Source organism: Rhodospirillaceae bacterium (genome assembly GCA_018660465.1).
Classification (GTDB): domain Bacteria; phylum Pseudomonadota; class Alphaproteobacteria; order Rhodospirillales; family JABJKH01; genus JABJKH01.
The window spans coordinates 1-57,671 of record JABJKH010000065.1; the positions used below are offsets into that span (position 1 = coordinate 1).

Annotated in this window: 44 protein-coding genes (1 of these 44 running past the window's edge); 35 read left to right on the forward strand and 9 right to left on the reverse strand. The window is 49.7% G+C overall.

The genetic code is table 11. The features are described from left to right. Positions 1-125: 125 nt before the first annotated feature. The 5 genes from HOM51_09830 (at position 126) to HOM51_09850 (ending at position 6,300) form a co-directional block, all read left to right on the forward strand. Positions 126-2,264: a hypothetical protein gene (locus HOM51_09830; GenBank protein ID MBT5034808.1), complete on the forward strand. Its 2,139-nt coding sequence runs from the start codon at positions 126-128 to the stop codon at positions 2,262-2,264. Between the two features lie 276 nt (positions 2,265-2,540). Next, on the forward strand, positions 2,541-3,440 hold the full coding sequence (locus HOM51_09835) for a 4Fe-4S cluster-binding domain-containing protein (GenBank protein ID MBT5034809.1): 900 nt from the start codon (positions 2,541-2,543) through the stop codon (positions 3,438-3,440). Positions 3,441-3,451: 11 nt separating this feature from the next. Further along, positions 3,452-4,156 (forward strand): class I SAM-dependent methyltransferase, encoded by a 705-nt coding sequence (locus HOM51_09840; protein ID MBT5034810.1) that lies wholly within the window; start codon positions 3,452-3,454, stop codon positions 4,154-4,156. A gap of 4 nt (positions 4,157-4,160) precedes the next feature. Beyond that, positions 4,161-4,838 (forward strand): glycosyltransferase family 2 protein, encoded by a 678-nt coding sequence (locus HOM51_09845; GenBank protein MBT5034811.1) that lies wholly within the window; start codon positions 4,161-4,163, stop codon positions 4,836-4,838. Between the two features lie 4 nt (positions 4,839-4,842). Beyond that, the gene (locus HOM51_09850) at positions 4,843-6,300 is read left to right on the forward strand and encodes an NTP transferase domain-containing protein (GenBank protein MBT5034812.1); all 1,458 of its coding nucleotides are present in this window, start codon (positions 4,843-4,845) and stop codon (positions 6,298-6,300) included. Between the two features lie 8 nt (positions 6,301-6,308). Here HOM51_09850 and HOM51_09855 read toward each other — a convergent pair whose 3' ends face one another. Beyond that, the gene (locus HOM51_09855; GenBank protein ID MBT5034813.1) at positions 6,309-7,874 is read right to left on the reverse strand and encodes a B12-binding domain-containing radical SAM protein; all 1,566 of its coding nucleotides are present in this window, start codon (positions 7,872-7,874) and stop codon (positions 6,309-6,311) included. A gap of 230 nt (positions 7,875-8,104) precedes the next feature. Here HOM51_09855 and HOM51_09860 point away from each other — a divergent pair, with 230 nt between their 5' ends. Genes HOM51_09860 through HOM51_09880 form a run of 5 tightly spaced genes read left to right on the forward strand, consistent with a single transcriptional unit; the run spans position 8,105 to position 13,869 of the window. Then, positions 8,105-10,144: a YfhO family protein gene (locus HOM51_09860; GenBank protein ID MBT5034814.1), complete on the forward strand. Its 2,040-nt coding sequence runs from the start codon at positions 8,105-8,107 to the stop codon at positions 10,142-10,144. Positions 10,145-10,191: 47 nt separating this feature from the next. Next, positions 10,192-11,742, forward strand: coding sequence for a B12-binding domain-containing radical SAM protein (locus tag HOM51_09865; GenBank protein MBT5034815.1), 1,551 nt, complete (start codon positions 10,192-10,194; stop codon positions 11,740-11,742). After that, the gene (locus HOM51_09870; GenBank protein ID MBT5034816.1) at positions 11,739-12,650 is read left to right on the forward strand and encodes an NAD(P)-dependent oxidoreductase; all 912 of its coding nucleotides are present in this window, start codon (positions 11,739-11,741) and stop codon (positions 12,648-12,650) included. The genes HOM51_09865 and HOM51_09870 overlap by 4 nt, the downstream gene beginning before the upstream one ends. Continuing rightward, positions 12,647-13,621 (forward strand): glycosyltransferase family 2 protein, encoded by a 975-nt coding sequence (locus HOM51_09875; GenBank protein ID MBT5034817.1) that lies wholly within the window; start codon positions 12,647-12,649, stop codon positions 13,619-13,621. Before HOM51_09870 ends, HOM51_09875 begins: the two co-directional genes overlap by 4 nt. Beyond that, a complete protein-coding gene (locus HOM51_09880; GenBank protein MBT5034818.1) occupies positions 13,618-13,869 on the forward strand; it encodes a hypothetical protein in 252 nt (83 codons plus the stop codon). The genes HOM51_09875 and HOM51_09880 overlap by 4 nt, the downstream gene beginning before the upstream one ends. 36 nt (positions 13,870-13,905) lie before the next feature. Here HOM51_09880 and HOM51_09885 read toward each other — a convergent pair whose 3' ends face one another. Next, the gene (locus HOM51_09885; protein MBT5034819.1) at positions 13,906-14,874 is read right to left on the reverse strand and encodes a class I SAM-dependent methyltransferase; all 969 of its coding nucleotides are present in this window, start codon (positions 14,872-14,874) and stop codon (positions 13,906-13,908) included. Between the two features lie 88 nt (positions 14,875-14,962). Here HOM51_09885 and HOM51_09890 point away from each other — a divergent pair, with 88 nt between their 5' ends. The 10 genes from HOM51_09890 (at position 14,963) to HOM51_09935 (ending at position 25,629) form a co-directional block, all read left to right on the forward strand. Then, positions 14,963-16,597, forward strand: a complete 1,635-nt coding sequence (locus HOM51_09890; GenBank protein ID MBT5034820.1) for a hypothetical protein — start codon at positions 14,963-14,965, stop codon at positions 16,595-16,597. After that, positions 16,591-17,703, forward strand: coding sequence for a Gfo/Idh/MocA family oxidoreductase (locus tag HOM51_09895; protein ID MBT5034821.1), 1,113 nt, complete (start codon positions 16,591-16,593; stop codon positions 17,701-17,703). Before HOM51_09890 ends, HOM51_09895 begins: the two co-directional genes overlap by 7 nt. Continuing rightward, positions 17,700-18,746, forward strand: a complete 1,047-nt coding sequence (locus HOM51_09900; GenBank protein MBT5034822.1) for a Gfo/Idh/MocA family oxidoreductase — start codon at positions 17,700-17,702, stop codon at positions 18,744-18,746. The genes HOM51_09895 and HOM51_09900 overlap by 4 nt, the downstream gene beginning before the upstream one ends. 30 nt (positions 18,747-18,776) lie before the next feature. Then, the gene (locus HOM51_09905; protein ID MBT5034823.1) at positions 18,777-19,166 is read left to right on the forward strand and encodes a hypothetical protein; all 390 of its coding nucleotides are present in this window, start codon (positions 18,777-18,779) and stop codon (positions 19,164-19,166) included. A 178-nt stretch (positions 19,167-19,344) separates the two neighbouring features. Further along, entirely contained in the window at positions 19,345-21,138 is a 1,794-nt protein-coding gene (locus tag HOM51_09910; protein MBT5034824.1) for a carbamoyltransferase, read from the forward strand. Next, positions 21,138-22,148, forward strand: a complete 1,011-nt coding sequence (locus HOM51_09915) for a class I SAM-dependent methyltransferase (GenBank protein MBT5034825.1) — start codon at positions 21,138-21,140, stop codon at positions 22,146-22,148. Before HOM51_09910 ends, HOM51_09915 begins: the two co-directional genes overlap by 1 nt. Next, positions 22,149-23,228: a hypothetical protein gene (locus tag HOM51_09920; GenBank protein ID MBT5034826.1), complete on the forward strand. Its 1,080-nt coding sequence runs from the start codon at positions 22,149-22,151 to the stop codon at positions 23,226-23,228. It begins immediately after the preceding gene. 5 nt (positions 23,229-23,233) lie between these two features. Beyond that, complete coding sequence (locus HOM51_09925; GenBank protein ID MBT5034827.1) at positions 23,234-23,998, forward strand: 3-deoxy-manno-octulosonate cytidylyltransferase; 765 nt, start codon at positions 23,234-23,236, stop codon at positions 23,996-23,998. Continuing rightward, on the forward strand, positions 23,999-24,682 hold the full coding sequence (gene gph, locus HOM51_09930) for a phosphoglycolate phosphatase (protein MBT5034828.1): 684 nt from the start codon (positions 23,999-24,001) through the stop codon (positions 24,680-24,682). Continuing rightward, a complete protein-coding gene (locus HOM51_09935) occupies positions 24,679-25,629 on the forward strand; it encodes a phosphoglycerate dehydrogenase (protein MBT5034829.1) in 951 nt (316 codons plus the stop codon). The genes gph and HOM51_09935 overlap by 4 nt, the downstream gene beginning before the upstream one ends. A gap of 3 nt (positions 25,630-25,632) precedes the next feature. Here the strand turns inward: HOM51_09935 and HOM51_09940 are convergent, their stop codons facing one another. Continuing rightward, on the reverse strand, positions 25,633-26,538 hold the full coding sequence (locus HOM51_09940; protein MBT5034830.1) for a class I SAM-dependent methyltransferase: 906 nt from the start codon (positions 26,536-26,538) through the stop codon (positions 25,633-25,635). Positions 26,539-26,633: 95 nt separating this feature from the next. Here HOM51_09940 and HOM51_09945 point away from each other — a divergent pair, with 95 nt between their 5' ends. From HOM51_09945 to HOM51_09975, 7 genes are all read left to right on the forward strand, one after another. Continuing rightward, positions 26,634-28,340: a hypothetical protein gene (locus tag HOM51_09945; GenBank protein MBT5034831.1), complete on the forward strand. Its 1,707-nt coding sequence runs from the start codon at positions 26,634-26,636 to the stop codon at positions 28,338-28,340. 4 nt (positions 28,341-28,344) lie between these two features. Further along, a complete protein-coding gene (asnB, locus tag HOM51_09950) occupies positions 28,345-30,237 on the forward strand; it encodes an asparagine synthase (glutamine-hydrolyzing) (GenBank protein MBT5034832.1) in 1,893 nt (630 codons plus the stop codon). Next, positions 30,215-31,306, forward strand: a complete 1,092-nt coding sequence (locus HOM51_09955; protein ID MBT5034833.1) for a glycosyltransferase family 2 protein — start codon at positions 30,215-30,217, stop codon at positions 31,304-31,306. The genes asnB (HOM51_09950) and HOM51_09955 overlap by 23 nt, the downstream gene beginning before the upstream one ends. Positions 31,307-31,362: 56 nt before the next feature. After that, positions 31,363-33,192, forward strand: a complete 1,830-nt coding sequence (locus HOM51_09960) for a hypothetical protein (protein MBT5034834.1) — start codon at positions 31,363-31,365, stop codon at positions 33,190-33,192. Positions 33,193-33,254: 62 nt separating this feature from the next. Next, positions 33,255-33,971, forward strand: a complete 717-nt coding sequence (locus HOM51_09965; GenBank protein ID MBT5034835.1) for a glycosyltransferase family 2 protein — start codon at positions 33,255-33,257, stop codon at positions 33,969-33,971. A 28-nt stretch (positions 33,972-33,999) separates the two neighbouring features. After that, complete coding sequence (locus HOM51_09970; GenBank protein ID MBT5034836.1) at positions 34,000-34,746, forward strand: class I SAM-dependent methyltransferase; 747 nt, start codon at positions 34,000-34,002, stop codon at positions 34,744-34,746. Positions 34,747-34,779: 33 nt separating this feature from the next. Next, the gene (locus HOM51_09975; GenBank protein MBT5034837.1) at positions 34,780-36,045 is read left to right on the forward strand and encodes an O-antigen ligase family protein; all 1,266 of its coding nucleotides are present in this window, start codon (positions 34,780-34,782) and stop codon (positions 36,043-36,045) included. A 3-nt stretch (positions 36,046-36,048) separates the two neighbouring features. On the opposite strand, the gene HOM51_09980 is transcribed toward HOM51_09975, so the two are convergent. Both HOM51_09980 and HOM51_09985 read right to left on the reverse strand, forming a co-directional pair. Then, positions 36,049-37,467 carry a class I SAM-dependent methyltransferase gene (locus tag HOM51_09980; GenBank protein MBT5034838.1) on the reverse strand — a complete coding sequence of 473 codons (1,419 nt, stop codon included), beginning with the start codon at positions 37,465-37,467 and terminating at the stop codon, positions 36,049-36,051. A gap of 75 nt (positions 37,468-37,542) precedes the next feature. Beyond that, positions 37,543-37,737, reverse strand: coding sequence for a hypothetical protein (locus HOM51_09985; protein ID MBT5034839.1), 195 nt, complete (start codon positions 37,735-37,737; stop codon positions 37,543-37,545). A 239-nt stretch (positions 37,738-37,976) separates the two neighbouring features. On the opposite strand from HOM51_09985, the gene HOM51_09990 reads away from it, so the two are divergent. From HOM51_09990 to purH, 8 genes are all read left to right on the forward strand, one after another. Then, the gene (locus HOM51_09990; GenBank protein ID MBT5034840.1) at positions 37,977-39,560 is read left to right on the forward strand and encodes a sulfatase-like hydrolase/transferase; all 1,584 of its coding nucleotides are present in this window, start codon (positions 37,977-37,979) and stop codon (positions 39,558-39,560) included. Between the two features lie 94 nt (positions 39,561-39,654). Next, the gene (locus HOM51_09995; protein ID MBT5034841.1) at positions 39,655-41,121 is read left to right on the forward strand and encodes a mannose-1-phosphate guanylyltransferase/mannose-6-phosphate isomerase; all 1,467 of its coding nucleotides are present in this window, start codon (positions 39,655-39,657) and stop codon (positions 41,119-41,121) included. Between the two features lie 32 nt (positions 41,122-41,153). Beyond that, complete coding sequence (gene asnB, locus HOM51_10000; GenBank protein ID MBT5034842.1) at positions 41,154-43,025, forward strand: asparagine synthase (glutamine-hydrolyzing); 1,872 nt, start codon at positions 41,154-41,156, stop codon at positions 43,023-43,025. 46 nt (positions 43,026-43,071) lie between these two features. Continuing rightward, the gene (locus tag HOM51_10005) at positions 43,072-44,079 is read left to right on the forward strand and encodes a glycosyltransferase family 4 protein (GenBank protein ID MBT5034843.1); all 1,008 of its coding nucleotides are present in this window, start codon (positions 43,072-43,074) and stop codon (positions 44,077-44,079) included. Then, positions 44,076-45,308, forward strand: coding sequence for a glycosyltransferase family 4 protein (locus HOM51_10010; protein ID MBT5034844.1), 1,233 nt, complete (start codon positions 44,076-44,078; stop codon positions 45,306-45,308). The genes HOM51_10005 and HOM51_10010 overlap by 4 nt, the downstream gene beginning before the upstream one ends. Then, positions 45,308-46,249 (forward strand): SDR family oxidoreductase, encoded by a 942-nt coding sequence (locus tag HOM51_10015; GenBank protein ID MBT5034845.1) that lies wholly within the window; start codon positions 45,308-45,310, stop codon positions 46,247-46,249. Before HOM51_10010 ends, HOM51_10015 begins: the two co-directional genes overlap by 1 nt. Positions 46,250-46,326: 77 nt before the next feature. After that, the gene (locus tag HOM51_10020; protein MBT5034846.1) at positions 46,327-48,195 is read left to right on the forward strand and encodes a polysaccharide biosynthesis protein; all 1,869 of its coding nucleotides are present in this window, start codon (positions 46,327-46,329) and stop codon (positions 48,193-48,195) included. Positions 48,196-48,221: 26 nt separating this feature from the next. After that, on the forward strand, positions 48,222-49,793 hold the full coding sequence (purH, locus tag HOM51_10025; protein MBT5034847.1) for a bifunctional phosphoribosylaminoimidazolecarboxamide formyltransferase/IMP cyclohydrolase: 1,572 nt from the start codon (positions 48,222-48,224) through the stop codon (positions 49,791-49,793). 5 nt (positions 49,794-49,798) lie between these two features. Here the strand turns inward: purH and HOM51_10030 are convergent, their stop codons facing one another. From HOM51_10030 to HOM51_10045, 4 genes are all read right to left on the reverse strand, one after another. Continuing rightward, on the reverse strand, positions 49,799-50,977 hold the full coding sequence (locus HOM51_10030; protein MBT5034848.1) for a tetratricopeptide repeat protein: 1,179 nt from the start codon (positions 50,975-50,977) through the stop codon (positions 49,799-49,801). Positions 50,978-51,046: 69 nt separating this feature from the next. After that, the gene (locus HOM51_10035; GenBank protein MBT5034849.1) at positions 51,047-52,174 is read right to left on the reverse strand and encodes a tetratricopeptide repeat protein; all 1,128 of its coding nucleotides are present in this window, start codon (positions 52,172-52,174) and stop codon (positions 51,047-51,049) included. An 80-nt stretch (positions 52,175-52,254) separates the two neighbouring features. Continuing rightward, on the reverse strand, positions 52,255-52,875 hold the full coding sequence (locus HOM51_10040; protein MBT5034850.1) for an SIS domain-containing protein: 621 nt from the start codon (positions 52,873-52,875) through the stop codon (positions 52,255-52,257). Positions 52,876-52,994: 119 nt separating this feature from the next. Then, positions 52,995-57,671, reverse strand: partial view of an NAD-glutamate dehydrogenase gene (locus HOM51_10045; GenBank protein ID MBT5034851.1) — the 3' portion only. It continues 183 nt past the right edge of the window; only the last 4,677 of its 4,860 coding nucleotides appear in the window; the start codon falls outside the window, past its right edge — the gene reads right to left on this strand; the stop codon is at positions 52,995-52,997.

Below are 57,671 nucleotides of genomic sequence, written 5' to 3' on the forward strand. Positions count from 1 at the left end.
CATTAATGATTTATCTTCTATCCGGTTGGGCACGGTTTATCACTGGCCAAATGATCCCCCTGACGGGCGGCGATTGGCTTTAAATTGATTTTCGCCACGTTATTTTTCCAAAGTTTTTATCGGTAATGTCTCTAATCACCATGGTGACTTGGGTAAGCTACGGTCTTGCCTTGGCTGGCGCACTTGCTACCGTCTATATCCAATTCCGACGACCCATCAAATTCTCTGGTCAAAAATCCGTCATTTATTTTGCGGCTATATGGATTTCAATACTGCTCCTTGAATATTATATCTTGGGGCCAGCTTCCCATATTTCTTGGAATATAGACGGTAATATTGGCGCCACTTTTTTCACGTATTTGACGGAGCGGCATCTGGGCGGTCAAGTCGCTCATGGATATGGTGGTGCCTTTGACATCGATACGATCATGGGCTTCGGCACACAAATATTTTCTCTTGAGCGAATATTATTTTCCTTTCTTCCGACATGGTTTGCAATTCTGGTTTTGAAAATTGCGGTTGCCGCCGTGGGTTTTTCCGGTGCTTACCGACTGGTCAGAGCAATGGGGCCATCGGGGCGGGAAGTTGCCGCCGTATTAGCAGCCTTGTTTACCGTCGCCGTCCCCTACAACCTCAATGCGACGACTTGGAACGGGCTGGGGTACGCGGTTTTGCCGTGGGTTCTATACTTCGCTTTCGCCCGCGCTGATCGTCGGTACTATCTTCCAGGCTTGGTAATTCTGGGAGTAATGGCCTCCACAACCGAACCCCTCCATACTTTCTTGTCCATAGCTGCCGCAGTATTTGCAGGTGTGGCTCTAACGGGACGGATGCGCCCCCAAACCATTGTCCTGCCGCTTGTAATTATCGGTGTATTTATGCTGATAAATTGGCATGAGGTTCTTTACGCGCTAAAGCAAATTGCGCCGTTGACAATCCGGGGTCGAATTATCTTTGGCGATCTTACTTTGATTGAAGCTATAAGCCGAGCCATGACGGCGTTTCCGAGTTCGCGAGTTGGGACTGTTGTACTCGCAATATCTTTAATGGTCCTGGCTTATAAGCGCGATCCTTTTTTCTGGAACGCCCTTGCCACGGCGCTTCTGTTGTTGACGTGTTACGTCGCTCTAGTTTGGTTGCCGTGGGAAATTATTGGGCTAAAAGTTTTAAAGGGTCTCAGTCCGCATTACCTTTATTTCGCAACAAGTGCTTTGATGCTTCCCATTGCCGCCCGGGCGATCAGCGCTGCATCTATACCCGTGAGCAGTAGTCAAGTTTCGGGAAATACGCCGTCGGCTAGAAAATGGCCCATTGCCATAGCGTTCGCGGGTTCCGTTGCATTATTAATTATCTATAAAGTGGAGCATGGCGCGAACTTTATATACTACGGTGGTCAAACCCAATTCGGCACAATAGAGAATCTTAAAAACCCGGATTGGTCGCATCCCGAACCTTTTCGAGTCGTCACCCTTCGCCACCAACAACCTGAACCCGAGTTAGCCGCTGCCTTTTATGGCTTTGACACCTACGACGGTACATTAAATCTAGCACCTGCTGCCTATAGCATATATTGGCACCATGGGATTTTAAGGGGAAAGGGCACAGAGGGGTTTTTCGGTAGGCTCACAATGGACCGTCAATATTTTTCCGATGGCCTTTATCATATCGAACGCCAGGCCAATCTAGAGATGTTGAAAATTGCTAATGTCGCATTCATCATTAGTCCGATTGCCATTAGCAGTAACAATCTCCACTTGGTTTCTGGCCCAAAAACCGCCCCGGTTCAACTTCAAGATGGGTTGCGGAAATACGTGTGGTATCGGCTGATGAAGGCCTTACATTATGGCAAAGTTTACGTTTATGCCTTGGCTGATCCTTTGCCTCGCGTTTTTGCCGCTCAGCGTATTCACCGGGTCAAAAGTGCTACTACGGAAATTGAGCTTTTAAAAACCGTATCCCGACTGGCCCCACACCGAACAGCTGTTTTCCAAGATAACGCCAAAATTATTTCTAAATCTCGCGATCTTAAATCGATGCATGTACGAACGTTTTCTAAAGCTGTAAACGGCTATGATGTTACGATAGATGCGCCAGATGGTGGGGTTCTGATCCTAAATGTTCCTTATCTTTCATTTTGGAAGGCGACGGATGGAAAGGGGAATTCTTTACCGATTTCCCCGGTCAACATGATTCACATGTCTGTCGTCGTTCAACCGGGAACAAAATCCGTTTCGTTTAGATATCGCCGCCCGACGCTGCGGTGATCGCCATTAGTAATTTTTGCGTAGTGATAAGCCAGCTCGCTACGGTGACTTACTTGAATCGGTGAGTCACCACTCATATATTATCAGCTTAGTCTGTTCTAAAACCATAATCGGCACGCCATGAACCTCCGCTTATTTTTCCAACGCTCCTTCCCGCTCGTTCTGCGTCTGCTATTGAGACGGCGCCTGACTCCCCGTAAGATATTGAATTTATGGTCTAATTTTTATATGGGCCACTTCAAAAAAACGGCGGGCAGAGGGACCTCCCCGAGCGTTATGATGGTCGAAATTACCAACGCATGTAACCTAGCCTGCACCGGATGCGCCCTGCAAATGGAAGGCAGCGTGTCCATGCAGGCGAATCGTAAGATGATCGATTTCGACATGTACACCAAATTGGTCGACGACGTGCAAGACGACTTGATTTTCTTGGTACCCTATCTCGGTGGCGAAAGCTTCCTTAACAAGCAAATGTTCGACGCCATTAAATACGCCTCCGACCGGGGCATCAGCGTCTCGGCGACAACAGCGGCAAGCTTTGACCATATTAAAGACTTCGGCCAAAAAATTTCTGATAGTGGATTGGATTTCCTATTCTTTTCGATTTCCGGCACGGAGCAGGAAATCTACGAGAACTTTCACGTCAAGGGAGAGCTCGCGAAGGTTATCGCCAACATTAAGGACGTGACCCGGTTTCCCAAGAGCCAGCGCCCACGGGTCTGTGTGCGCTACTTGCGCACGCCTTATAACGCCGAGGATATTAAAAAGCTGCCCGAATTTACCAAGGAATTGGGTGCCGATTTCTTCGAGATTCGTCAGGTCGATGGAACACTTGAAGCGGTCGACACCATGACAAGCAAAGAAGAAGGTATTTCGCCAGAGGATTTTACCGAGAGCTGTCCTTGGCTTTGGGCGTCAACTGTAATTAAGGCGAATGGCGAGGTAATCCCATGCTGCTTCGATTATTACGGCGTGCCGGAAATGGGGGCCATTAACGCGCTCGACAAGGGTATTCGTGATGTCTGGAACGGTGAAGGTTACAAAAAATTCCGGTCCGCTTGGTACAAAGGCGGCAGCGAATTGGATTGCTGCGCGCAATGCCGACCGTCGCTTGGATATCAGGACACTGCGTCCGTCGAACGTGCAAAGCAATACGTCCGAACTGAAAGAATGTAGGCGAGTCCGTAATGGCGCAAACCACCAGCGGCTTGGTCTCAACCCGTAACGGAATTAAGACCTGCGATCTTTCTCAGGTCTTTGCTACAAGCGGAGCCGACGGCATGGAGCTTTATGCCCTGCCAACATGGCACCCGGTTCGTTGGATTTTCATCAAGCGAGCTTTGTTGTTGATCGATCTTTTTCAGCGCATTCCAAGACCAGAAAGCCTGATGGAGATGGGTTTTGGTTGCGGCATCCTAGTCCCTGAGTTGGTCTCTAAGACCGACCGATATGTCGGCATCGATATTCATTCCCATACTGGCGAAATTGAGGAGGCGCTCAGTCAACAAATCGGCTTAGTAGATCTCCGTTACGGCGACGCCAATAATCTCGAGTTCGACGATAACAGCCTCGACTGTATTTTCTCGATGAGCGTGATGGAGCACATTGCAGAAATTGAAGGCGCGGTTGAGAACGTAGCGCGGGTACTCAAGCCCGGTGGACATTTCATTGTTGGTTTTCCAATCGAAAATTTCGTCTCGAATGCCTTTCTCGATATGATAAAATTAATGATTGGCTTTGATCGCAAGGTGCATCACCCGACCAATCATCACCAAATTCTAGCTGCCTTGGGCCTGCACTTAGAGCCTTTCCACGAACGTCCGTTCCCGTTTTCGGGATCAGTGGCATTCTCTCTCTATTACACAGGTATTTGGCGAAAACCGGAGAATTAAGGCTGTGCTTGATATTGTCGTTCCGACATTAAATGAAGAGGCGAATATTGACCAACTGGTAACGCGCCTAAAGAATGCCTGTCCTGAGGCGCGGCTAATTTTTGTAGACAACTGCTCCACTGATCGCACGCTGGAAATCCTGGAAGGATACGGCGTTGACATCGTCCGCCATACTGTCAACGAAGGATATGGCAAAAGTCTTTATGACGGCATTATCGCTGGCACAGCGGATTATATTGTTACCATTGACGCCGACCTGGAATACCCCCCCGAATGCATTCCTCAACTGATCGCCCGCCTGGATCAATGCTCGGTCGTTTACGGCTCTCGCTTCGCTGGTGATACTGATCCAGCAATGGGAGCCTTTCGTATCTACGGCAACCAATTAATTAGCTGGATATTCAACAAACTTTATGGCCAAGCGGTGAGCGACCTTTATACCGGTGTTAAGGCGTTTCGCCGGTCTGCCCTCGACGGGCTTGAATTCCAATGTTCCGGGTTCGTCTTCGTTGTAGAGTTCGCGGCAAAATTGGTGAGATCCGGGTTCCGGCTTGAAGAAGAACCGGTCGAGTATACAATTCGCCGGGCCGGGCGTCGAAAAATGAAGCACGTCGCGGAAGCTTCAAAGGCACTCTCGTTGTTGTTGTTTTACCGAGTATCGCGGTTAAAAATAAAGTCCTAACAGTATGAATTCACAGAATTTATCTGGCGTCATCCTTGCCGCTGGCAAAGGTACGCGCGCCTATCCCTATACCCAGCGCATTCCTAAGGCCATGCTTGATATTTGTGGCCGACCGTTGATCCAGTTTTCTCTGGAACTCATGCGCGATAAATTGGGGATCAAGGATATTGTCATCGTCGTTTCTGAAAAGAATGGCATGATTGAGCAACGGTTTGGCGATGGCCACGATCTTGGTCTCAACATTTGCTATCGCGTTAATGACGCTGTTGAAAAGGGGCCGGTTTATTCGCTGTCTTTGGCAGAGTCAAAAATATCGGCAGAGCGCTTCGTGGTGATGCTTTCTGACGAAATTTATCTGGATTCAAACCACGAAGCGATACTGGGCACAGATTATAGAGACGAAGATATCCTGGTCACAGCGCGGCCCAATAGCTTGATCCGTGACATCAGCAAGAATTTTAGCATCGATTTCGTCGACGGACGCATTTCTCGCCTCATCGAGAAACCGACGAGTTCTGAGAATGGGCTGCTAGGCTGTGGCACCTACGTTTTCCGGCGCGATGTTTTTGATCAAATTCGTGAAGAATTTCGAACGCCTGGCCCGGCAACCGACAATCTGACTGCGTTTATTGCAAACCGTCTGGTTAACGGAGCAAAAGTTGGATATGTGCCTCTCGGTGGGAACTACATTAACGTGAACTACCATCATGATGTTAATCGCGCGCGATCAATGGCCCGTACCGCAATGTTCGCCGATCCCAAAGTCAGCCTTATCATGCCCTGCCTCAGCGACAGCGCTGGATTCGAAGATGTGGTTCGAACCTCAATAGATGCCGGACGGGTCGATGAAGTGCTGTTGGTTGTTCACGAGCACACAAAAGAATTCGACCGCGTCGCAAGCAAGTACGGCGCTAGACTAATCGTCGCGAAATCCGAATCCCGTGGGCTAGCGCCGCTGATCCGGACCGGTGTTCGGGAAAGCACCGGCGACATCATTGCAGTCATGGCAGCCGATGGAACCTTTGAGATTGGCGATCTAGATAAACTGCTCGCTTATATTTACGACGCTGAAATGGTTGTCGGCACCAGAACTGCCCGGCAACTCATTGATCAGGGGTCGAACATGGATATTGTCGCCCGGCTGAGCAATTACTTCCTGGCCAAGTTCATTGAGGCCTTGTGGGTCACACATCTGGTCCGGCTGTCGGACGTCGGCTGCGTCTGGCGGGTATTTTGGCGCTACAGCTACGATGCGGTCATCGACAGGGTTGATGCAGAACGAGGCGAGTTTTTGATCGACATGGTGATCGAAATGCTACTTTACAGGTTCCAATTGATCGAACTGCCGGTTCGCTACTGCATCAGCATTGACGAACAGGCGGTCCGGTTTCGCGAGCGGAATTTGGCGACGTTCTTCCGGATAATTAAACTAGCGCTGTCAAAACGGCTAAAAACGTTGTGAGCTTTCAACTATTTTGCGTTGACGCGGGCTGAGCGGCGCTCCAAAGCATCGTGCATACGGTGCTCCAGAACTGTCGTCATCTCTGTGCCCCCCTTTACATTGCGGTATGTCCGGATGATCCTCTTGGGAAACCGAGTATAGCCAACCAAATAATAGAGCATCGTACAAATTAGCCGGTAGAACGACAGCTCTTTTGGCCCGACACTTTGGTTGGTTTTTAAATGATTGAGCGAAACATAGTCGCCATAAATAGAGGTCAAAGACAGGAAGTACGAATCTGAAACAACGATGCGTTTCTCGGCAACGAGTTCACGAAAGAGTTCGGTCCCAGGATAGGCACAAAATAGCTGCATAGAAACTTCGTCAATGCCATGCCACGCGAGCTTCAGTCCGTAAGCCAACGTCCGATAGATATCTATCCTGGATTCTTTTGGCAGCCCAATCATCAAATTTGCTCGGGTAACGATGCCGATTTTCACCGCTGACATGATTGAACCTGTGAGGCGATCAAGATCGATCCGTTTCTTGATTCTCTCGAGCGTTCGCTTGGAACCACTTTCCGGAGCATAGACTAAGTAATTGCAGTTAATATCACGGAGTACACGCAACGTATCGTCATCCAGAGCCTCACTCCGGGTGCCTGACGGTAGCGACCATTTGACTGAGATTTTTTCTTCCGCTAGGCGCTTTCCAAACTCTATAATCCAGCGCTTCTTGGTGATCGCCGTCAGATCGTATAACTGCACTGCCGTGATATCATATTTCTCTATATGGGTCTTAAGTTCAGCAATAACGTCTTCGATGTCGCGCAGGATATAGCGTGTGGTCCACATTCCAGGATTGGAGCAGAAGGTACACTGGTACGGACACCCTCTGGAAATCATCATCGGCATATCCCGCTCGGTCATGACGCCGAAAGACTTACCCGTGGCCCAAAATTTCTCTAGGTAACCATCAGGCCAGTAAGGCCATGGAATAGCATCAACCTCCCGTATGCGATTTTGGCCAGTGTTTTCGACGTAATTTCCCTGCCCATCGAGAAAGCTGACGCCATTGACTTCATCGAAGCCCTGGCCATTTTCGATACATTCTAGAAGCTCGTAGAAGGTATGCTCGCCTTCGCCACGCACACAGACATTGATCGCCGGACAGTCCTTTAGACAATATTCGGACAGCGCGGTCACGTGTTCTCCACCGGCGACAATGGTGACATCAGGAAAGGCCTTGCGAATTGCCATGAGAAGGAGTTTTGCTGCGGGCCATTCACCAGAAAACATAGCTGAAAATGCAATAACATCTGTATTGGCAGGAATGCGCTCAATAATTTCTTCGAATTTCAGTCCCTGACAAACATGTGACGAAATCGTCTCCATAGGCCATACCCGGTTGAGCCCCTCAGCGACGCCGTCGACAAATGTAAAATCGTAGCCCTTGTTTTTGATATACGCTGAAAGATAAGCGAATGCGATGGCCGGTGTGGCCTCATTATTTATGGCTGTTTTGGTGTAAACGATTGGGCCTCGAACGAACGTCACAAACGTCTTCTTATTTGCGGTGGAGTTTTCACCCGTCATAGCTATCCTTCAATTGTTGGTATGGAATATACAATCCAGGTCAAAAGCTTCAGCGTCTAAGGACACTTGTTATTTATGACTGCCAATAGCAAGATTAAAGGCGTACGTATAGCCAAATTTTTATTTTTACTCCCACATCCAGTATCGAAAGCAAAGTTCTGAACTCTAAAAATTTACATTATTCTGGTCTTGCATTGATCAGTCTTTGGTTCGCTGCGGAATACATACTTTTGGGACCGGCTTCCGTGGTGCCAACATCAAGCAATGGTGAAATGCTTGTACCGGCACTGCTCAGCCAACAGTTCGCCGCAGACCAAGGTGCACTTTGGCAAAACCTTACAAGTACAGGTGCCGATAAGCTGGCCTTCACATATTACGGCACCATCGATAGCTTCCTGTTTTCCACATTACCGGGATGGCTCGCACACGCCATCAGGTCGTCTTCCGTAATTGTTGTGGCGGTTTTAAGCGCCTACGCCGTAGGTCGAAATATTCTTCAATTTTCAAGATCAGCGGCATTGTTTGTAGGAGCCGCATATGGCGTTGGTATAATCGGTCAATTATTCGCGGGTTCCATCGGATATTTCCCGATCATTCTATTGGTCATTTATGGCGTGCTAGAGAACAGGACGAGTGCCGCCAGATGGGCGGTCCTTTTTGCTGTCCTCTATGCCTTTGCCGATATGACCTACTTTTCGCAGATGGTGCCTTGGTCGATGGCAACAATCGTTTTCTGGTTTTTATTCGTGACTCCCCGAAAAACCATCATTGATTGGGGAATTATTATAGCAGTCTGCCTAATTATGGTGGCATTGCGAGCCGATGACTTTGAAGCTCTTTTCGCCAATGCGCCGTTGTCGTTCATGGGTTTAGCACGGACCACCCCCGATTTAGGACAAGCTCTTTATGGTTCCATCCGATCTCTCTATCTATTCGGCGGACCCGTTCAAACCGCGTGTACCGCATTATTTTTAGTTAGTCTTGTCGCAAGACGGAACGACAAACTTCTATGGTCAGTAGGCGCCGCACTTCTAATCAGCATTTTTCTTTATCCGTTGGGTGTCGCGGTTCAGTCGTTCGCCGCCGAGATCTTGCCGTTTCTAAAAGGCTACTCAATGGATTACGCGGGTCGTATCGGCACAACAATTCTGCCGTTTGCCGCAGGGTTTGGAATTGATGTCTTGGTCAATAATCAGACGATTTCGAGAATTAATGTACCGCGTGGGATCCCCTTGATCGTGCGCCGGCTTGGGCTAACTCTTTGCATCAGTGCCATTGCATTTGTCTCGCTAAAAACAAAATATGTTAGTTTATACACGTGGGTAACCAACGGCAGCTTCGCCCATAACTTTCAAAGTCCAGTAATTGAAGAACTTGCCGACTCCATTCGAACCGAAAAAAAGCCTGTTCGTGTCGAAACATTTCAAATTATTCCCAACTACATGCACGCCTACGGAATAGAAACCGCTGGCGGGTATCAGATTCTGCATTCACGACGATACTACGAATTTTGGGCTAAAATGGTTGAGCCCTGGGCCGCATCGCTTACGCCAGAAAGCCGGTTCTACAAACAATATGCTGACCGGCGCGCGCGAATGGAAGGAAACTTGGCCTTTCGCGATGATCGACTCTGGCTGTTTCCCGATACCTACCGTCCGACATGGCAGTTGGCCAATATCTACCGTCTCAATTTACTTTCTCTGGCCAACGTTGGCTATTTACTTTCGAGGGATCGCTTAACAGACTCGTCCTTAGTTCCAATCCGGAAAATGCCGCGACCGTGGTCAGCCATGAAAGCTCGTGAAAAGGCGTTAGAAAACATAAAAGCTAACTTTTATGGCCGCAGTTATTTTAATATTTATAAGAATACAACAGTAATTCCGCGCTTTTTCACGGTATCGGGCATCAATGTTGCAAACGGTGCTGATAACCTACTCAATGACATGTCGAAGGCTTCCGTCTCCCTGTTGCGCCAACAGGCATTCGTCTCTAAATTGGACCTTCCACGCGGGTTTGATTCGACCCAAACTTTTTCCCGCAGGCAGGTAACGGTTGAGCAATACGAAAAAGATCAAATCCGCCTGACATTGTCCAGCGGTGGACCAGCGCTTCTTATTGCAACGAACAGCTATTCACCATTCTGGACGGTTGAAATCGACGGCGTGGAAAGTGAGATATTTCCGGCATATCATACTTTCTGGGGAGTTCAGATTCCGGCCGGTGCAAAATCTATCGTTTTTCGCTATCGCCCACCTTATAAATTGAGTTAAAAAACCATCCCTAATTGCTGTCCAAATAGGTTCATAAGAATAAACTCATGTCGTTAGTTACACTGATACGTCCCCCGGTCTTGGTCGCTAAATGGGCGCACACAACTCCCACGTGCCCACCGATCGGCCTCGCCTATTTAGCGGCGGTGTTAATTGGAAATGACATAGCGGTTAACGTCGTCGATGCAGTAGGCAATGCACCCGATCAAATGCTGCCCACGGATGACGAAAGATTCCTCTCTCACGGCCAATCAACCGAAGAAATTATTGAGGGAATCGATCCAGCAACTCAAATCATTGGCATTTCTTGTATGTTTTCACATGAATGGCCGCTGATCCGATCTTTAATTACGCGATTGAAGGAAGTTTTTCCTCAAATTTTAATTGTCGGCGGTGGTGAGCATATAACGGCACTGCCAGAATTCTCTCTCGAGGATTGCGGAGCACTTGACGTTGGGATAATTGGCGAAGGTGAGGAAACACTTACCGAGTTGGTTTCTGCGATACTCGAAAACCGACCCCTGGATGCAATAACCGGTATTGTTTATCGGAATAATGGGAGCATTCTTAAAACCGCGGCGCGCACTAGAATTCGTAATATTGATAACATCGCCCTTCCGGCCTGGGAGTTGTTTCCATTAGACACCTATTTGGATAACGGATATGGGTTCGGTGTCAATCGCGGGCGATCCATGCCAGTCCTGGCCACCCGCGGTTGCCCGTATCAGTGCACGTTCTGTTCCAACCCGACGATGTGGGGAACTCGGTGGGTTTCGCGTAGCCCTGAACAAGTGTTCGACGAAATGCTGCAATATCATAAGCGTTATCAAATTGATAACTTCGATTTCTACGACCTGACAGCAATCGTTAAGAAGAAGTGGATCGTCGAATTTTGCCGGATGGTCATTGATTCAGGGGTTAAATTCACGTGGCAACTCCCGAGTGGCACCCGCTCGGAAGCGATTGACGAGGAGGTTTCCGAGCTTTTGTACCAATCCGGTTGCCGCAACATGAGCTACGCTCCCGAAAGTGGATCACCGAGCGTCTTGCTGCGTATTAAGAAAAAGATCGACCTCAAATCCATGGAGGCTTCGATGAGAGACTCCATTAGAAATGGCATTAACTGCAAGGCCAACATCATCATTGGATTTCCCAACGAGACTCATAAGGAGATATTTCAAACCCTATGGTTCTGCGTCCGAATGGCGGCGATTGGGATTCACGATGTGTCGCTTTCTCCATTTTCTCCATACCCCGGCTCAGAATTGTTCTCGAATATGCAAAATGACGGCCAAATTCCTGAGTATAGCGACGAATTCTTCTATGGATTGGCTGCATACACAGATTTGACAACAACCACGTCCTGTTCAAAATACGTCGGCGACCGAGCGCTTGGATTTTATCGAATTTTCGGCATGCTCCTATTTTACGGCGTTCTTTATCTGTTACGGCCCTGGCGGCTGGTACGCACGCTTCGTAATGTCTTCGGTGAATTTCAGGAATCCCGCTTGGAAATGTCGCTTCGAGACCTTTACATTCGCTTGTGTAAATCCAAGGATTCTACGGTAGCTACCCCGGCTCGGAGTACACACAAATGACAGCTTTGGTATCGGGCTCCTCCGGGTACCTCGGGTACAACCTAACGGCAAAATTAGTCGGCAGAGGTGAACCCGTCATTGCTGTCGTGCGTCCAACATCGAAAACTGCTCACTTGGCAGACCTTGGCGAAAACGTCCGTATTTATATCGACGATGGCTCGGCAGACGGTTTGGCCAGCGCATTCGAGGGCAATGACATTAGCGTTGTTTACCATCTAGCCGCTTGTCGACCCGAATATCTAGGACAAGAAGACACAATTGAAACGGTCGATGCAAATATTGGGTTTGGCACGCGACTCCTCCACGCCGCCGTTCGCGTGGGATGCCCGTCGTTCATTAATACGGGATCGTGGTGGCAATTTGAAGAGACCGGCGCGATTGCACCAAATTCGCTCTACGCTGCAACAAAGCAGGCATTCCAAGACATCCTATCGTTCTATGTTCAAACATCGGGCATTCGCGCAGTTTCCTTGATACCCTATGACATTTACGGACCGAACGACTGGCGAGGACGATTGACATCGGTCCTTTTGCGCGCCGCTAAGGGCGAACTGATTAAGATGACCCCAGGTGAACAAAAGATGGATATTATTCACGTCTCGGATGTGACAGAAGCCTACATCTCAGCCTGCAAGCTTATGGATCAAAGACATATAGACGGGAATGGAGAACATTATTTTCTTGGATCGGGGCACAGGCGAAGCTTAAAAGAAATCGCAAATATATTTGAGCAAGCATGGGAAAGCCCCCTAGCGATTAATTGGGGAGAACTACCGTACCGTGAAAACCAAGTATTTATGCCATGTCCGGCCAGCCCCACCTTGCCAACATGGAGACCTCAAATGTCACTGGACGACGGTTTCAAGGACCTGATCCAAAATGACCGTCTAGGTAAAACGGCGCAATGAACGAAAACAAACTTATCTCAATTGTCGTTCCAGTCTTCAATGAATCCGAAACCATCGACGCGTTTTTCGAGACACTTAACCCGGCCTTAGTGGGGCTTTCAAGCCGCTATAATTTTGAAATTATATTTACGGACAATCACAGCACAGACGATACATTTGAAAAGCTTGCTGATCGCGCAGCTCATGATAGCCGCGTACGGGTGATCCGTTTCTCGAGAAATTTTGGTTACCAACGGTCAATCCTTACCGCCTATACCAACGCCCGAGGTGCGGCGGCGATCCAGTTGGATTGCGATTTGCAAGATCCCCCTGCTTTGATCGAGCAATTCCTCGACCATTGGGAAGATGGCTACAAAGTCGTTTATGGCGTTCGGCGGTCGCGCAAGGAAGGCTGGTTGATTCGGTCAATCCGCCGCGTATTTTACCGTTTGGTGGACTGGCTGTCGGACATCGAATTGCCACATCACGCTGGCGACTTTCGCATCATTGATCGCCAGCTGCTTGATTTGTTGTCCGGTTCAATCGATTGCAATCCGTATCTACGCGGTATGATTTCCCGATACGGTTTTAAACAAATCGGCATTCCATATGATCGGGACCCGCGAACTCAGGGAAAAAGCAAGTTTGGGCTGTCGGATTTGTTCACTGTTGCCCTTGACGGCATTGTCAGCCAATCGACTGTGCCTCTTCGATTTGCAACCCATACTGGCCTTTTAATCGCCTTCGTCATGTTCGTGGCAATAATTGTGTACTCCGTTGGTCACGTATTTTTCGGTGCCACATGGCCGCCCGGTTTTGCCACCACGACCGTCCTTATTCTTTTTGGGATCAGCATCAACGCGATGTTTTTGGGAATAATAGGCGAATACATCGCACGTATTTATCAGCAATCTGTAAAAGACCGCATCACCATCGTGGAAAAAACTGTTCCAGAATCCGATGCTAAAATCGTCGTAACGCCCGGCAAATGATTTCCCGACCATCTCAGTCCAAATCAGAATTGGCGGCAACCAACAGTGATCAAGCACGGCTGAATAAGGCTTTAATCTGGAGCCTGTTTTTGGTTTTTGTAGGTAGCTTTGCCGTTCTCGTATTGGCGACTACTGCACCACTGTGGCTCGAACCCGCAGCAGAAGTCGACTTTTTGCGCAGTATAGGTAATTTAATACTGGATTTTTTAGAACGGTTTTACCACGAACCGGAAATGGATATCATTTAAGTGTAAGACCGTGGTTTCGGTCAGATTTGGTAAAACTTAATTGAGTTCGTTAAAGTGGTTAATTGGAAGGCCCGCGCTACAGACATTTCTGTCCACATCGCGGTTTTGAAAAACCGCTAAATCCTTTTGATACTGTTCCAATAGTTGCGTTTGCAGAGCTGCTGCCTCCGTCGACTCACCACTACATAGAGCATCCGCCAAGGCCACAGCCTTCGGTGCTAAGCCTGCAACACGAAGCCGATGCACGAGCCACTCATTGAAATAAAGCGTCCTGTCTTCGACGATAGGCGGCAACAAGTCGGGAAATAGCCCATCTGGGTCATGAACAAGAATGTTAACCCCGTTTAGCCATCCGGCTTCCCACTTGGCTCTTTCTTCGGGCTCCATATTCGCGGGATGTGCCGGGCTGTAGGCTTCGAATACCATCTTGAAATCAGGATGGCTCAATAAGAAATCTCTAGTCGCCATACGGACATCGGGATAGTTCGCATCATCAATGACGATGACGGCCCGGTCGTGAAGATGGCGCTTCGCCAGGAGCAAGCAGACGAGTTGACTTCGATAGTCATGCGGGCCGTCGATGAGGTATAGGCCGACCTTGCGGTTGCCGATGTGGTCTTCCAGGGTTTCGAGGGCCGCCTCGAAATCCATGTTGATGAGTTTTGCATTTTTGGTTTTGAACGCGGTCATCCGGTCTTGAACGATGCTTAGGTTCTCATCGTTGGGATCAAGAATTCGAAAGTTATCGATGCCAAAACAGGGCAGGTCCGGGGCATCGAGCGCGGTAGATACAAGAGTCAGACCTTGAAAGACACCAATTTCGAGGTAACAAGCTGTCTCGTCTGCTGACATCAATTGTGCCAAGCGCTGTAAGGCTCCCACTGTTTTTAAACCTGCAAGACCACTTAGGCCATCATCCCGATGATTGGATAGAAGACCCTGCTCTTCGGTCTCTTGAAGGGCGGTAAGGACATTTTCGAAATACTGCTTATCTGGCTTGGACACTGGCTAAAACCTGCGAAGTTATGGACGCGCGGCACCATGCCACAATGCCGGCTCTGTTTAAAAGTTTTTCTCACCTGACATAGTAGAAATGCCTGTTCTCCTCCGCCAATCGTTTGACCTTCCATCGTCTGATTCATACAGAACTTGGTTCTCGGTCACGGGAACTGAAAGTTTTCTTGATGCCCAATCGAAACGATCTCGATTGGCGGAACAACTTGAAACTGCCTTTATGGAAAGCCGGGAAACTTGGTGGACAATCGGTCTAAAAATAAGCCAGGAACCCACAGCCGAGATTTCCCATATGCCAACTGGTGGCGCATTCGGATCAGACTTCGGCGTGATGCTGGCATGGTCCCGGATTACGGCAGACGTCGCTAAAGACGAAAATGTGTGTTTGGTTTTATGCGACGACCCGTGGCTATTTCGGCATTTAGCCAAACTTTCGGGTGTGACGGCAGGCAGGCCGCCACGGCTCCGCCTTACAGAACTAAAACTTTCCATCCGAGGGTGGTTGGCGCGAACCAAGACAGCTCTAAAAAACGCGCTGTTTTCAACTCGACTGGTTAAGACCCAAGGCCAGGGCAGCGCAGCCATTCTGGTCTATGGCCATCCGCGCAGCACCGCCGACGGCTTCGATGCTTATTTCGGCGACCTGATGGCCCATGAACCAGAACTTCAACGCATCCTTCATACTGATTGCGATGCGGCGCGAGCGCGAGAACTCTCATCAAAAGGTCGAACGTCAAGTCTGCACGCTTGGGGCCATACGTTTTTTGCGCTCCGTCTAATTTGGACAAAATGGCGGCCTGGGCGAGTTTTTACTGAAGGCAAATACGGCTGGCTGGTGCGCCGCGCTGCGGCAAAGGAGAACAGTGGCGGAGGCCCCGCCATGAACCGCTGGCAACTTCATTGCCAAGATAATTGGTTGAAAGAAGCAAAACCTTCTCGGGTATGCTGGCCTTGGGAAAATCACAGTTGGGAAAGGGGGCTATGCCGCGCTGGTCGGAAACACGGTGTCCACACTCTCGGTTATCAGCACACTGTCGTCGGTCCCCATCAAATAAATTATTCGACCCGCACCAACCCTGATGGATTGGACAGCATCCCGGAAATAGTCATTTGTGACGGCCCTGCTTATCGAGATGAAGTTGCAGCTTGGGGCGTGCCTGATGATCGCCTGATCGTCGGTGGTGCCTTTCGGTTTAAAAGGTTTGCACCTGGAAGCCACGATCCATCAGGCCCCGTGTTCGTGCCATTGTCTGCCGTCCCTGCCGCAGCCCAAAAACAAATCGAGGCTGCGCACCTGTTGGCGGCCTCCGGCCAAAAAGTTCTCGTTAAAGGACATCCCATGTATCCGGTGGCGTTCAGCGAGATAGAAAACCTGAGCCGCACAGAAACCCCACTTACGGAGCAAGCCGGTTTGTCCGCTGTGTTATTTTGTACCGGAACGTCTGGTTTGGAAGCCGTGTTGATGGGCCTCCCGGCCTATCGATTAATGCTCGATGATCGCATTGCGATTGATATCCTGCCTGCCAACATCAATGTGCCTAGCGTCACATTAGACGACGTCACCGAACAGGTTACTGGAAAGGTTCCGATTCGGCCCGTTAACTGGGATTCAGTTCTAACCGAGCCCGACATAAACCTTTGGCATTCGCTGCTTTTCGGTGATATGCACGCGATGAACGACGTTCAAGAACCAGAGAAGAAACAAGTATCGTGACCAATCTTCCCCTAAAAATTGCCCTCATTGGCTGCGGTCGCATTGCCGGCCATCATTGCCAATCCATCGGACAAGTTGATGGTGTCGAACTTGCCGCTGTCTGTGATCTGGACGTTGCGAAAGCGAAAGCCTATGGCGATCAGTTTTCTGTGCCGCATTTCACGGACTATCATGACATGTTCCAAGCAGTCCCCGAGATCGATATCGCCGCCGTCATTACCCCATCAGGCATGCACTTTGAACACGGCGCGGACGTGATCGAACGCTATAAAAAACACCTGATCATGGAAAAGCCAACGTTCATGCGGCCCGAACAACTTCATACAGCGTATGGCGCTGCGGATAATCACGGGCTTCATATTTTTCCGGTATTCCAGAACCGCAATAACAAGGCTGTGCGGCGCGTGCGAAAAGCGCTGGCGGCGGGCGAGCTTGGGGATATTCGGATCGTTTCGGTCCGGGTTCGCTGGTGTCGACCGCAGCGATACTATGACATGGCTCCGTGGCGCGGTACCTATTCGCACGATGGTGGCTGCCTGACCAACCAGGGAATTCATCACGTCGACCTGCTGCGGCATTTGGGTGGTGAGGTCGAGCGAATCAACGCCACCATGCGAACTCTTGGGGCCGACATTGAGGTTGAAGATGCCCTGGTTGCCACAATGGCCTATAAGTCGGGTGCGATTGGCAATCTAGAAGTGACGACAGCTGCCAGACCCGATGATTTTGAGGCGTCGCTCTCAATCGTCGGTTCCGAAGGTCTCGCCCAAATTGGCGGCATTGCCGTGAACGAACTACAAGTATTTACGCCGGACCCAGGTGAGTGCGCCGACAACAGCGAAGATTTCGTTGGAATCAAAGGCCACGGGGCAGTTTACGGCTACGGCCATACGGATATGTATTCAGACATTGCTGCTTTCTTCCGCGACAAGTCACCCTATCCTGTAGATCGCAACGATTGCCTTGGGACCTTAAAACTCCTTCACGCATTTTATCGCTCAGATGAAGCGGGCGGTTGGGTCGATGTAGACAGTGATGAGCAATCGGTACGCCTTGGCCGCGACAATGACGAAGTCTCCAACCTCTATCGGACACCCGCACCGTGACCGAACCTCTCAAAATCGGAATTGCAGGATATGGCGTGGTCGGCAACCGCCGCCGCCAAGTGATCGACAAGCGCTCAGACATGAAGGTCGTCGCTGTTTGCGATCAGAAACTGGGGGGGGATGGCGTCTTTGACGATGGCGTTAAATTTTTTGGTGAATACAGTCCCCTACTGGAAGAAAATCTCGATGTATTGTTTGTATGCCTGACCAACGATTTAAACCCGGATGTCAGCATTGCCGGGCTTGAGCGCGGTCTACATGTGTTCTGCGAAAAACCACCGGGGCGAGATGTCGGCGATGTGACGCGGGTAATTGCCTGCCATCAGAAACACCCCAACCTAAAGCTCAAATATGGATTTAATCACCGCTACCATGATTCGGTCCTGGATGCGCTGCGGCTGGTGCAGTCGGGGGAATTGGGCAAAGTCATTAATCTCCGGGGACTTTACGGAAAGTCTCAGCTGATTACCTTCGGTCAAAGTTCATGGCGGACAGACAGGAAACTTTCAGGCGGCGGTGTGCTGCTGGACCAGGGTATTCATATGGTGGACTTGCTGAGGCTATTCGCAGGCGAATTTGTCGATGTGAATAGTTTTATTTCAAACGGTCATTGGAACCACGACGTCGAAGACAACGCCTATGCCTTGATGCGGACAGAAGCCGGCGTCGTCGCCATGCTGCATTCATCCGCAACCCAATGGCGGCACCGGTTTAATTTGGAAATTTCCTTGGAATTGGGCTCGATTACCCTGTCAGGCATCTTATCCGGATCTAAAAGCTACGGCGCGGAAACCATGACCGTGGCACGCACGGCCGGTGATGATATGGGCGATCCCCGAGAAGAAACCACGCGCTACAACAAAGACACTTCATGGGCCGACGAGGTGGCCGAATTCGCAACGGCTATCCAGGATAACACTCCGATTACCAACGGCTCCGCTGAAGACGCATTGAAAACAATGGGACTGGTCTATCGTATTTACTGCGCGGATTCCGAATGGAAAGCTAAATGGGGCTTGAGCCATGACGTTCCGGCGTTATAAGTACCGCACAACGTTTCGGATTGAGAGAGAATGAGCGCACACCGCCAGACTGACAGAGCCTTCGGTATTATGTTTGCCGTGGTTTTTTCCATTGTCTTTGCCATTGCGCACTTCGGTTTTGCTGTTCGCTTGGACTGGGCGTTATGGGTGGCAGGTGGTTTTTTGGTCCTCGCGCTCCTGGTCCCTTGGCTGCTGATGCCGTTAAACAGACTTTGGGAAAAGTTTGCGTTTCGTCTCGGCTTTGTCAGCAACCACCTCCTGCTGGGCGCTTTCTTTTTCCTTTTTGTTTTCCCAATTAGCCTTATGCTCCGCGTCTTCGGTTCCGATCCGATGCATCGGAAGTTCGAGCCAAAATCAGACACGTATTGGTCCAAGGTCACCCGTCACACGAACCGGGAGACCTTTGGTGATATGTTTTAGACGGAATTAATCTATGCTCTCAGTCTTCGGCCAACTTATTAAGTTTATGCGCGTCTATAAGAAATTCTGGATGGCGCCGCTTATTTTTGGGCTGGTCGCCCTCGGCGGTCTGTTAATCGCCGCCCAAAGCACCGCCATCGCTCCCTTTATTTATATGATTTTCTAGGCGCATCTCACCTTGATCGTTCTCGGCATTTCAGCATTTTACCATGACAGCGCCGCGGCCCTGGTCCGCGACGGTGAAATTGTTGCGGCCGCACAGGAAGAGCGCTTCACGCGAAAGAAAAATGATTCTGAATTTCCCGCAAATGCCATCGCCTATTGCTTGAACGAAGCTGGCGTTACGCTTGATGACGTCGACTATGTTGGATTTTACGATAAGCCGTTGCTGACCTTTAACAGGCTATTAGAGACTTATCTTTCTTTTGCACCCCGAGGATTGCCGTCATTTGTTAAGGCGATCCCGGTTTGGGTTAAAGAAAAAATTCTTCAAAAAAATCTGATTTTGAAAGGCGTTAATGGGCTTGATCTCGGAACAACCGACGAAGATAAAATCCTGTTCGGGTTTCACCATCATTCCCATGCCGCCAGTGCCTTCTACCCGTCGCCCTTTGATGAGGCGGCAATTCTGATTATGGATGGCGTCGGAGAATGGGCGACAACGTCCACAGGCATCGGCAAGGGCAATGATGTTACCTTGGAAAAAGAAATTCGTTTTCCTCATTCCCTGGGAATGCTGTATTCCGCATTTACCTCTTATCTAGGTTTTAAAATCAACGATGGCGAATACAAGGTCATGGGACTGGCCCCCTATGGGGAGCCGAAATACGTTGATGTGATGCGGGACAATCTAATCGATTTCAAAGATGACGGCTCGTTTCGCCTGAACATGGATTATTTTAATTATTGCATCGGCCTGACCATGACCAATAGCAAGTTTGCCGACTTGCTTGGCGGGCCTACCAAACATCCGGCCCAGCCCATGACCCAGCGCGATATGGACATCGCCCGCTCGGTTCAGGTGATAACAGAGGAGGCTGTTTTAAATCTTTGTCGCGGCTTGCAAAAAGAAACCGGGCAAAAAAATTTATGCATGGCGGGGGGCGTTGCGCTCAACTGTGTCGCAAATGGTAGATTATTACGTGAAGGGCCGTTTGAGAATATTTGGATACAACCTGCAGCAGGCGATGCCGGCGCATCATTAGGTGTCGCTTTGGCGATTTCCCATAGTCAAGGTGGCGTTGACCGAAAACCCGCAAACGGGTCTAGAGACGCCATGCAAGGATCCTATTTAGGGCCCGCCTACGCCGAGGATACTGTTAAGGAAATCTTGGATACGGCCGGTGCAAACTATGACATCTTGGAAGATGCGGAATTGTTTAAAAATGTCGCCGAGGTATTGGCGGACGAAAAGGTTGTCGGCTGGTTTCAAGGGCGGACAGAGTTTGGTCCAAGGGCGCTCGGCAACCGGTCCATTCTGGGTGACCCCCGTTCCGAACGCATGCAGCGGATGCTTAATCTCAAGATAAAATACCGGGAAAGTTTTAGGCCCTTTGCACCAGCAGTTTTGCGCGAAGACGTTTCAGAATTTTTCGACCTAGATGGTGACAGCCCCTACATGCTGCTGGTCGCGCAAGTGAAAGACAAATTACACCAAGACCTATCTGAAGCAGAGGCTGCGCTAAAAGGCTTAGATAAACTCTATGCCGTTCGCAGCACGGTCCCCGCCATTACCCATGTCGATTATTCAGCCCGCATCCAAACAGTTCACACCGATACCAACCCGCGCTTCCATAAATTACTTGAAACGTTCAAGGAACAATCCGGCAATGGGATGTTGGTAAACACCAGCTTTAATGTCCGCGATGAGCCAATCGTCTGTTCGCCAGAGGATGCGTATCGGTGTTTCATGGCCACCGAAATGGACATGCTTGTGCTGGGCAACGTGGTCCTGTTGAAGGAGAACCAGTGATGGGGGCTCTTGAAACACCGATGTTTTCCGACCGAATTCTTGCCACCTTAAAAGCACCCGGAGGAGCGGACGACACGACCATGGAATTGGTCGACGGCGGTCTCAGGTGTACTGAAACAGGTGAGGCGTCTCCCTACATTGATGGCATCCCGTCGCTTTATGTTCCCAATGAAGGCGAAGGCAAGGACGTCACGGCGCGGGTAAAATCGTTTTATGAAGAGAACCCGTTTCCCAGCTACGAAGGGTTGGAAGAATTCGGCGAACTCGTGAACAAGGGAAGTCACAATCCCTTCTCAGCACAGTTGCTGAAAGCCATCGGCTACAACAAGACAGTGCTGGAATGCGGCTGCGGCACAGGTCAACTCAGCCATTTTTTACAGCTCAATAACAATCATGTCCTCGGTATTGATATGTCGTTGGGGAGCCTGCGCCTAGCAGTGGAACACAAACTTCGAAATAGCCTCGAACGATCAGCCTTCGCGCAAATGAATATCTTCGACATGGCGATTAAGGATAACTCATTCGACGTGGTGATTTCCCACGGTGTGCTTCACCATACCTTTGATGCCAAACGTGCGTTCGCGCAAATTTGCCGCAAGGTTAAACCCGGGGGCATTATCATGGTCGGCCTCTACAACAGCTACGCTCGTATTCCGACATGGCTTAGATCCAAGGTCATTGGGGTCTTAGGCACAAACATTGATTACGTGGTCAGAAACCGTATCGAAGACGAACGCAAGGCTGATATCTGGGTGAAGGATCAATACTATAACCCTCATGAAACCTGGCACTCGGTCGGGGAAGTCCTTGGTTGGTTCAAGGAAAATGGAATCGATTACCTGAATGCATCACCGGCCATCATGGGTACTGATGGAGAGGACACTGCTAATTTATTTGATGAGACAAGCCCGGGAAACGGCTATCAACGCGCCGTCACTCAGGTTTCCTGGCTTGGCACCATCGCCCGAGAAGGGGCCTTGTTTGATGTCATTGGTCGCAAAGCTCAATAGATGGACGAGGGCGCAGCAAAATTAACCTGGAAGGGGCGGCTGATTGCATCTTTCGTAGGACTGCTGCTTTTAGTTTTAATTTCTGAAGGCGTACTCCGGGTCGGCATGCCGCACTGGAGAGATTTTTATAGCGGATGGTTTATGCGCACAATTTCTGTGCCGAACCACGGCATTGTAACAACTGGCCTGCCAGGGTTTGATGGCTATTTTGCCCAGAACAATGGTGATTTTCGAGTAAAAATAAATATCAATTCCTTTGGACTTCGTAATCCAGAACCAGTCTCAAATGCAAAGGGTCGTACCTGGATCATTGGCGATTCAATGGCCTTTGGTTGGGGTGTCGAACAACAGGAAGTGTATTCCAGCGTAATTGGAAAAATTCATGGCCCAACTTATAATGTCGCCAGCCCAGGCACCGACGTTTGTGGTTATCAAGCGCTAACGGCCCGAATGCCGAAGAACGACATACCCCGAGCGGTTATAGTTGGCCTAATTCTGGAAAACGATATCTTAAACAAAAATTGCCAGGCTCAGGCCAAAGCCCAAATGGATTTAAAGGCGTTTTTAAGTAAAGAAGAAAAAAAGACATTAACTTGGCCGACTTTAAAACGACAACTAACCGAATTTTCTGCACTTTATAATTTTATGGCGGTTGGCATTAAACGCATTGGTTTAGTGAGAGAAATTTTAACGTCGCTCGGAATTATTCGCACCCTTGAATTAGAAAAAGGGCAGTTCACTGCCCCAGAAATAAATGCCAGCGTGAAAAGTACGGTGAGCGAGCTTATAAACCTTAAGGCCATGTTTCCAAAAAGAACACCCTTTGCCGTACTAGTAGCCCCTACCCGCTTTGAGCTTAAAGAATCAACCGATTATTATACAAGCTTGCGTCTGGCTGTGCTCCGAGAATTAAAGGCAAATAATATTTCTGTAATTGACCCATATCCGCAATTTCAAAAAGCCGGGTATTCTAAAATACATTTCGCCCACGACGGCCATTGGACGGTGCTTGGGCACAAGCTTGCCGCAGAGGAAGCGGCGAAATGGCTGAAACAAAATTTACCAGCTAGCGCGAGATAAGAAATATGAAAATAATTGGCGTTGTCCCCGCCCGCATGGCGGCCAGCCGGTTTCCTGGCAAACCCTTGCACCCCATTTTAGGCCGCCCAATGCTGGAGCACTGTTTTGAACGGGCAAAATTTTATCCTAAGTGGGACGGGTTATTTATAGCGACCTGTGACACAGAGATTGAAGATTTTGCAACTTCAAAAAATTATCCGGTGATCATGACTGCTGATACCCATACGCGCGCGCTTGACCGGGTTGCGGAAGCTGCTGAGAAATGTGATGTCGATTTGGCTGAAGACGACATTGTCGTATGTGTCCAAGGCGACGAACCCTTGCTAGGTGATGATGTAATCGACGCGGTGGTGACACCGTTCGAGAGCGATTCGACGGTTCGGGGAACCATGCTAGCGGTTCCCATCCATGATGAAGAAACCTTCCTAAACCCCGATATCGTCAAGTTAGTTGCGGACTTGAATGGTGATATTCTCTACACGTCGCGGAGCCCCATTCCCTACGGCAAGAAATTTTCGCCCGATCTTGGTGCACTTCGAGTCGGCGGTATTTTTGGCTTTCGGTGGGATTTCTTAAAATGGTTCACGGCAACTCCTGAATCGCCTCTTGAGATCAAAGAAGCTTGCGATTCAAACCGCATCTGTGACAATGGCTTTCGTCAGCGTATGGCCCCCATTCCCTATCGAGCCTATGTGTCTGTCGACAGCCCCGAGGATATTGGTCGTGTTGAAGCTGTAATGAAGTCTGATTCTCTTTGGGATAAGTATTAAATGAATTCTTTTAAGGCCATTATCTTTGACCTGGATGGCACCCTAATTGACAGCGTCCCCGACGTGCGGGCCGCTGTAAATAGAGTGCTCGACGAAATAGGTCGTCCATCGCTATCTCTCGAAGACATTACCGGCATGATCGGCGAAGGAGCCCAGGTCATGTTGAAAAAAGTTATGGAACAAACTGGTGGATATACGCCAGACATGGAAGAAGAATATCTGGGGCGGTTCTTGGAAACGTACAAGGCGCACCCGGCGGATCACACGTTGGTTTATCCTGGCGTGTTCAACGTATTGGATCAGCTAAAAGCAGACGGAATTTCCCTAGGACTGTGCACAAATAAACCCAGCACAACCACTCTGCCAGCAGTAGCGGCGTTAGACCTGGAAAAATATTTCGAAGCTATCGTCTGTGCCGATATGGTAAAGCATCGAAAACCAGATGGCCGCCATCTTCTAAACATTTTAGAGCGTATGGGAGCCGACCCCAAAAGTGCCGTTATGGTTGGCGACAGTGAAACGGATATCGCTGCCGCAGTCGATGCGGGCCTACCTGCCATCGCCGTTTCCTATGGATACTGCCATGTTCCGTTGGATGAGCTACCCTGCGATATTTTAATCGATAATATGAGCGAATTGCCCCGAGCACTGGCTGAGATTAGCAAAGGCCAAAGCACCTCGTGACTAAGGTCGCCGTCACATCGCGTTCATTTTCCCGCCACCCTGTTCTGCGGGCAGCGCTATTGGAACGCTACGATAACGTCACCTTCAACGACGACGGAAAAAAAATAACGGGTGCCGATTTACTCGCGTACTTAGATGGACACGACAAGGCAATTACGGCGCTCGAAATTATCGACCATGCTTTGTTGCAGGCATTGCCCGGCCTGAAGGTGATCTCCAAGTATGGCGTTGGCTATGACATGGTTGATTTGGACGCCATGGTCGATCATAGCGTCAGGCTGGGTTGGACCGGGGGGGTTAACAAGCGGTCGGTCTCAGAGTTGGTTATCTCGATGGCGGTTGCGTTGCTGCGGCATGTGCCCATCGCAAACGGGGAAATGCGCACGGGGACTTTTCGCCAGCATGTCGGTCGTCAGCTGTCTGATTGCACGATCGGCATCGTTGGGTGTGGGCATGTCGGCAAGGACCTCGCGAAACTTCTACGCGCTTTTGGTTGCCGGGTCTTGGCCAACGATATTTTAGATTTTCCTGAATTCTACAGCGAAACCGGCGTTATGCCTGCCAGTCTTGAAACGGTCCTAAAAGACTCAGAAGTTGTGACCCTGCACCTGCAATTAGATGACACCACGAAAAATATACTGGACGAAAGACACCTCGGCTTAATGAAACAAGGTGCTGTCCTCATTAATGCAGCGCGGGGCGGATTAGTGGATGAGGCGGCTCTAAAGTCAGTACTCAAATCCGGTGCGTTGGCCGGTGCTGGGTTTGATGTGTTTCGCACAGAGCCGCCAGATGATTTGGAATTGCTGAATTTGCCCAACTTTCTGGCGACACCGCATATTGGCGGCAGCGCGGAAGAGGCAATCTTAAACATGGGACGGGCAGCGATTGCCGGTCTCGATGATAATCAAATACCAGAGCGCGGCGTGTTCCCCGAAGGTTGGTAAACTCTAATCTGGTTTGCGGGCGGAGATGTACCAAGCAAACCCCATAACACGACCCAGAAATTGCTCCAGCTTTGACTGCATCGGCCACGGCTGGCCATAGACTAAAACACCGCCAGGATGGGTGCCATAACGCCGAATTTGATAGCGCCGATAGATGCGGCCTAGCTTTGGGATCAGATAAAAATAGAATTCGCCTTTGCGAAATTTTATATCTTTAAATCGTTGAAAAATATTCTTTATTTGGGATCCCGTATAACATCGTGTAATAGGGTTTTCCACGGTCTGGGCGTTCTTTCCGCCCCATTCCGTGGCCTTTCCAAGCCAATTGGGGTCCCCAAAAGCCTTTCCTTTGAGCACGCCGACACACAGGAACATATTAACCCAATAATGCCACGAGCTTTTGCAATACAGCAGGATGACGGCCTGCCCGCCGGGCTTGAGAACCCGAAAAACTTCGGCAATGGACGCTTCCGTATCCAAGGTGTGGTGCAAGACGCCATTGGAATAAACGATGTCAAACGAGCCATCCGAAAACGGCAACTTTTCCGCATCGCCTTGAAGGGCGGCGCATTCGTTGGCGACATCTCCCATCAACTCAAATTTGGCCGCTGTCGCGCGCGCACGTTGAAACGTCAAATCAATGCTGGTCATCTTTGCACCGTGCTTGGCAAACAGCGCCGAATGGCCCCCCGCCCCGGGTCCGATTTCAAGAACCCGCTTTCCGGCCAACTTAGCCAATGGCATTTCCACCGCCGCCAAGTGCCCGCGCAGACGAAACATATCTTCCAGATCTTCCAGACTTTCAAACAAGCGGTCGCGGGTCAGGTCGCGGTCCACGTCCTCATAAAGCGAGTCATAGAGAGAGCCCCAAAAGTCCTGGATATTTTCTTTGGTTGCGGGATCGGGCATGCAGGTCATCTGTGGTTTCGGAGTATGGAGCCTTGTATAACCGCCTGGAGCGACGGGGCCAATGGGTTTTACCCAGCCCCCGAATATTCAACCCAATGCTAAACGCGCTTAGCCGCAAAGCTCGGCAAGTCATTAAAGACCCTGTTCTTAGGCAATGGCTTATTGGTAGGGCTCTGGGAAGGTATCAGGGCGAGCCCGTATTTACGCCTCATCGGCCGCCGTATTTGGAAGGCCTGCTACCCCTAAAGCAGCAATTGCCCAATCCGCCCACTTCTTTTTCAGAACTTGGAATAGATAAGCCGCGATCGGCGATTACTCTGCCATTGCCGGGACTAGATGTGACCCTGAACCCGGGGGACGAGGACCGTCTTTTCGAGCAGAGCTTTCAGGATACCGAAACCTTGCTCGCGGTCCATCGGTTTGCTTGGATTCCCCTGCTGGGGAGAGACCTTGATCCGGCTTGGGTAAACTCTCTCTGGCAGGCTTGGCAGACCACGTATCGCCAACCGAATGATGCCTGGCCCTGGCATCCGTATACTGCGGCTGAGCGAGCGATTAATATTTTAGACTTTGCCGGTCGGCATGGTTTGCCGGGCTCTGCGAACGACACTTTAAAATTACTCGCGGCCCATGGCCCCGCGATTGCGGAACAACTCGAATACTTTGGCGACCATCATACGTCCAACCACATGGCCAATAATGGGCGGGGGTTGTTTAAATTAGGGTTGGCGCTTGGTATCGATAGCTACGCGGACATGGGGGCCAAAATCCTCCTGAATGAAGCCGAACGAATTTTTCTTCCATCAGGAATTTTGCGCGAAGGATCAAGCCACTACCACCTGTTGTTAACGCGCAACTACGCCGACGCCTGGCTTGTGGCGGAGCGCTTTAACCGAGCCGAGGCCCTCGCATTGAAAACCATCACCAAAAAAGCAATGTCGGTAATTCCAAATCTCTTTTTGTCTGGCGGCATGCCGTTGGTAGGCGATATTTCGCCAGACTGTCCACCCGGCTTTTTATCGTGTCTCTTCAACGATAACGACGGTTGGTTTGACTTATTAGACGAAGATGATGCGGCTCTTATAAAATCTCTTCGAGGCTCGGCTGAAGAGGGAACGGTACGCGAAGACGGCTGGCTGAAGGCTGAGTTTGGTCCTTGGTCGGGCCTCTGGCATGCGAGTCCAGAAGGTTGGTCCCACATGCCCGGTCATGGCCATCAGGACTGTGGAAGTTTCGAGCTTCATTTTGGTGAAGAGCCGATTTTTGTAGATCCAGGGCGGGGGGCCTACGGATTAACTGGTGAAGCGCAATATTTCCAATCGGAGGCGGCTCACAACGGAATCGTCATTGATGGCTGTGAACCCTTTCCGGCCAATAAACCGTACTATTGTGGGTTATTTCGGGGAAAATACGCCAAAAATGCACCAAAATTGGAAAAAGCAGAAAATAATGTCGCACTAACCTATGGAGGATATAGCCGCCTTCGGTCTGTCGATAGCGTGACGCGACAGTGGGCGTTTTCGGAGAGTGCCGTGGAGATCGAGGATCAGATTTCCGGATCAAATTCCCATGACATTGTGCAGCGGCTCTATACACCGCTTGCCATCTCTCTAAACGATGATTCTGTTACCTTAACTGGCAAAGAGAGCGCATTTCGGCTGACGTCTCAAACGGGTTCTATCAAAGCAATGCCGACAAAAATTTGGAAGGCGTATGGTCAATCTTTGCCTGGCACAGTTATTCAAATCACTAGCCGCAGCAACCTCCCTTGGACAAGCGCCCTTAAATTGGAAGTAGCTTAGCGGTATGTGTGGAATTTTCGGGCTCTTCCTGCCGACGTCGGCGTCCCACATGGATGCCGATCTGTCTTCCATGCTGTCAGTCCTAAAACATCGGGGGCCGGATGGGGATGAAACTTATGTCAGCGAAGACCGGCGCTATCAGGCGGGCTTTCGTCGGCTCGCAATCATTGACCTAGAAACCGGCGATCAACCTATTGTCGAGCAAAACAACGCTCGGGTGTTGATGGGAAACGGGGAGATTTATAACTACCTGGAGCTTCGAAAAGAAGAACCCGGCTACCCCTATCAAACATCCGGCGACATGGAGGTCATACTTCCCCTTGCAACCCGTCATGGCGATGATTTTATTCAAAAGCTCAATGGCATGTTCGGGCTAGCGCTCTACGAAAAAGACAGCCACCGCCTGCTTTTGGTTCGTGATCGCCTCGGCATAAAACCGATCTATTGGGCGAAGTTGCCAAATGGCGGTGTATTGTTCGCCTCTGAAATCAAGGCTCTGTTTGCGTCGGGATTGCTGGCCCCTGCCATCGACGAAACGGCCATTTCGCCATATCTCGCCCATGGCTACGTCCCGGCACCACAGACTTTGTTTAAGGGCGTTCAAAAGCTCCCGCCCGGGCATCAACTCAGCGTCGATGCAAAAGGTGATATTTCAGTAAAGCGGTATTGGCGTGCTGAAGCAGCTACGGACCTGCCTTCATCAGAAGAGGAAATTGCGGCGTATCTGGAATCTCTCCTCGACGACAGCGTCCGCCTACAACTTCGAAGCGATGTCCCCGTCGGTGCCCTGCTTTCCGGCGGCCTCGACTCGGGACTGATGGTCGCCCTGGCTGCGGGGCAATCATCGCAGCCTCTCAACACCTATACCGTAAGCTTTGAAGGGGCTGCGGTTGATGAGGGACCGTTGGCTGCTACCATCGCTGAAAGGTACGAGACCAATCATACGAACCTGTCACTCCCCGCAGGGGATATCTCCCGTCTTCTCCCCCTTCTCGCCTGGCACATAGAAGAGCCTCTAAACGATGCGGCCCTACTGCCCAATTTTCTGATTGAGAAGGAACTGGGGCAGCATTTAAAAGTTGCCCTGAATGGAACCGGTGGCGATGAGCTTTTTGCCGGATACGGTAGGTATTTTCAGCTTCCTGTCGAAAAGCGTTTTCTTTCTCTCCCTCGTGGAATTTGTGCAATGGCAAAATTTGGTGCTGGGCTGGTTTCGCCCATGACCCGATGGCAATTGGGACGGGCCGAAAAGTTTTTTCAAAACCGCGGCCAATACATTCACGAGCATTCGACCCATTTCCCAAAACCGGTGCGCGACCTGATTGGAAACCAAAGCGGAGATACCAACTCTGTACAGTCCCAAGCCTTCCAAGAGTTTTCGGGAGATGCTCAGTCTGGAGGGCTGTACGCTGATCTTTGCACCTACTTACCGGACGATTTGCTCACCTTGCTCGACCGGACTTCTATGGCAGTCAGTGTGGAAGGGCGGGTGCCGTTCTTGGATCATCGGTTTGTAGAGGCATGTCTGGCCGTGCCAGCCCACATACGGACGCCGAATGACCGGCAAAAATCGCTAGAAAGAAATATAGCGTCTAAATACCTTCCAGATGAGGTTTTAAGCGCACCAAAGCAAGGCTTCGCATCGCCAGTCCCAGCATGGATAAAGGCGGGTCTAGGCCCCCTGGCAAAACGCCTCCTCACAAATAAACGCGCACTGGAGCGCGGCTGGTGGACGGCGGACGGCATTGATCGGCTTTTGGCCAAACCCGATCTGCATGGTTTTAGAGTTTATTCTCTGCTTATGCTTGAACTTGCCGTCACAACGTTTATTGAATCGCCCATGAACAATTCCTATCCACCCACCGCCAGTCTGAATGACCTTGCCGAAGCCGCCTGACACCCTCTCAACATTTGCCGATGTAAGTGTAGTAATCCCTGCGTTTAATGCGCGGGAAACAATCTCGCGTGCGCTACGCAGCGTTGCAGAACAGACCCTAAAGCCACGAGAAGTTATCGTTGTTGACGACGGGTCGACCGATAACACTTTGGAGACGGCACGGAAATTTGAGTCACAAATGAAAGACATCTCTCTAATCGTCATCAAGCAGGAGAATAAAGGTGCCGGTGCTGCCCGCAATCGAGCGCTCAAAGAATCTTCGCAACCGATTATTGCGTTCCTTGATGCAGATGATGAATGGTTCCCTAAAAAACTGGAACGCAGTCTTCATCACATGGATTCGGGGAACTACAAACTCGTCGCTCATAATGGATATATCGTTGAAGGGGGACAGGAATCGGTCATTGATTGTGCAGCGCGATACAATGAAGGCTCGTCTCCCTACGTTTCTCTGTACCGGAAGGGGTATATTGATACGTGTACCGTCGTCGTAAAGAAAGATTTGCTCACCGCGAACGGGGGGTTTGATGAGAGCCTGCCAAATGCTCAAGATTTTGATATGTGGCTTGCGGTCCTTAAAGACGGAAAGGCAGATTTCCTAGTGTTTGATGAGGTTCTCTCCAAGTACTATGTAACGCCGGGTAGCATCATGAGTCATACTGAAAGGCGTTTGGCCTGTTGCCTTGAAATTGCCCAACGCTATGCCGCTGACTTGGCCATTTTCACGAAAAAACCAATACTTAGCCTATGGTTCCGGGTCCTTGCCATTTATATGGAGACGGCACAGGCCTATCGCGCTCAGTTCAAGTTACCTCAAATGGTCGGGGTCATGTTTCGATTGCCCGTAGGTCTATTCATAGCGACGCTGGAATTTAAATTTGAACCTCGGCCCCCCCGCGTTAGTCACCTGGTTAGCAGCTCTGAATTTTCAACCAACAACAACCACACGGGTCAGCACCACGTTATTTTTATAACCCTTTATATTTGGGTCTTTGTAATTTTGATCGCTTATCTTTACCAGTTTCGCGCGTTCTCGCGACCGATCTTTAATATTTTAGGCTTAAATTAGTGGTCGCCTTTCCCGTTCTTATTCTCCAATGTTGTTGTTGTCTCGGCTTTGGCGCGATGGTTCTTCGGCTCCTGAAACTGCAATCCCAATTTCGCCCCTGGGAAGAGGCCATCTTCGCCTTCGCAATCGGATTTGGCATCCTGGGATGGCTTTTATTTCCCATGGGAATTTCAGGCCTTCTTGGGAAAGGGTGGCTGCTGGTCTTGCTCGCGTCAGGGCTCCCTGGGTTAGTCTTATTACGACGGCCGGAGCCCTATAAAGGGGGCCTCGATAATGTAGGAAAAGGTCTACTTCTTCTAATTGGTGTTGTGACCGTTTTTGACATTGCGGAAGCTTGGGCGCCTCCGACCGATGCCGATTCTCTTGCTTATCATTTCAATGCCATCAAACAGTTTTTGGCCGCCGGAAGAATAGAATTTATTCTCCGGCCTCTTGATGGCGCAATTCCCTATCTCATCCAAATGACCTACCTGCCGGTATTGGCACTTGGCGGTGAAATCGCCTTAACGTTTTGGATTCTGATTAGCGGAGGTGTTACTGCTGCCTTGTTATTTATTTTGTGCAGGCGCCATCTCAGTCACAACTGGTCGTTGTGTGTCACCCTGATTTTTCTAACCACGCCTGTTGTGATTTACGCCGCTGGAACCGGACAAGTTGAAATACGTATGGCCATGTTTGTCCTGGTGGCCGCATGGGCAATTGCACAGGCAATTCAAACCGGGGAGAACCGCTATGCCGTGCTAGCCGGTCTGGCGGTTGGGTTTATATTCGGTGCAAAATATACAGGCCTGTTATTTGCCCTTGCCGCCGGACTGACAATTTTGCTTCAGCGCAGGTGGCTTTCCCATAGCCTAATTCTCGTCGCGGTATCCATGGTAGCTGGAAGCCAATGGTATCTCTGGAATGCGGTTCATACCGGCGATCCTTTTTTCCCAATGTTCTTCCAATGGTTCGGATTTGATGACCTGACGTTATGGACAAAATCCCATGACCTGGATTTTAAAGCGCATTATTTTCCCCATGAACTCCCCGCACCGCGAAATTTTGGGTGGTTCGTGCTTTATCCGTTTGCAGCAACTCTTAATCCGTTCCCTAAATTTGAATCTGGGCTGACAGGGTTTGGGTCTTTCGGACTCATACTATTGCCTTTTGCTATAGGGGGGCTTTGGAAATGGCGACGGCGTCTCCACAACGGCCCTCTACCCGTTTATACCCTGCTTACGTTGCTCTTCTATGGTTTTTGGTTTTTTATCGCCTCGTCGCAGCGAATTCGGTTTATCTTGCCCGTCCTTCCCTTGTTTCTAATTTGCTTTACCGTGGCGGCACAACGGTTCGCGGGGCAGACATCCTACAAAGCCCCGCTTATTGCCGGAGTTTCGGTTGTTATGGCCCTGCAATTAGCAGCGGCGGGCTTGTTTTCGATCAAATACCTTCGCTATTCGTTGTCAGGAGAAACCCGTCAGGATTTTGTAGAAAATTACGTTACGAAATTTTCCTCCGTACCCTGGATCAATGCAAATCTTTCTAAACAGGACAAAATACTAATTTCCGATAGACAACTGCATTACTATTTTAATGTTCCGACATTTTTTGTTGGCAGCTACTCTCAGGCTGTAATTAGCTACTATGGGAGAGAGCGGTCTCCAAAGATTATGTACGACCAACTCGCCTCACTCGGGATTACCCATCTTCTGCTCAGTACGCCGCTTGGCGCAACAGACCAAATTTACCCAAAACCTTTTGGAACACTTCATCGGCAAGATTGTTTTCTAACCCTTAAATCGATCCCTGTGCGTTCAATCAAATCCCGAACACTTTCCGGTCGGACCTCTCCAAACATTTTGGCTCACATCCTTAAACTTCGACCAAGAAACTGCCTTCAATAATTGCACTTTTGTGAATTACCGAATAGAAACTGTTGAGTTCCCGGAATTAATTAAGCTGAACAATGGCCCTTAAAAGTCTCTCCATCGTCATTCCCTGCTTCAACGAATCTAAAACGCTGAAGGAAATGGTCACACGCGTACTCGCCGCCGATAAGTGTGGCTTGGCTCTTGACCTCATTATCGTTGATGATGATTCGACCGATGATTCCTTCGACATTGCAACGTCTCTTGCTGAACAGGATGATCGCATTCGCGTCGCAAAACAAAGCCCCAATATGGGAAAGGGAGCGGCGCTGCGAAAGGGTTTCGACATTGCTAATGGGGATGTCATCCTTATTCAAGATGCAGACCTTGAGTATGATCCAAATGAATACGCGAAACTGTTAAGGCCCATTCTTAATGATAGTGCTGATATCGTTTACGGCTCACGATTTAGAGGCGGCGAAACAACCCGTGTCCTCTATTTTTGGCACAGCTTAGGAAACAAAGGCCTTACACTTCTTTCTAATATGTTCACGAACTTGAATCTCACGGATATGGAAACGTGTTATAAAGTTTTCCGAACAGATATTCTCCGAAAAATAACATTGAAAGAAAACCGGTTTGGATTTGAGCCCGAAGTAACCGCCAAACTTTCCCGCCTTAATCCCCAGCCACGTTTTTACGAAGTTGGGATCAGCTACCACGGCAGAACTTATAATGAGGGCAAAAAAATTGGCTGGAAAGATGGCGTTCAAGCTTTAATTTGTATCCTTCGCTATAATTTATTTTCTAATTAATGACGCGGCTTAAAGTATAGATTGTTTAATGGAGAGTATTGAAGCGAATGGCGGGCGGCAGGCGTATAACACGCAAGACTTGGAAGCTCTTCATGATTTGAAAAATTATCAAAAATGGATTTTAGATTATTTTCGTCCATACCTCCGTGGCTCCGGGATTGAATTCGGCGCCGGCATGGGGGGAAATTCAGTCAAAATTCTACCATTTTTTGATACACTCGACCTAGTAGAACCGTCGCCAAATTTGATTGAGACCCTCCATGACCGCTTCGATGACAACAGCGCTGTTTCAATTATAGACGCGACGCTTGAAAACCATATCAGCGCCCTACCGAATGAATTTCGGGACTCCGTCATTCTCATCAACGTCTTGGAGCATATTGAAAAGGATGCTGAAACGCTCTGTGATATCTTTCGTATCCTGAAACCAGGCGGTCATCTTTTGTTGTTTGTACCCGCCTTGCCGCAGCTCTTTAGTGAAATGGATCGCGTCTTATGTCATTTTCGGCGGTATTATCATAAAGGTCTTCGTGAACTTGTAGAAAATGCAGGATTTACGATCGTAAAGTCATCGTATTTTGATTTGCTCGGAATTGTTCCCTGGTTTCTAGTAAACACTCTTGGCAGACAGACGACGTTCAACCAAAGCTTAGCACAGCTTTACGATAGCATCGGGATTCCGTTTACGCGTACGATGGAGAACTACATCAGCCCTCCAATTGGAAAAAATGTTATTTTGGTCGCCCAGCGCCCTGGTAATGAAAATGACGTTTGATTATCGAGCCATTATTAATAACTGCCCCTATTCATGAAAAATATCCACAAAGGTCATATTCTTGGCTTCGCTGCTTTTTTCATCATACCGCTGGCGATTTTCATGCCCAAATCGCTGGCCCCCTTGTTTGTCGTGACGAGCCTTCTCATTCTCGGTTTTCATGTATCCAAACAAAGGGTCTTTCCTAAACTCCCGCCGAAGCAATTGGTTTTGTTCTTGGTTGCAAGTATTTGGGCTCTAACAAGTTCGATTTGGTCCATCGCGCCTGACGAAACGCTTTCGCTTATATTGCCACTAAGTGCTACTTTTTTTGCGGGTCTTGTGATCTCATCAGTCGCGTCGAATTTTAGCGCGACCGAGACTGAGACTTTTTCAAAATTTTTAGTCGTCGGCTTTTTCATAGGAATTATTATTTTAACGATTGAAATTATTACACCGCTTTTACTGACCCAATATTTACATTCCGTTATTCTTGGAAAAGGCTTTGATACCACGATCAGAGCCAGAGGTTTTGGTGCGGAGAATTTTTATAAAAACGGGGTCACCATCGCCGCACTTCTGTTTTGGCCTTGTTTAGCTATTTTATGGAACCGATTTGGACGTTTTGCCGCCCTAGCTCTAACGCTGGTTTTGACGTTTATTTTTTTTATAAGCGGCAGCCTGTCTGCGTTTGTCGCTCTTGTTACAGGAGTTGTCGCCGCGTTAGGCTTCTTGGTATTTAAGGGTAAGGCTATCAATATTTATATCATAGCCGTTGTTTTAGCGACCTTCGCCGCTCCCCTGATCCCACAAGCCCTACCGGATACCCGTGAGCTTTCTAAAATTGCCCCAAGATTTCCAGATTCAGTTTTTCCTCGGATTGTGATCTGGAAATACGCTGCATCGATCATCGCCGAGGACCCCATTTCGGGAAAAGGGCTCGATACGGCCCGAGTCGTTTCAAGAAATACGAAAGTGATCAAATTTTTCGGTCAAAACGGTGGGGGACGAGTCACACCGGGGATTCCTCTTCATCCCCATAATACCATTCTTCAAATCTGGGTGGAGTTAGGTTTGGTCGGCGCGATAATTTTTGGGTTGATAATGATAACAATCCTGCGGCAGGTAGGCCGTTTAAAATGCGATGTCTCGATAAGTACGTCCGTTATTGGCATGTTCTTCACGACATTTTTCGTCGCAAATGTAAGTTACGGAATTTGGCAAAGCTGGTGGCAAAGCGCCATTTGGTTAAATGTCGCCTTTATAGTTCTCCTGGCCAAGGCAAATAATTCCCAAGGTGACAGGATCGTCTCTTCGTAAATCTTATTTAATTTTGAGCAAGTAAAGAACTCGTGTTGACCCTTCGCCTGCGGCCTTGCGGATAATTTCAAAGTTTTTCAGGCACGCGACTTCAAAGGCAGGTTGATCAAACCATTCGTAGAGATTTTCACGGCCGCGACAAATTTTTAGAAACATAGGATCTTCTTTCGCAACGAACTCAATGATCAACCATTTTTGACTTAAGCTTGCAGCGAGCGAAAGAATTTCTTCAAGAGGAATTCCTCCAGTTACCATCATATGGTGAATGACGGCGAGCATAACGACGATATCGAATTTCTTATTTGCTCGAGAAAGAAAAGATAGTTTCTCATTATTTTTCCAGCCAATTCCGGGAGAAGGCTGGGTAAGGTTTTGGACTAAGGGTAGAATTTTGGCATCGTTTTCTTGAGCCATGCGCCATACACTGCCAATAACAACAGGGTCTAAGTCCACCGCTACGACGTCCGCACCATTCTTAGCAAGAATCGCGCTAAAATGGCCTGTATTACACCCGATATCCAGTGCCGTTTTTGGTCCAAATTCAGAAATTGCTGACGTGACAAATGACTCTTTTGAAGTTAGGCCCTCGGCCGAATATGTATTCTCCTGCATGTAGTTCGACCATTCTGAATTTTTAGTCTTAGGCTGGGATAGGCGATTTAAGTGGCGGCGTAGGCGACGATATGTCGCACGCAAAATAAATTTAGCCTTCTCGTCAGACTCCAGTAACCTCGATTTATACACTCCGCCATCTTGGGAGAATTGACCAAACACTTTAGGAAGCGTTACGAGGCCCAAGTTTGCAGGCGCCAAACGATTTCCCCAACTCAGAATTTCGTAAGCTTCTTCCGGTTCAACGCCATCGGCTCTGTTTAGCAAGAGCTCTCCCGGCGGCATGCCAGTTCCTTTGTAAAGAAGCAATGGTAACAGGAACATTCGGATAAATTGCCCTTCGGCCCGCCAGATAGGATTTCCTTTCTCCCGAGGCTCAAACGAAAGGGCATCGACAAAAACTGGCGAAGGGCCATTAAACAGCACGTTGTCGGGTTTCGCGTCTTTTAATTCTGCGTCGTCATTTAAGACGGCTTCTGCCAAATCGAGCGTCAGCCTTCCTGCCGCAGCAAGCATTTCTGGTGGCCATTCATGGGGATAAGACACAAACGGGATCACATCGTGATCAACTGCCGCCACACCTCTGGAGTTATCAAGTTCGGCTGGTAGGTCGGCCAATTTTATTTGTCGGGTTTTTATTAATTGGTTGTCATCGCGAAAAGGCCCGAGGCTATCAGATTCAAGAAAAAAATTAAGATTTGCCAATCCGTCAGGTTGGATAATACGGATAAGACGCCCATCGAACTTATAAAGCTGTCCCGCAGGGTCCCTCAGGGTAAGTTTTTCGGCCATTTTGTTGGAACTGTTCATATTGGAAACCTAGCACACAACGGGCATAGTCAGCCGTATCTCATCATTCGCCGAGATATGTCGGGAAATCTCATGCTAGCTCTTATCGTTCGAATTCTCTGTGCCCGACTCACCAGGTTTTCGGCCAAATCCGAACCGATCTTTTAGGCGTTGCCAATAAATTTTAAGAGTGAACAACCCGCCTGCGATAGCCGCAATGAGAAGCTGTAGAAACATACTTCCCGAACCTGGATCAATATACGCGTGGGCCGTTGATGGCGCGATTGCCATGCAAATCACTAATAGTGTAAAACCTGAGCGCTGAGACATTTTAATCAAAAGTTGGGATTTAATTTTACAATTAACCATAGTGGAAACCGTTCTTCCATCGCGAAGATGCTTCAAGCCTATTCGACAAAGAACATTTACTGGTTGCGCCCCAATATAACAAGCGGCATTTCTGAGGCGCTTATATCCTCCCAGGTGCTACCTATTCGTGTCCCCTAAATTTCTAACTCCAAGAACTTTCAATGAATAAATTTAACCACAATGTATTGAATATTACAGTCGTCTATTTCGGCATAATTTCGCTTGGACTTTCTCAACCCCTCTTTAATGTCGTTGAGCTTTTTCAACGCGAGTTTCAGATCAGTCTCACTGGATTAATTCTGATCGTCATATGTTTTCAATACGTTGTGACGGGACTTCTAGTTTTATTTAGGTTGATCCTAGGCAAGTGGGGCGAGAAATTTGATTATGTGGTTTATTTAGGGGCCCTTATCAGCCTATTGAGGCAGCTTCAGATAAACTATTTAGAAACGGAATTCCTTTCCCCGTCACAAAAGACTGGCGTGGCAATCGTCTTAATTTTAGGGGCGATTGTCGCAATTTTATTATTCAAACGGGTAATTGATCAATTTAGTTATTTTCTTGGAATGGTCTCTCCAATCTTAGGCATCTATTTTGTAATTACTATGATGCCGCACGTCGCAATTGGCGATACACGAACTGTGGATCAAATAAACTCAGCCCCCACACCATCTAACCCACCAATCATTTTCATTGTTTTAGACGAATTAAGCCTGCCCCTGCTTCTGAACAATGAGGGTGATATAGACAAATCAAAGTATCCAAACTTTTATGCGCTTGCTCACGAAAGCGTCTGGTTTCGACAGGCAATATCCAATTATCCAAGTTCTAGCCTCTCCTTTCCAAGCTTCCTTACAGGCAGGCTTAACCTAAACAAAAATGACATGAAGTTTCCCCAAGACGTGGAAACTTTGCCTCCGACGAGTCTCCCGCGGTTCCTAATTAAAAAGGGATATAATGTATCCATTTTAACCGATTTTTTTGGCTGCAAAGGCAAAGACTTTGAATGTCCCCGATACCTTTCTGATCAGAATTTTAACTTTATTTGGCGTATATTTTCAAAGTTTGTTCAGGAGTTTGGGCCAGATTATTTAGTCGATCGATATCTTCCATTTTTACATGGTGGGCTTTTGAATTTCCAATATGAATCCGTGCTGCACGTGGCAAAAACGGCCAAGTCAGATACGTTTTATCTTGTCCATTTATTGACGACCCACGCACCATATGTTTTTGCGGAAACGGGAGACTACCTTTATTCACCTGATCTAAAAATGGGCACTGGCGCAAATTATTCCAATACTCTTTTAAATTATAAAAAGCAGGTGACGTACCAAGACAAACAACTTGGAAAGTTGATAGAATCATTTAAAAAATCTGGTCTCTATGAAAAAGCAGTCATTGCCATAATTGCAGATCATGGAAACTGTTGGACAGCTAAGTGTCCTGGACGCGTGTACCCAAGCCAAATTAGAACCATTGAACCCAGTCTCCCCAAAATTCCGGTATTTATTCGGGCACCGGGACTTAAGCCCAGAGTTGATGATGGTGATTTTCAACTTATCGATATCATGCCAACAATTATTGATGCTGCGGGCTTCTCTGCAGGCGAGCTGACAGGTATAGACGGAAGGTCCGCGCTTCTTGGCATAGAGACAACTCGACCGAGGAATTTTATTTTACAGTCATCTGGGGAAAGTGTTGACGTTGGTTTACCGGTTCGCCGTATTATTGTAAAATCTGAGTAATTCGCCGTGAAGACAGGCATTTTTCTATTTTACCCCGAATATGATAAGTTTTACGTCCTTCGGTTTTTAAGGTCTTTCCGAATTTCATGCCCCTATGACGATATTATCTAAAATTATCCCCATCATCCTCTCTGGCGGATCAGGTACGCGGCTTTGGCCGCAATCGCGGAACTCGTTTCCAAAGCAGCTGCTACCGTTTGTGTCGGATCATAGCTTGCTGCAGGAAACTGCGTTGCGATTAACCGAAGACCAGATTTTTGCGCGCCCTGTTGTGGTTTGTAATCTCGAGCATCGGTTCCTTATTTTAGATCAATTGCGTGAGGTTTCTGTAGAACCTGCCGATGTCATCGTTGAACCCACCGGGCGCAATACGGCCCCTGCCGCTGCCGTTGCCGCACTTTGTGCTGTTGAAACGGATCCTGAAGCGATCCTTTTCTTATTGCCCTCAGATCACGCAATCCAAAACCAAGCCGCGTTTTTGAATGTCGTTAACTTGGCCGCAGCATCTGCCAAAGCCGGGCATTTGGTCACCTTTGGAATTGAGCCGCACGCTCCTGAAACGGGCTACGGGTATATCAACAAGGGTGCGCCCTTGAACGGACTAACAGGATGCTGTGCGGTTGAGAGCTTTGTCGAAAAACCAGACGTGAAAACGGCCGAGGGTTATCTTGAAACAGGATCTTATCTTTGGAACAGTGGCATGTTTGTCTTCAGGGCGGGCGTCTATCTGGAAGAACTGGAACGTCTGAATCCCGCAATCCTTACGTCCTGTCGAAAGGCACTGGCGGCCGGCGGCACGGATGAAAATTTTCAATTTTTAGATAAGAACGCATTTTCTGAAAGCCCGTCGCTCTCCATCGATTATGCCGTCATGGAGCACACCGATAAAGCAGCCGTGGTCCCTGCCGACATGGGATGGAGTGATGTTGGCACATGGAAATCCCTTTGGCAGGCGACTGAAAAAGATACGGATGGCAACGTGCTAAAAGGCGATGTTCTATCGATCAATTCTAAAAACTCTTATATTTCCAGCCAAGACCAATTGGTTGCCGTGGTCGACCTGGAAGACATTGCCGTGATTGAGACCGAAGACGCTGTCTTGGTCATGCCATTGGACAAATCGCAAGACGTACGTGACGTCGTGAAGCGTCTGAAGTCCGATGGACGCGAAGACTACCTGACCCACCCCAGGGTCTACCGCCCTTGGGGCAATTACAAGACCATGGACAAAGACGAGGGGTTTCAGGTTAAGCGCCTGACGGTAAATCCTGGCCAACGCCTCAGTCTTCAAAAACACCAGCACCGCACCGAACATTGGACTGTGGTCGATGGCATCGCACGAATTACGATAGGAACCAGCATCTCAGACGTTATGGAAAACAATACGGTTCTAATTCCAGCTGGCACGGTTCACCGTCTGGAGAACATAACATCCGACCCCTTGGTTGTGATCGAGGTCCAATACGGCAGCTATCTGGGCGAAGACGATATAGAACGCTTGGAAGATGATTATGGCCAAGCCATGAAGATTCCCCCCGAGTCCGATCCCGGAATCAGCTAGTTTCTCTTATTCGCTAGGATAATCCCTCTCCCATGTGCGGTATAGCCGGCAGCACGACTGCCACCAGCGATGTTCTCCAGACGATGGGCGCGCGGTTGCGCCACCGGGGACCCGACAGCGATGGCACCTGGCAAGCACCTGGCGGGATTTTGGGACTGGCCCATACCCGGCTCAAGGTTATTGATCTTAGCGACGGCGGCCATCAACCGATGGTCTCTGACGACAGACGGTTCGCGCTGGTCTTCAACGGCGAAATCTACAATTACAAAGCCTTACGACGTGACCTTGAATCAAAGGGTGAGTCGTTTAGATCGGACAGTGATACCGAAGTGCTGTTCGTGCTGTTGCGTCGGGAGGGGAAAAAGGCTTTGGCCCGGCTCGTCGGTATGTTTTCTTTTGCATTCTGGAACGGAGAATCGGGTGAGCTGTTACTGGCCCGCGACCGACTTGGCATCAAGCCGTTGGTCTATGCGCCTCTCGCCAATCGACAAATCGCCTTTGCCTCCGAAATCGAAGCACTTCGCGCGCATCCTGGGATTGATCTCAATATTGACCGCCAAGCGGTATCAGAATTTCTCGCCTGTCTTTATGTTCCCCAACCGCTCTGTATTCATAAGGGCATCCGTAAACTGCCGCCCGGTCATACACTGACGTGGCGCGCTGGAACCACAACCATCGAGCCCTATTGGCAGCCTGCATTTAAGGGAACCCGGCAGCCCACCCTGGATGAAGCTGTCGAGGAAATCTTGCCCTTGGTACGCCAATCCGTGATCGACCGGCTGGTAGCCGACGTTCCGGTCGGATGCTTTTTATCCGGCGGAATTGATAGCTCTGTCATTGCAGCCTTGATGGCAGAAGAATCGAAAGCTCAAGGTGGGCCTGCGATCAAGACCTTCACCATGACCTTCGATGAAGCCACCTATGATGAGCGTGCCGCCGCCAAGCAGGTCGCCGACCACATCGGCAGCGACCATACGGAACTGCCCGCGAGTTCAGATCTCGCCTCGCGCCTAAACAAAACTCTGAAGGCATTTGGTGAACCCTTTGGAAATCCGACATCATTGCTGATAGACGATCTTTCCAGGAAGGCCCGCGAACATGTGACGGTCGCATTGGTCGGTGATGGCGGGGACGAAGTCTTCGCCGGGTATCCCCGCTACAAGGGCGGCCTGTGGGCACAAAAATATCGGCACCTACCGGGATGGCTTCGACGCGGCGTTGTTGCCCCAATAGCAGGCCTCATTCCGGAAAGCACCGAGGGCCGTCATGGACTTAGGCGGGCACGGGAGTTTTTAACTTCGGCCAGCCTTCCTGATGCGAATATGTACGCCGCCTGGGTCGAATATTTTTCGCCGGAAGAACGCGCTCAGATGTTACCAGAGGATACGGCACCGAAAAGTCCCATCGCCGAGCTTTACCAAAAATCGCCCTCAGACCACCCGCTTGATGCCATGCAGCAAACCGATCTGCAATCGTTCCTGCCAAGTAATTTATTGGCCTACGGTGATGCCATGAGCATGCGGCATAGTTTGGAACTACGGCTGCCGCTGATTGACCATCGCTTGGTCGATGCCGTCGGAACCTTAGCTCCGGGGCTTAGGGTTCAAGATGGCATGAAGACACTGCTACGCGCCGTGGCCCAGAAGTTATTGCCCACACATATCGTCGATGCACCAAAGCGGGGATTTAATCCGCCCATGGGGGTTTGGCTGAAAAACGATTTAGCCAGCATGGTGAAAGACCGGCTGACCCCTGAACGAATGGCGGATGTCGGCCTCGCATGGGAGCCAATCGACCAGCTGCTGAGCGAACATCACGGCAGCCGTCGCGATCATTCGCTCAAAGTCTGGGCGTTGTTGGTTCTTGATACGTGGCGGGATTCTAGGCGAGGGTCGATAAACTAAGTCCGGGTTTGTAGCAGGTAGGCCTGCTCGGATATAAATAGGGGCTATGAATTTACCCCTTTTCGCCGGAATATTCGTCGCCGTTTTTTTGCTGTCGCTTGGCGGCACACGCTTGGCGCTGGGCTACCTAAAGCAACGCGCCATCCTCGATCACCCGAACGAACGCAGCAGCCACACAATCCCGACACCTCGGGGGGGTGGCTTGGCTGTTAGTGCCGTTCTTATTGCCGCCTGGGCCGTTCTGGCCCTTACAGGTTTCGGCAATCTTCCTCAAATTTTAATTCTTTGTGTGGTGGCCTCTGGTCTGGCCGTCCTGTCGTGGCGTGATGACTTGCGTCCGTTACCGGCCAGCCTGCGCTTAGTTGGACAGGTTGTTGCCGTCAGCGTTGCTTTGATTTCCGCCCCCAACGAGGCTGCGTATTTCGGCGGTTTTCTACCTCCGATTCTGGACACAATTGCTGCTGGAGTCTTGTGGATTTGGTTTCTTAATCTGTTCAACTTCATGGATGGCATCGATGGGATTACGGCAACGGAAACGATCGCCGTTTGCGTTGGTGTCATGTTGATTACAGCGGGCGCAACGAGTGGGTTGTTTCCCTATGCCCTGGTCACAACTGCGGCGGCATTAGGGTTTTTGTGGTGGAACTGGCCACCTGCGCGGATTTTTCTGGGTGACGTGGGGAGCATCCCCCTAGGATTTCTTTTGGGCTGGATCCTTTTGTCCTTGGCACAAGAGGGCTACGGGGCAGCGGCCTTAATCCTGCCGGCGTACTATTTTGCCGACGCAACCTTGACCTTGGGTCGGCGGGCGATTCGCGGGGAACGGGTGTGGCAGGCCCATAAACAACATGCCTATCAACGTGCCGTGCAGCGGGGATGGAGCCACCAGTCTGTTGTCCTGGCGATAATGCTGACAAACCTTGCCTTGGTTGGACTGGCGGTATTCGCCACCACGAATCCCTCTCTTACAGCGCAAGCATTGATTGGTACAGGTGTCGTGGTAGCCGGAATAATTGTTGTCCTTCAAAAGGTTGGCGGAAATAAAAACTTATGAAAATTCTCTTCATCAGTGATAATTTTCCGCCGGAAACCAACGCGTCCGCCACCCGCGTGTTCGAACGCGCGTGTTATTGGGTCAAGTGGGGGCACGAAGTCACGATCGTGAGCGGCGTGCCAAATTTCCCCCAAGGAAAAGTTTTTGAGGGCTACAAAAATACTTTTCAGACGGAAACGATGGAAGGCATGCGGGTGGTCCGCGTTAAAACCTACATCGCACCAAACAGAGGGAAATTCCGCCGCGCCCTCGATTTTCTTAGCTTTCGGATCAACGCCGCGCGAGCTGCGAAGAAAGAACCCCGGCCTGATTTGATTTGCGCGACCTCCCCTCAACCGGGCGCCGCCTTGGCTGGATTGGACGCTGCTAAACATCACGGCGTGCCCTTTATTTTTGAGCTGGGCGATCTCTGGCCGGCGTCAATTTCGGCTGTTGGCGCGATGGAAAAAAGCTTTCTCTACAACCAGATGGAACGCCAGGAACTTTCCATGTATCGGCGATCCAATGCGGTTGTCGCCCTGACCGGTGCCTTTAAACAAGATCTGATCCGCCGGGGTATTGACGGCAATAAAATCGACGTGGTGATTAACGGGGTTGATACCTGGCGCTATGGCCCCCGTGGCCGTGACCCTGAGCTAGCGCGGGAATTAGGCCTTACCGATGAATTTGTCGTTGGATATGTCGGCACCCACGGCATGGCCCATGGGCTCGGCAACGTTTTAGATGCGGCTGAAATTGTTGCGGCGAAAAAACAGAAAATTCGATTTTTGTTGGCGGGTGCTGGAGCAGAGCGCGAAGCCCTCATCGCAGCCGCCGAACAGCGTGGCCTGAACAACGTCTTATTTTTATCCATGCAGCCCAAGGAACGCATGCCGCAAGTTTGGAGCCTCTGCGACGTCGCCTTGGTTCATCTCCGCGATGACCCAACCTTCGCCGAAGTCATTCCTTCTAAAATATTTGAAGCCATGGCCATGGGGCTGCCCATCATCGTGAGTGCGCCACGCGGCGAAGGCAGCCGCATTGTCGAACGAGACCGTGCCGGGTGTTGGGTTCCAGCGGGTGACGCCTTGGGTTTGGCCGGGGCCGCGATGTTGTTTGAAAAAAACCGCGATGGCTGCCGCGACTTTGGTGCACAAAGCCTTGCCGCAGCCCCTGGGCATAGCCGAGAAATTCAAGCGCGTGAGATGCTAAGTGTGTTTGAGCGGGTGATTAAAGGTAGGGCTTCTTGATGCGGGTGCTGGTCACAGGGGCAACGGGTTTTGTTGGTCGGGCGCTGGTGCCTATGCTGACCCAGGCTGGGCACGATGTCACCATCACGGTCCGTTATGGTCCGTCTGCGGATCATTTGAAAAATGTTCGTTTGAAAAATATCGGAGAGATTGGTCCAGAGACAAACTGGCAAGAGGCGCTTAGCAATTTCGACGCCGTTCTACATCTGGCAGGTCGCGCCCATGTAATGGCTGAATCCGACGCTGATCCCCTTGCCGCGTATCGACGCATTAATCGGGATGGCACGAAGCGATTGGCCGAAGCGGCAGCTGATGCAGGTGTTAAGCGACTGGTCTTTCTTAGTTCTATCAAGGTCAATGGCGAACGAACGACCAATCACCCCTACAGCGAAGCAAGCACGCCGCAACCTGAAGATGCCTATGGCCAGTCCAAATGGGAGGGCGAGCAGGCGCTTCATGAGATCAATGGATTGGAAACGGTCGTCGTGCGCACGCCTCTGGTCTATGGCCCACATGTAAAGGGAAATTTCCGCTCGCTACTGAATATCTGCAGAAAGACGGTGCCGCTTCCTTTGGGGGGTCTTCAGAATAGGCGCAGCTTGATTTATGTCGGTAATTTGGCTGATGCACTGATCAGGTGCCTCACGCATCCCAAAGCCGCTGGCAATCTCTATCTTGTCCGGGATGGCGATGATGTCTCTACAACAACCTTGATAAAAAGCACAGCTCAGGCCCTTGGAAAGCAGACCTATTTATTTCCTGTCCCCAGATTACTGCTCCGGGCTGGCGGTGCATTAACCGGCAAAAGTGGTATGGTTTCCAGACTCATTGAGTCCCTGGAAGTTGATGATTCTGCAATCCGGCGCGATCTAGACTGGACGCCACCATTTACCATGGTACAAGGACTAACCGAAACGGCAACTTGGTTTAGGTCTGTATAAGTAAGGACGTCGCTGATTTGAAAGTATTTAAGGCCATTCCTGCCCGCGGACTCATCGTCTTCGCACATGATATTTTCATGGCAACGGTATCGTTTCTTGCCGCTCTTTACCTGCGCATCGGTGATGGTATTTTCTATTACCCCACGGACATCTTGTTGCAGGGTGCTGGCGTTTTCGTGGTTATCGCCACCGGAGTGTTCTGGTACATGGATTTGTATCGCGGCGTGTGGCGGTATGCATCGCTTAATGATTTATTGGCAATCACCCGATCTGCCACACTCGTTATCCTTATTTTCTTGCTGGTGATGTTTACCTGGACCCGGCTGGAGGATCTTCCGAGATCTTTGCCGATTATCAATTGGGGCGTGTTGATGGCGCTGTTGGGTGGGCCTAGGTTTTTCTATCGATTGCTAAAGGATCGTCAGTTTGAATTTGTTCTGGAAGATGAAGACCACCGCCGAATCCCTGTATTGTTAGTTGGCGCAGGCGATGAGGCCGAACAGTTCATCCGCGCCATGGAGCGCCAAAGTGACGGTAATTACAGAGTCGTCGGAATTGTCGCCGAACGCGCGGCCCGAGTAGGTCGTAATATCCACGATGTCCAGGTTCTTGGTACGACCGACGATTTGGACGACATTGTCGAAACGTTGCAACGATCAGGTCGGCGCCCGGAACGTCTTATTTTAACCTACGATACGATGAACGGGACAAAAGTTCGGAACTTGCTCGACAGAGCGGGTGCCCTGGGAATGACCCTCGCGCGCTTGCCCAAATTGACCGATTTCAGGACAGGAGTCACAGATGCAGCATCACTCGAGGTTAAGCCTGTCGCGGTGGAAGACCTTCTCGGTCGGCCGCAAGCAGCGTTGGACCGTGACGCCATGGACCGCCTGATCAAAGGCCGCCGGGTTTTGCTAACCGGCGCTGGCGGCAGTATCGGTAGTGAACTTGCCCGACAGATTTCTGCCTTTGCCCCTGCCGAGCTGGTTTTACTCGATAATTCTGAGTTTAATTTATATTCAATCGATATGGACCTCAGCCGTCATGCACCAGAAACCCCGAGGCGCGCCGTACTGGCCGATGTCCGGGACCGCGCCCGGTTGGATGAAGTTTTTACTGATGTTTCGCCGGAACTGGTATTTCATGCGGCCGCCTTAAAGCATGTTCCGATGGTCGAGGCCAACGTGGTTGAAGGTGCCCGCACCAATATTCGCGGCACAGCAAACGTTGCGGAATGCTGCGTAAGTTCTGGCGTTGATGCCATGGTTCTGATTTCGACGGACAAGGCGGTCAATCCCACCAGCATCATGGGTGCCACCAAACGCGTCGCCGAAAGTTATTGCCAAGCACTGGACCTGAAGCGCAGTGGCGGTGAGGGAACACGCTTCGTTACCGTTCGTTTTGGTAATGTACTTGGGTCCACGGGATCGGTTGTGCCGTTGTTTGAAACGCAGCTTCGAGCCGGTGGGCCCCTGACAGTAACTCACCCCGAAATGACGCGTTATTTTATGACGGTCCGCGAGGCAGTGGAATTGGTTTTGCAGGCCTCAGCATTTGGGACGACCACTTTCAAGGAAGACGGCAAAATCTTTGTTCTGGATATGGGTGAGCCGGTTCTGATTCTGGACTTGGCCAAACAGATGATCCGTTTGGCTGGGTTGAAGCCGAATGACGACATAAAAATTGAATTTACCGGACTAAGACCGGGCGAAAAATTGTTCGAAGAAATGTTTCATGGCAAAGAAGCGCCGACACCTACGGCGTGCCCGGGGGTCCTTCTGGCAGCTCCCCGTGCAACGGGGTACGACCAGTTGACCAATACGCTGCGGGAAATTGAAGACGTCTGCGCCACTGGAGACGTCGAGGAAACCAGGGCGGCGATTATCCGCGCCGTTCCTGAATTTATAGGATCAGATGAAAACGCAGTGATCGCGGCAACTCGGTAAATCACACCAAAGGAAATTCTGAAGTTATGAGCGAGAAAATTCAAAGAGCATTATTATCCGTTTCCGATAAATCCGGGCTTGTAGAATTAGGCACGTTTTTAGTTGAGAACGGTGTTGAAATTTTATCCACCGGAGGATCTGCGAAAGCGTTGCGTGACGCGGGCGTTGCCGTCACTGAAGTTTCGGATCACACCGGATTCCCAGAAATCATGGATGGCCGAGTTAAGACCTTGCAGCCAAAAATTCATGGCGGCTTGCTGGCTGTCCGGGATAATGCGGAACACCAAGAAGCGATGGACGCGCACGGAATTGCGCCGATTGATCTGTTGGTGGTGAACCTCTATCCGTTCGAAGAGACTGTCGCAGGCGGTGCCGACTTCGATACCTGTGTCGAGAACATCGACATTGGCGGCCCGGCAATGATCCGGGCTGCAGCAAAAAACCACGCCTTCGTAACCGTGGTTGTTGATCCCGGCGACTATGATCGAGTCATGGCAGAAATGAAAGCCAATGATGGTGCGACGACCGCTGATTTCCGGCGTGAATTAGCAGCCACTGCCTATGGTCGGACGGGGGCCTATGATGGCGCGATCAGCACGTGGTTTAATGGTGAAATCGGCCGCACCTTCCCGCCGAACATCGCCTTGGGGGCGTCGTTACGCCAAGTCACCCGCTACGGTGAAAACCCCCATCAGGAAGCTGCTTTCTACGTTACCGGCGATGACCGGCCTGGTGTCGCTGCGGCCACACAATTGCAGGGTAAGGAACTCAGCTTCAATAACCTAAACGATACCGACGCCGCGTTTGAGCTAGTGGCAGAATTCGACGGAACCGCCTGTGCGATTATCAAGCATGCTAATCCTTGTGGCGTAGCAATTTCTGACACGCTGACCGATGCCTATAAAAAGGCTTTGTCGTGCGACACGGAAAGTGCCTTTGGCGGGATTGTTGCCGTGAACCGGGCGCTTGATGGCGACACCGCAACGGAAATTGCGGACTTGTTCGCCGAGGTTGTCATCGCCCCGGAAGTTAACCTTGAAGCCAGAGAAATCTTGAGCGCTAAAAAGAATCTGCGCGTCTTGGAAACCGGTGGCATGCCGGACCCGGCAAGCGATGGGATGACAATTCGCGCCTTAGCGGGCGGGTACCTGTTTCAACAGCGTGATAGATTGCTCACGTCTGACGAATTTAAAACCGTGACCGAACGGTTGCCGAGCGAACAGGAAATGGCCGACATGTTATTTGCGTTTGCCGTTGCCAAGCATGTGAAATCTAACGCCATCGTTTATGCCAAAAACGGCATGACTGTCGGCGTAGGGGCGGGTCAGATGAGTCGGGTGAATTCTTCTCGCATTGCGGCGTTCAAGGCCGAACACGCAGCCCAGGTTGCAGGCGATCCGGAAAGCTGGGCCAAAGGGTCCGTTGTTGCCTCTGACGCATTTTTCCCATTTGCGGATGGCTTGTTGTCGGCTGCCGAAGCAGGTGCCACGGCGGTTATTCAACCAGGTGGATCTATTCGCGATGATGAAGTGATTGCCGCCGCCAATGAAGTCGGCCTTGCCATGGTGTTCACAGGCATGCGCCATTTCCGGCACTAGGTCACTTATGAGCCTTTGTCTTCTGAATCTTTGTCCTCAGATGAGGATTGGGCTTTTTTGTCGGTTCCATTTTGGATTAAATCTTTCTTTGATTTAATTGAATCTAAAACAGAATCTGCCTCTTCCCCGCGACCGAGTTTACGCAATAGGACCGCATAGTTTTTGGCGCCTCGCGAATACCGGGGGTGAGCCACTCCAACTGCATTTTTGATAATGCTCAGAGCCCGTTTGAACATTGGCTCTGCCTCCGCATAAACCCCTTGGCGGTAGCGCAGACTTGCCAAGTTATTCAGGCTCGCAGCGACAGAAGGATCGTCAGGCCCCAAAGATTTCTCTCGAATTTCCAACGCTTGGCGATAATTGGATTCCGCATCAGCGTATTTTCGTTGACCTTTATATACCAAGCCCAGATTGTTGAGTGCGGTCCCCACATTTGGGTGTTCCGCACCCAATTTTGTTTTCCAAATTCCTAAGGCGCGACGGAAGAGAGGTTCGGCTCCCTTATAGTCTCTTTGTAGACGGTAGAGTTCGGCCAAATCATTTAAAGACTGTGCAACATCGGGGTGATCTTTTCCGAGTTTCTGTTCGCGCGCCGCCAAATTTAATTCCAAGAGGGATCGCGCTGCGGTAAATTTTCCTTGTCGAATATAAACTCCCGCCAAACTGCTGATAAGGGCGTCCATACTTTCCTGATTATCACCTGCAAGCTCCTTGAGAATATCTAGAGAGCGAGCATAAAGCGGTCCGGCTTGATCGAGTTTTCCCTGAGCCCGATAAAGGGATGCGAGATTGTTCAGAGTTGTTGCGAGAGACGGATGATCATTGCCATAAATTTCTTCTCTAATTGCGAGTGATCGTTTGTAGAGTGGTTCGGCTGCGGCATAGTCACCTTTGGTCTTATGGGTCAGCGCCATGGCATTTAAAATAGTGGCTGCCGATTTATCTTCAGGGCCATTTTCTTTATCACTGATGATCAGGGCTGCTTGGTAGTGGGCTAGGGCGTTATCATATCGGCCTGATTGGAACTCTTCTTGACCTGTGCGATAGGATTTCACCATATCCGCCGGCCCGATGTCTTCTCCATATTGATTGGCGCAAGCCGATAGGAAAGCACCAAAAAGAACCACTGCGACCTGCAGAGAGTTCTGATACTTACGTGAATTTTTTGGTGTTTCGTTGGTCAAATTTCTTTTCCCGTTTGCAGCGACGTCACGCGACGTTATCACGGGTCTGCGTCTCCGACCACGGTCTATTTAAGCCCGTTCTTTGAGTCCGTCCAAATTAGATTTTATTTTTATATAGAGAGGGCTATCGATACCACCGGATTTACGCGCAATTTCCAGCCCTTGCTGATAATTCTGTTTTGCCTCTTGGTGATGATTTTTCTTTTGGCAAATTTCTGCAAGATTGCTGAGGGCTGCTGCAACTTTGGGGCTATCAGGCTTAAGATTGGTTTGATAAATACCCACCGCTCGCTTGCTATACTCATACGCCTCGTCAACATGGCCACGTACTTCGCAAAGGGCAGCCATATTATTTAGTGCTCCAGCAAGCTCTGGGTGGTTTGGGCCAAGTGCTTTTTCTCGCACTTGAAGGGCGTGTTGGTGGTGCACAAGAGCCGCCTCCATATCCCCTCGCATTTCTAAAATATGCGCCAAGTTGGTGTATGCATTGAATAACTTTCCATGATTTGAACGGCGGGCACGGCCGAGTATTTCTATAATTCCTTGCAACAACGATTCGGCTTCTTCATAGCACTCCAATAAAGATGCCATATGGGCGTTGGCTTCCAGGTAGTTGCGATTTTTGGGGCCGTTTAAATAGGCTTTCCGATAGAACGTGAGCGCTTGATCAAAATCGAAATGTCCTTCCGAAATTTGGCCTAGGAGGAAAGCTGCTGCGCCAGCGGTGGGGCCGCTTTTCTTAGACAATTGGTGCAGAAATAATTCGGCTGGCTGCGTATTGTCCAACGCTAAGGCCCGCCATATGGGTGCTATATTTTGCACATCCGTACCTTTGGCCGCATCTTTGGCGAGGCGCTTAATCTCTTCAGCATATTTTACGAGTTTCGTTTTGCGAGCCTCATAGGCCTCCGTCGGTTGTTTTTGTAGTTTGAGAAGCCCCGCTAATTCAATTTTGTATCGGGTTTTTTGGGCTATGTTTTCTGTCGCATCCAACGCATTTGTAACCTGAGCTGTTCTTGTGACAATCCAATCTATGTAATCTTCTATGGTGAAAAATTCTTTTTCTGGCTTCGAATTTGAAAGGTTTGACCCTAGCTTAACAGCCTTCTTTATGGCTGCTGCGCAAATGCCTTTTGTGCTATTTATCAACTTATTAAAGGGATTTTTTTTCGCAGTTGGAAGACGTTTTTTGGTCATAGCGAAACCCCTACTCTCGTATTTCAGAGAATAGGTTACTCAAACCCGCCAGAAATTTCCTTGATGGCAGTCAAGATTGCTTAGAATTTTCTCTCGATAATCGTAGACTCTTCCATTCGAGCTTGGCGGAGATACTGCGCCAGAATGTGCATCAATGATTGGTGGGTGTCTTCGATAACGCCGTAATTATCACCTTCTACTTTCAGGTGCACGTTTGCCAGGTTTCCTGTACGACCACCGGTGAATCCGGTCATGGAAATGACATCAACATTATTTTCCCGCGCCCATTCCGCCGCTCTGACGACGTTTTCCGAATCGCCGGATGAGCTTATTGTGATTAGCACATCGCCAGCTTGCGCCAGTGTCCGCAACTGATAGACGAAGCATTCGTCATAAGAGATGTCATTGGCGATGGCCGTAATCATCTCAATGTTAGCGCTGAGCGAATTTACGCGGGGCAGCAAATCGGTATCGGTCTGAATGCACTTCAAGTGATCGCACACCAGATGGTTTGAAATACCGGCCGAGCCGCCGTTGCCACAAACGTGAACGGTGGCACCGCGTTGATAGGCGGCCTCTAATAACTGCCCGGCCTCTGCCAATTTGTCGCGATCAACGGAGGCCGCAGCTACGGCGTATTTTTCAAAATAATCACCGGCAAAGCCCGCGATATCGGGATATTTTTTATTTGGAAAAGTCATAAATGTTAACGGCTCCTGGTGTCGTCAAGAGGCCGGAGTCTGATCTATTTCCCCGGCATATTCAATGCCGGGGAAATAGAATCTGGAAATGATATCAGGAAATAATTTGTTCGTTGCCGCTATTTGGTATCGGCCGTATCCGCAAGAGCCCGTAACTGGCGGCTGGCAACAGCAACCATGGAGACATCCGACATGCCGGTCGTCCAAAGTTCGGTCAACAGGTGATTTGCCTGATCGACAACGTCTTGATTATGCTCGGTCCACTGAGCCAACGCTTTTTCGGGGGCCATCTTGGGTCCGGCAAAATCAAGAATTTGTGTCGTCATACGCAATTGGTGGCCATAAATTTCTTCAACCAGCGCATCAATTGCGAGCTTTTGCCAGTGCGTCGAGGAATCAAGCCCTTCCGCTGCCGCGCGTAATCTGCCCAACCTAAATTGACTACTCACGAAATAATAAAGGTTGCTTACATGGGCAACGGATATCTTCCGACTTGTCGCCAAGCGAACAATATCACACGCGGTATAAAGATTAACCAAGGCGGCTATTCTATTTGCCAGTTTTTCCGGAACGCCTTTAGCCACGCTTGGTTTTGCTCGCAACCCGATGTCATTGATGTAATGTCGGGGAAGAGCAGCCTCGGTATTATGGGTTAGAACATGGACACCCGCCTGGTATTCTGCAACTTCTGATCCGATATCTAGCGGCCGCTTACCGTGACGGAGGAACCACAGCACGCCCCAATCGATGAGCGCATTGATGGTCAAGTGCATAACCGTCTGAACATTGGCAGGAACTTTATTATCCAAGGATTCAATTTCATCCCAAAGCTCATCCAGGTCAAACACGTTACGGACAATGGTAAAGGCGCGAACGATATCCGCCGCAGGCATACCGGTTTTTTCCATGAATTCGGTAACAAAGGTTTCACCGACCCGGTTGATCATCTCATTGGTTGATACTGTCGCGATGATTTCACGGCGTAGCCTATGTTGCCCAATGTATTCTTTAAACTTTTCGCGCATCGGTGTTGGGAAATACTGGACCAGATCCTTAACAAGAAACGGATCATCAGGGAACGGTGTCTGCAGCAAATCGCCGTACAACCAGTTTTTGGAGTAAGATAGGAGAACGCCAATTTCAGGCCGGGTTAAGGCTTGTTCTGCCTGTGCCCGCTCGGCAATCGTTTCATCATCAGGCAGGTATTCGACGCTACGATTCAAAATATCCAACCGCTCCAACATCCGCATCAAGCGCACTTGATTATCCAGAACCGCGGTTCCTTGGAACTGAGACATTGAAATGGTCTGGGTCTGTTCGTAGTTATCCACCAAGCACAGTTCACCGACTTCCTTGGTCATACTTGCCAAAAAGGAGGTGCGCTGCTTTTGGTCCATCCCGCCGCCAGCAATGGCAGAATTGACTAAAATCTTGATATTAACTTCATGGTCTGAGCAATCGACGCCAGCGGAGTTGTCGATAGAATCTGAATTTAGACGGCCACCATTCAGGCCATATTCGATGCGGCCACGTTGTGTCACGCCCAGGTTCGCCCCCTCACCAATAACTTTAGCGCGGACCTCTTTGCCATTGATCCGAATGGGATCATTAGCCCTATCACCGGCGTCGGCATCTGTTTCATCGGATGCCTTAATGTAGGTTCCAATTCCACCGAACCATAGGAGCCCAACTTCCGCTCGTAACATATGACCAAGTAGCTCATTCGGTGACAGTGCGCTTTGCGTGATGCCGAAACAGGCTTTAATTTCAGGCGTTAGCGTCAGCGACTTTGCCGAACGATCAAATATAGCGCCGCCCTTAGATAAAAGCTTAGCATCATAGTCACCCCAGCTTGAACGCGGCAGCTTGAAAAGCCGTTTTCTTTCAGCCAGGCTTTTCGCCGGGTCCGGATCTGGATCGACGAATATATGCAGATGATTGAAGGCACCCAATAACTTGATGTGAGGCGACAGCATCATGCCGTTGCCGAAAACGTCGCCCGACATATCGCCAACGCCAACGACCGTGAATTCTTCCTTCTGGGTATTGACCCCCATTTCTCTGAAGTGGCGTTTAACTGATTCCCAGGCCCCCTTCGCCGTAATGCCCATTTTTTTGTGATCGTAACCAATACTACCACCGGACGCGAAGGCATCCCCCAGCCAGAAGCCATAATCATCGGAAACGCCGTTGGCGATATCGGAGAATGTAGCGGTGCCCTTATCCGCTGCAACCACCAAATAGGGATCGTCACCGTCCCGCCGAATTGTATTCGCGGGTGGAATCAAACGGCTGCCAACCAGATTATCGGTGATGTCCAACAGACCTGAAATAAAGGTTTTATAGCAAGCAATGCCTTCGTTAATGAAAGCTTCTCTACCCCCTGAGGTAGGCGGTTTCTTGACGACGAAACCGCCTTTTGATCCGACCGGGACGATCACCGCATTCTTTACTTGCTGAGCTTTGACCAGGCCAAGAATTTCGGTCCGGAAATCTTCCCGTCGATCAGACCACCGAAGACCGCCACGAGCAACCATGCCAAATCTCAGGTGCACGCCTTCGATCTTGGGGCTGTAGACAAAAATTTCTCTGAACGGGCGCGGCAATGGCAATTCATCAATATTGCCGGAATCCAGTTTGAACGATGCATAAGCCTTCGGCTCGCCATGACTCGAGCGGCGTTGATAAAAATTGGTCCGCAATGTGGAGTCAACGGCATTTATAAAACGCGATATAATTCGGTCTTCGTCGGCGCTGGTTACTTGGTTCAGCCCATCGCGAATTTTACGGCGGAGATCTTTTGCGCGTTTTTCTGATGTCTTCGCCAAAGTTGGATCAAATAGGGTCGAAAACAAATTGACGATCAGGCGCGTTAACTTTGGGTTGTTGGCAAGGGTTTGCTCCATATAAGCCTGAGAGAAAGCAATTCCAGCCTGTCGCAGATATTTGCTGTAGGCCCTCAGAACAACAACGTCACGCCAGGCCAAACCCGCCTGTAAAACCAACGCGTTAAAGCCATCGCTTTCCATCTGGCCGGTCCAGGTCCTGATAAACGTATCTTGGAAATTTTGATTAACGTCCTCTAGCTTAACCGATGCCCCGCTTCGAGTTTCCACGCCGAAGTCTTGAATCATAACAGTACGGTCGCCGTCATTAAGCGGACGGATACGGAATGGGTGCTCGTCAACAACCCGAAGCCCCATGTGTTCAAGCATGGGCAAAACATCGGATAATGGCACCGCCCGATCTGGATTATATACTTTGAAGTTAAGGCTATGTTTCTTAGCGCCCTTCTGGCGATAAAGCGCCATACAAAGTCTATCGTTGTCGATGGCTTCGTCAATTTTAACAATATCCCCAACCGCGTCCTCGGCGCTAAAGGTGTCCTGATATCCTCTTGGAAATGCCTTACCGTATCGTTCGGTAATTTCCAGTGCGCGCGCTTCACCGTGGGCACGGGTCAGGGCATCCGTTAAGCCACCCGTCCAGGTGCGTGCCTGGTTAACAAGCTCCGCCTCAAGATTAGTGACGTTATAGTTGGGAATTTTCCCAGGCGTTGTTTTGATACTGATGTGCAATCGAGCAAGTGCGGAATCGCCAAATTCAATGTGGTGTGCTGCGACCTTTCCTTTGAAAGTTTTTTCCAAAGTTTTTTGCAGACGTTCGCGCAACGACATGGAGTAAATGTCACGAGGCACGAAAATTAGACATGAGATATATCGATCGAAATTATCGCGCCGCGTAAACAACGCGACCCTTTGGCGTTCCTGAAGGTGGAGTATTCCGAGGCCGGTGTTATACAGATCATCTTCGGAAATTTGAAACAGTTCATCACGAGGATAGGTTTCCAAAACATTCGCAAGCGCTTTGCCACTGTGGCTTGACGATCCATATTGCGCACGGCTGACGACATTTTGAAGTTTGCGGCGCAGAAGCGGAATTTCACGCGGACTGCTGCTATATGCGGATGAGGTAAACAACCCGAGAAATAGTCTTTGGCCAATGACCTTACCGCGACTGTCCATCTTTTTCACGGCTATGGCATCCAGATAAACAGGCCTGTGCACCGGCGACAAAATTTCTGTTTTTATGATAAGTAAATAGCTGGGGTCTGTCTTCGAGACACTTCGAGCAGGCGGCAAGCACGCTAGATCACTGAGAGAAGCATACTCTGCAGTGCGGGCGCTGCGCAGTAATCCGAGGCCGGTATTTCCCTCTACGGAAGCTTTTACTTTTTTTCCAGATCCTTCGAAATTGTATTCCCGGAAGCCAAGGAACGTGAAATTGTTGTCATAGGCCCACCGCAAGAAATCCCGAGATTCATCAACAACTTCTGATGGAATTCCTTTAAACTTTTCCGTTAATTCGTCAATCATAGCCATCATGCTTTCGCGCATCGGGCGCCAATCTTCGACGGATGCACGCACGGCTTTTATTGTCTTGGTTATTTCCTTGGTGATATTTTCAAGTTGCTCAAGCGGCTGTTGGCTGACTTCAAATCTTAACATTGTTTCAGAAGTCGCGCCGGTATCCGGTTCATTCGGTGATAAAACGCGAACAAGCTTGCCGGCCTTGTCTCGCTTAATTTTCAAGACAGGGTGGACGACAAGATGCACCGTCAAATTACGACTGTTTAGCAGTGCTGTAATCGAATCGACCAAAAATGGCATATCGTCGGCAACGATCTCAACCACCGAATGGGCTGATTTCCAGCCGTCCGCCTTCAGGGTTGGATTGTAGGCCCGAACCAACGCTTTTGCGCGTGACCGTGTCGCGCTGAATTCTAGGTGCGCCTT

Bases quoted from the DNA above. Each gene is read 5' to 3' on its own strand.
- HOM51_09830 (MBT5034808.1), top strand. From the start codon at position 126: ATGTCTCTAATCACCATGGTGACTTGGGTAAGCTACGGTCTTGCCTTG.
- HOM51_09835 (MBT5034809.1), top strand. From the start codon at position 2,541: ATGATGGTCGAAATTACCAACGCATGTAACCTAGCCTGCACCGGATGC.
- HOM51_09840 (MBT5034810.1), top strand. From the start codon at position 3,452: ATGGCGCAAACCACCAGCGGCTTGGTCTCAACCCGTAACGGAATTAAG.
- HOM51_09850 (MBT5034812.1), top strand. From the start codon at position 4,843: ATGAATTCACAGAATTTATCTGGCGTCATCCTTGCCGCTGGCAAAGGT.
- HOM51_09855 (MBT5034813.1), bottom strand. From the start codon at position 7,874: ATGACGGGTGAAAACTCCACCGCAAATAAGAAGACGTTTGTGACGTTC.
- HOM51_09865 (MBT5034815.1), top strand. From the start codon at position 10,192: ATGTCGTTAGTTACACTGATACGTCCCCCGGTCTTGGTCGCTAAATGG.
- HOM51_09870 (MBT5034816.1), top strand. From the start codon at position 11,739: ATGACAGCTTTGGTATCGGGCTCCTCCGGGTACCTCGGGTACAACCTA.
- HOM51_09875 (MBT5034817.1), top strand. From the start codon at position 12,647: ATGAACGAAAACAAACTTATCTCAATTGTCGTTCCAGTCTTCAATGAA.
- HOM51_09880 (MBT5034818.1), top strand. From the start codon at position 13,618: ATGATTTCCCGACCATCTCAGTCCAAATCAGAATTGGCGGCAACCAAC.
- HOM51_09890 (MBT5034820.1), top strand. From the start codon at position 14,963: ATGCCTGTTCTCCTCCGCCAATCGTTTGACCTTCCATCGTCTGATTCA.
- HOM51_09905 (MBT5034823.1), top strand. From the start codon at position 18,777: ATGAGCGCACACCGCCAGACTGACAGAGCCTTCGGTATTATGTTTGCC.
- HOM51_09915 (MBT5034825.1), top strand. From the start codon at position 21,138: ATGGGGGCTCTTGAAACACCGATGTTTTCCGACCGAATTCTTGCCACC.
- HOM51_09920 (MBT5034826.1), top strand. From the start codon at position 22,149: ATGGACGAGGGCGCAGCAAAATTAACCTGGAAGGGGCGGCTGATTGCA.
- HOM51_09925 (MBT5034827.1), top strand. From the start codon at position 23,234: ATGAAAATAATTGGCGTTGTCCCCGCCCGCATGGCGGCCAGCCGGTTT.
- gph (MBT5034828.1), top strand. From the start codon at position 23,999: ATGAATTCTTTTAAGGCCATTATCTTTGACCTGGATGGCACCCTAATT.
- HOM51_09940 (MBT5034830.1), bottom strand. From the start codon at position 26,538: ATGCCCGATCCCGCAACCAAAGAAAATATCCAGGACTTTTGGGGCTCT.
- HOM51_09945 (MBT5034831.1), top strand. From the start codon at position 26,634: ATGCTAAACGCGCTTAGCCGCAAAGCTCGGCAAGTCATTAAAGACCCT.
- asnB (MBT5034832.1), top strand. From the start codon at position 28,345: ATGTGTGGAATTTTCGGGCTCTTCCTGCCGACGTCGGCGTCCCACATG.
- HOM51_09955 (MBT5034833.1), top strand. From the start codon at position 30,215: ATGACCTTGCCGAAGCCGCCTGACACCCTCTCAACATTTGCCGATGTA.
- HOM51_09960 (MBT5034834.1), top strand. From the start codon at position 31,363: ATGGTTCTTCGGCTCCTGAAACTGCAATCCCAATTTCGCCCCTGGGAA.
- HOM51_09965 (MBT5034835.1), top strand. From the start codon at position 33,255: ATGGCCCTTAAAAGTCTCTCCATCGTCATTCCCTGCTTCAACGAATCT.
- HOM51_09970 (MBT5034836.1), top strand. From the start codon at position 34,000: ATGGAGAGTATTGAAGCGAATGGCGGGCGGCAGGCGTATAACACGCAA.
- HOM51_09975 (MBT5034837.1), top strand. From the start codon at position 34,780: ATGAAAAATATCCACAAAGGTCATATTCTTGGCTTCGCTGCTTTTTTC.
- HOM51_09980 (MBT5034838.1), bottom strand. From the start codon at position 37,467: ATGAACAGTTCCAACAAAATGGCCGAAAAACTTACCCTGAGGGACCCT.
- HOM51_09985 (MBT5034839.1), bottom strand. From the start codon at position 37,737: ATGGCAATCGCGCCATCAACGGCCCACGCGTATATTGATCCAGGTTCG.
- HOM51_09990 (MBT5034840.1), top strand. From the start codon at position 37,977: ATGAATAAATTTAACCACAATGTATTGAATATTACAGTCGTCTATTTC.
- HOM51_09995 (MBT5034841.1), top strand. From the start codon at position 39,655: ATGACGATATTATCTAAAATTATCCCCATCATCCTCTCTGGCGGATCA.
- asnB (MBT5034842.1), top strand. From the start codon at position 41,154: ATGTGCGGTATAGCCGGCAGCACGACTGCCACCAGCGATGTTCTCCAG.
- HOM51_10005 (MBT5034843.1), top strand. From the start codon at position 43,072: ATGAATTTACCCCTTTTCGCCGGAATATTCGTCGCCGTTTTTTTGCTG.
- HOM51_10010 (MBT5034844.1), top strand. From the start codon at position 44,076: ATGAAAATTCTCTTCATCAGTGATAATTTTCCGCCGGAAACCAACGCG.
- HOM51_10015 (MBT5034845.1), top strand. From the start codon at position 45,308: ATGCGGGTGCTGGTCACAGGGGCAACGGGTTTTGTTGGTCGGGCGCTG.
- HOM51_10020 (MBT5034846.1), top strand. From the start codon at position 46,327: ATGGCAACGGTATCGTTTCTTGCCGCTCTTTACCTGCGCATCGGTGAT.
- purH (MBT5034847.1), top strand. From the start codon at position 48,222: ATGAGCGAGAAAATTCAAAGAGCATTATTATCCGTTTCCGATAAATCC.
- HOM51_10035 (MBT5034849.1), bottom strand. From the start codon at position 52,174: ATGACCAAAAAACGTCTTCCAACTGCGAAAAAAAATCCCTTTAATAAG.
- HOM51_10040 (MBT5034850.1), bottom strand. From the start codon at position 52,875: ATGACTTTTCCAAATAAAAAATATCCCGATATCGCGGGCTTTGCCGGT.